The organism is Methylobacterium mesophilicum SR1.6/6, assembly GCF_000364445.2.
Lineage (GTDB): Bacteria > Pseudomonadota > Alphaproteobacteria > Rhizobiales > Beijerinckiaceae > Methylobacterium > Methylobacterium mesophilicum_A.
The window spans coordinates 3,984,974-4,038,214 of the sequence record NZ_CP043538.1 but is presented as its reverse complement, the minus strand read 5'-3'; the positions used below and the strand labels follow the sequence as shown (position 1 = coordinate 4,038,214).

Sequence of the window (53,241 nt, the reverse complement as noted above, 5' to 3'; positions counted from 1 at the left end):
CGCATCGACCGACACGTAGAGTTCCGAGCGGTCGTCCACCGGCCCCGAGATGATCAGCGGCGTGCGGGCCTCGTCGATCAGGATTGAATCGACCTCGTCGACGATGGCGTAGTTGTGCCCCCGCTGGGTCAGCTGGGACATCTCGTACTTCATGTTGTCCCGCAGGTAGTCGAAGCCGTACTCGTTGTTGGTACCGTAGGTGATGTCGCACGCGTAGGCGTCCTTGCGCTGCGCGTCGTCGAGCCCGTGCACGATGGTGCCGACCGAGAGGCCCAGGAATCGGTAGACCCGGCCCATCCATTCCGCGTCGCGGGATGCCAGATAGTCGTTCACCGTAACGACGTGGACGCCCTTGCCCTCCAGGGCGTTGAGGTAGACCGGCAGCGTCGCCACCAGGGTCTTGCCCTCGCCGGTCTTCATCTCGGAGATGCCGCCTTCGTGCAGCACCATGCCGCCGATGAGCTGGACATCGAAGTGACGCTGGCCGAGCACGCGCTTGGCCGCCTCGCGCACCGTGGCGAAGGCGGGGACGAGGATGTCGTCGAGGCTCTTGCCGCTCGCAAGTTCCGCCTTCAGCATGTCGGTGCGGGCGCGAAGGGCCTCATCCGACAGCGCCTGGATCTCCGGTTCCAGCGCGTTGATCTGAGCGACGCGCGGGCGGTAGCCCTTGACGCGCCGGTCGTTCGAGGAGCCGAAAATCTTCTTGGCGAAAGAGCCGAGCATCGTTGACCTGCGGACGCGCGAGCCCGCCCACGGGTGATCGTGGCGGGCCGGCCTGGGCGGAGTTGGCCGGGCTTATAGAGGTAAACATCGGCCGGCGCACCTGTAAGGGGCAGCCCTCAACGCGCTTGGGTCCGGTCACGGTTCCGGCATCGTCGGAACGGCCGCGCTTGCCTTCTCGCGCAACGCGGGCCACCTGTGCCGCGGCCAGCCGCCCGGCCCGCACCTGGGCGGATCAGAGACAAGAGCCGAGGACTTCGCCCGCATGCCGAACACCGCCCTCCTCCGGCGCGCCAGCGCGCTCGCCGTCATGATCGCGATGCCGGGATTCGCGCTGGCGCAGGCGCCCCAGAAGGCTCCGGTCCAAGCCACGACGCCCGCGGCGAACACGCCCGCCGTCGCGGCCGGACCGGACTCGGTGGCGGCCAGCGTCAACGGCAAGCCGATCACGCAGGGCGACCTCGCCATCGCGGCCGACGACCCGGCCCTGTCGCTGCCAGGCGTCGACGAGGCGCAGAAGAAGAACCTGCTCGTCGACTACATGGTCGACCTGCGGGTCGGCGCGCAGGCGGCCGAGGCCGCCAAGGTCGGCGACACCCCGGAGTTCAAGCGCAAGCTCGCCTATTTCCGCGACAAGCTTTTGCTCGATGACTACCTCGAGCAGGAGGCCAAGCGCGCCGTCACTCCCGAGGCCGAGCACGCGATCTACGATCAGACCGTCAAGCTGATGAAGCCGGAGGAGGAGGTGCACGCCCGCCACATCCTCGTGGACAACGAGGCCGAGGCCAAGAAGATCGCGGCCCGCATCAAGGGCGGCGAGGATTTCGCCAAGGTCGCGGCCGAGACCTCGAAGGATCCGGGCTCGAAGGCCGAGGGCGGGGATCTCGGCTGGTTCACCAAGGAGCGGATGGTGCCGGACTTCGCCACCGCCGCCTTCGCGATGAAGCCCGGCCAGGTCTCCGACCCGATCAAGACGCAGTTCGGCTGGCACGTCATCAGGGTCGAGGAGAAGCGGACGAAGCCGCAGCCGACCTTCGACGAATTGAAGGAGCAGATCGACCAGCACCTGATCCGCAAGGCGCAGCAGGACATGATCCTGAAGCTGCGCTCGGAGGCGAAGATCGAGCGCACCGACGCGCCCGCCGAGGCGGCGCAGCCGGCGCAGGAACCGAAGAAGCCGTAGCTGGTGCATCGGGGCGCGTCATCGACGGATGCCGCCCCTCTCCCATCGGGACCGCAGCCCTTCTCCGGACACCAGAGACGGACGTTAAGGGTGATCCGGAATCCGGCACCTTGAGCGCCGCGAACGCGCCGCCGCTTGCACGGGATAGACGCGTCCCGACCTTTCGTGCTGGATCCCGGATCGCATCCCGCTGACGGTGCAAGCGCCCGGGAAAGGGTTGATCGGGCAGCGTGCCCGAGCATCCCGCCCGCACAGTTGCGAACGGGTCACCTCTGAGGCCGGATGCCGGTCGGTCGGCCCCTTCAATACGGTCGATCAGGCACGAGGTAGCTCGACTGCGCCGGCGCGGGTTGCGGCGTGATCCCGTGGGCGGCGAGTTCCGCTGTGCGGCGGCCCTCCGCGATCCAGTCGAGCGCCACGATCAGGATCCACGGACACGCGATGCCGATGAAGAACGCCATGAGATCATCCTCCCGCGCCGGATCGAGGGAGCCGCCCGGCTTAGGAAAATAATAGGCGGGCCGGGCCGCGCTGCAAGCGGCATCCCGGCCGGGATCTCAGATCCAGCCCTGAAGCTCGCGGCGCACGACGTGCTCGATCACCCGCATGCCGAGGTCGCTGTCGTTCAGACAGGGAATGTAGGCGAAGCGCTCGCCGCCGTTCTCCTCGAAATAGTGCCGGTTCTCGCCGTCGAGCTCCTCGAGGGTCTCCAGGCAATCCGCCGTGAAGCCCGGGGCGACGATCGCCATCCGCTTCACCCCCGACTTCGCGAGCTCCATCACCGTCTCGTCGGTGTAGGGCTTCAGCCACTCCTCGTTGCCGAAGCGCGACTGGAAGGTGACCCGCATCTTGTCCGGCTGCAGGCCGAGCGCCTCGCGGATCAGACGCCCGGTCTTGTGGCACTGGCAATGGTACGGGTCGCCCTTGAGCAGGTAGCTCCGCGGCACGCCGTGGAACGAGGTCAGGATCACCTCCGGCTCGAAGTCGAGCTTGGCCAGACCTTCGCGGATCGAATCGGCCATGGCGGCGATGTAGACCGGGTCGTCGTGGTAAGGCGGCGAGACCCGCACCGTCGGCTGCCAGCGCATGTCCATCAGGGCGCGGAAGGCCTGATCACAGGCCGTGGCCGAGGTGGCGGCGGCGTATTGCGGGTAGAGCGGCACCAGCAGTATGCGATCGCAGCCCTGGTCGAGCAGCGCCTGAATCCGGCCGGCGACCTCGGGCTTGCCGTAGCGCATCGCCCAATCGACCACGACCGAATCGCCCATGGCCGCCTGGAGGCGGTCGCACTGGCCGCGGGTGATGGTCTTGAGCGGTCCCTCGTTCAACGCATTGTTCCAGACGCTCGCGTAGTCGCGACCCTTCGGCCCGGGGCGCTTCGTCAGGATGATCAGATTGAGGAGCGGCCACCAGATCAGCCGCGGCACCTCGATGACCCGCCGGTCCGACAGGAACTCCTTGAGGTACCGGCGCATGGGCCAGTAGCTCGTGCACTCCGGCGTGCCGAGGTTCATCAGCAGCACGCCGACACGGCCCCACGCGACCTTTGGGTGGTCGCCCGGCAGGGTGTCGGCCGCGGGCTTGAGCGGAGCGAGGGGCCGGCCATTCGCCAGCGCGGCGGGTTCGACGCGTTCGTTCATGGCAGCGTTCCGGCGCCGCGCGCCGAGTCCTTCCTCTGGCTTCAGATATCCGGGGGCCGGCGCACGCGCTTGGGCCTTGACCGGAGGCTTACCCCTGTCGGTGCGCTTCCATGTAGGGTGCGATGCCGCCCCGCGAAGACCGGACGCGACATGCCGCACCGCGGTCAGCCGAACACGCGACCCCTGTCCCTAATCACGGGCGGCGGCGGGCCGCAACCACGGCCGCTCTGCCGCTGCCACGACGCTGCTATGAGGCTGCTCCGGCGCCGCCTATCTCGGTCCGGGATCAGACCGCGAGACCCGATGACCGCCACCCCCGTCGCCGACGCACTCTCCGCCTTCCGCGCCTCCGGATCGCCCTGGCTCGCGCTGCCGTTCTTCGGGGGTGGGCAGGCCGATGCCGTGGCGGCGCGCGTCGACGCGCGGCTGGCGGCCGGTGCCCGCGTCCTGCCCGCGCCGGACCGGATCTTCCGCGCCCTCATCGAGACGCCCCTCCCCGCCGTACGCGCGGTGATCCTCGGTCAGGATCCCTATCCGACCCCGGGCGATGCCAACGGTCTCGCCTTCTCCTTCGTAGGATCCGGCCGCCTGCCCGCCTCGCTGAAGGTGATCCTGGCGGAAGCTGGGTCCGACCGGGCGGCGGGCGGTGACCTGACCGCCTGGGCGCGGCAGGGCGTGCTGCTCCTCAACAGCGCGCTCACCGTTGAGGCTGGCAAGGCGGGGGCGCATCTGCGCTACGGCTGGGCGGCGCTCACCGACGAGGCAGTCGCGGCGGTCTCTGCCCGGCCCGAACCCGCGGTGTTCCTGCTCTGGGGCGCCCAGGCCCGTGCCCGGGCAGCCCTCATCGATACGAGCCGCCACGGCGTGTTCGAGAGCGGTCACCCATCGCCGCTCAACCGCGCCCGGGATTTCCCGGGTTCGGATCCGTTCGGCCGGGCGAACCGCTGGCTCGCCGAGCACGGCGTCCGGCCGATCGACTGGCGCCTCGGCTAGACCCGGCGGTTCTTCACTGCGGCTTGGCATTGTCCGCGGGCTTTGCCGGGGCGCCATCCTGGCTCGCCGGCAGGAGCACATTCTTGGCCACCGTGCCCTCCGGCCCGTACTCGCCGGCCACCGCGATGCAGGCTTGGTCGCGGTTCTGCGCCATCTGGTTCGACATCAGCGTGAACATGGTCTGGACGCGGTTGCCGAAGGGGCCGCGCGGCTGAACATCCCCGATCTGGACGTTCTGCTTCGCGAGCAGCGCCTCGAACTGGTCGCTGCCGATCCGGTAGCCGCAGACGTTCGACGCGGCGAAGATGTAGGCGGCGAATTCCAGGGCGCGAGGGGCCGGCGCATTGCGGATCTGCGCCTGCGCCGGCAGGGCTGCGAGAATCAGGGCGGCAGAGAGAGCGACGTGGCGCATGCGCGGCAATTTCCTCGGTAGCGGGCAGTCACTGTCGGATTGCCTCGAACCGGCGGGAGATAGGCCGGTGTGAACCGCGTGCCAATGCGACCGAATTTGCCTGCAAACCGCGGTCCGCCGTTCACAAGCCGTTGGCCATAGCCGAAATCCTGGGCCGCCTGAGCGTCGAAATCGCGCCTGCGTTCCGCGCGCGGGCCAAGGTGAGACAGAGTGTTAACCCGCCCGCGTCACGCCAGGGACGAAGGTTTGTCCAGATCCAGGCGGTCTGCATCGCATGTACGGCGTCAATTCCTCCGTCAAATCTCCTCCGGCCTCCGTGTCACGGGAGATCGCCCAGCGCGTGCGGGGCGTCCTCACCGACCGACGGACCGGCGCGGCTGCGGCCACTCCGGCGATCTGTCCGCATCGCGTCGCCCGCTGGGCCTGCGGCGAGGGCCTGGGCGCCGGCACCGCTGTGGCGCTGCTGGTGCGGGACCTCGGACAGGCGGAGGCGATTCGCCTCGGACTCACTCGGATCGGCCTGCGCGTCGCGTGTCTCGACGGCGATCGCCGCGGCGCGGGGCTGGCCGAGAGCCTTGCCCTCTCCGGAGCGACGGTGGTCATCGTCGACACCGCCCTGGCCGAGGCTTATGCCGGGGCCATGGGCCGGCTCGTCACCTATCCGGCCGTGTGGTGGAACGGGCCCGGTGCGGACTTCGCCAGCCTCGACTTCGCCCTGGCCGAGCAGGAGTGAGACTGCCCTCCAGGCAGGGCTACCACTTCAGCCACGCGTCGAGCGCCTCGTAGCGGGCGGGATCGTCCGGGCAGAGGCCGCCACCGCATTCCGCCGCCGTAGAGGCGGCGTTGGCGAGGACGATGAGGACGAACAGCGCGAGGCAGGCCTTCCCGAAGGTTCCGCCGTCGTGCGCCAGCTGCGTTTCCGGCCGCACGCCGTCCTGCATCAGGAGGAGCAGGCCGACCACCGCGATCAGCGCCACGAAGGCGATGAGCGCGAGGGTGTAGAAATGAAGCCCCAGAAGCGTTGAGCCGTAGCCGCCGGTCCTGGGGACGATGTGCAGGGCGACCTGCCGGCTCGCCAGGACGATGCCGACCAGGGAACTCAAAATCGCCACGCCGTAGTGCGACGGCCGCGGTCCGAACCGGACGCTCAGCGCGAACCCGAGACCCGAGGCCGCGAATGCGGCGCGCTGGAGCAGGCAGAGCGGACAGGGCAGCTCGCCCAGCACGAATTGATAGCTGAACGCCACGAGGAGGATCGCGCAGCAGCCGAGCAGGCCGAGGGCGTTGAGCGTGCGCGCGTGAAGGGCCGCCATGACCTGCGTCCGTTCAGAAGTCGAGGTTGAGGGCCGAGGTGGCGTGCGCGGCGAACAGCGCGAGGGTGCCGATCAGCGAGACGAGCCAGAGGCCGATGGCGAGGCCGCGGCGACCCGCAAGGATCGCGGCGCCGCCCGCCGCCAGGCCGACGAATGGCAGGACCATCATGGATATCCCCTTCCCCTGCGCACGGCGAGCCGGGCACCCGCGCCGACTTGCTCGCTTGAGGATTTAAGCTTTCGTGAAGCTGGCGCGGCCCCGGACGGCATCGCTGCCGACCGGCCCGCATGTTACCGTCCTCTGAGAGACCGGTCCCGCAGCGTGGACGGGCCGGCGCCGGGAAAGGACCCATGATCGCAGCCCCAGCGGCCGTCCCGGATGTCTTGCCCGACCCGGCCGCCCCGATCCTGCTCCGAAGCGACGACGGCGGGGTTGCGACCCTCACCCTGAACCGTCCGGAGGCGCGAAACGCCCTGTCGATGGCGCTGATGAACGCCCTCCAGGAGCAGCTTGACGCCATCCGGCAGGATCCGGGCGTGCGCGTCGTGATCCTGCGTGGGGCCGGTCCGGCCTTCTGCGCCGGACACGACCTCAAGGAGATGCGCGCGGACCCGTCCCGCGCGGCGACCGAGGCGGTGTTCCGCACCTGCGCGCGTCTCATGCTGAGCCTGACACGCCTGCCGCAGCCGGTGATCGCCCGGGTCCACGGGATCGCGACCGCGGCCGGCTGCCAGCTCGTGGCCACCTGCGACCTGGCGATCTGCGCCGAGTCCGCGCGCTTCGCCACCCCGGGCGTGCAGATCGGCCTGTTCTGCTCGACCCCGATGGTCGCCCTGTCGCGGGCCGTGTCGCGCAAGGCCGCCCTGGAGATGCTGCTGGTCGGCGAGCCGATCGAGGCCGCCGAGGCCCTGCGGATCGGCCTCGTGAACCGCGTCGTGCCCGAGGCGGAACTCGATGCCGCGGTGGGCGCCCTCGCGGTCCGCATCGCCGGGAAGGCGCGGCGCGTCCTGGCGATCGGCAAGGAGGCCTTCGGCCGGCAGATCGAGATGGGCCTGGAGGAGGCCTACGGCTACACAGCCGAGGTGATGACCCGGAACATGATGATGGCCGACGCGCAGGAGGGAATCGACGCGTTCCTGGGCAAGCGCCCGCCCCGCTGGGAGCCGTGAGGCTTCCGGCTCTGACGCGATAGGACGCAGGCTCAAGCCGCCGGCTCGCGTAGGTTATGGCGTCGTCCTGCCCTAAGATGGAGGCTTCGTCCGATCCCGCCGGATATGGCACCCCTTGCGGAACGGCTGATGAGCACCATTGACCTGTTCGGTCTGACCGTAGCCTTCTACGGCGCCATGCCGCCGCGCCGGCCGCAGCGCCCGGACCGCAATGGCGCCACCTGGGCGGCCGCCGTCGTGTTCGGCGGCGTCTGCCTCGCCACGATGGGGCCGATGATCACCATCTGGAGCTTCCACCGGCCCTACGCTGAGGCTAAGGCGCGCTGCATCGAGTCCGGCGGCCGGGTTCTCTATGCGGCGCTCGACGGTAGCGGCCCCTATCGCTGCGAGCGCCCGGCCAGCGTCGCGGCGGCGCGCCCGCTCAAGGCGGCGGATTAATCCGCGACGCCGCATCGATGTCGGGTATATCCGGCGCGCGCCTGACGCCAACCGGATGCCGAGACCTTGGAAAACGCGCTCCTTCGATGGGTCCAGTCGACCGCCCTGCTGCGGTCGGACGTCGAGGCTCTCATCGGCTTCGTGCTGGCCGTCGGCGTCACCCTGCATGCTCTGCTGCGCAAGCGTCGGGTCAGCGTGGCGGTGGGCTGGATCGGCCTCGCATGGCTGTCGCCGATCTTCGGCACCGCGCTCTACCTGACCTTCGGCATCAACCGCGTCTCGCGCCGCGCGAGGCGGCTACGGACCAAGCCCTCCGACGCGACGCAGCTGCCCGACACCGACGACGCCGTGGTGCCGGAAGCGCTCTGGCCCCTCGACCGTGCGATCCGGCGGATCACCGGCCTGCCGGCCTTCCAGGGCAATACCGTGCGGATGTTCCGCAACGGCGACGCGGCCTATCCGGTCATGCTGGAGGCGATCCGGGCGGCGCGGACGAGCATCGCTCTGTCGAGCTACATCTTCCGGAACGATGCCACCGGCGGCGAATTCTGCGATGCCTTGGTCGACGCCCAGGGCCGGGGCGTGCAGGTCCGGGTCATCATCGACGGCATCGGCGGCGGCTATTTCCGGGCGCCCGTCTACCGCCGCCTGACCGCCGCCGGGGTGCCGGCTGCCCTGTTCATGCACTCCGCCCTGCCCTGGCGGATGCCGTTCCTCAACCTGCGCTCGCACAAGAAGCTGCTGATCCTCGACGGGCGCGTGGCGTTCACCGGCGGCCTCAACATCTCGCATCCGAATCGTGTCGCCCTGAAGCCCGAGCATCCGATCCGCGACACCCATTTCCGGCTGACCGGGCCCGTCGTCGAGCAGCTCGCCGCCGCCTTCGCGGCCGACTGGGCCTTCGTGGCCGGCGAGAACCTCGACGGCCCGCCCTGGTTCGTCGATCTGGAGCCGGATGGACCCAGCGTCGCCCGGGCGGTCACATCTGGTCCCGATGCGGACGTGGAGAAGATCGAGCAGGTCATCCTGCAGGCGCTCGCCTGCGCGCGCCGGTCGGTCCGGTTCGTGACGCCCTACTTCCTGCCCGACGAGCTGGTGACCGGGGCGCTGGCCCAGGCCGCGACGCGCGGCATCACGGTCGACGTCGTCGTCCCGCGGGTCAGCGACCATCCCTTCATCGACTGGGCGGCGCGGGCCCATCTCGACCCGCTGCTCCGGGCGGGCGTGCGGGTCTGGCTCGACGAGCCACCGTTCGATCATTCGAAGGCGATGGTGGTCGACGACATCTGGTGCTTCGTCGGTAGCGCCAACTGGGACATGCGCAGCTTCCGCCTCAACTTCGAGCTGAACGTCGAGATCATCGACGCGGAGCTGGCGGCCGAGCTCGATCGCTTCATCCGCGGCAAGATGCAGGCGCGGCTCAGCCGGGAGGACGTCGCCGCGCGCGCGCTGCCGGTCCGTTTGCGCGACGCAGGCGTGCGACTGCTGCTGCCATACCTTTGAAGCGCCCGGGGGCGTGCGCCTCCGGGGCCGGCCCGAGATGGACGACGATCGGCCGGTGATCGGACGGGCCTCGCGGGAGCACCGCGTGATCGTGACAGATCAGGCCGCGGGCGAGACAGCGGTCGAGCCGCAGAGGGAGCACGTCCACCATCGCGTGGGTCGGCCGGCGCGGGCCGACATCCCGGAATCCCGGGATCAGCGCGGGGCCGACGATGTTGTAGTCGCCGAGAACCGCGGCGCGGGCCGGCAATTCGCCGACGATGCGGCGGAGCTGGCGCCGGTTCAGCATCTGCCCGTGGGACAGGTGGACGTTGGCGACGCCGAACTCCCCGAGGTCGAGGATCTGGCAGACCCGGTGCACGAGCGCCCCGGAGGGCAGCGCGATCACCCGGGGCGGTGCCGGCCAGGGCTTCGGGCTCCACATGGCCAGTCCGTGGATGCGCCCGGGTAGCGGCGCCCAGGCGTAATGGCCGCCGATCCGGTCCAGCAGGAAGCCGATGGCCCGGGTCGCCTCCTGCATCAGCAGCAGGTCGGGCTTCTCCTGTGCGACGAGGGCGGCCACGTCGTCCACGGCGGCGCCGGTGCGCCGCAGAAGGTTCCAGCTCACGATCTTGAAGGGCTCGGACGAGCGGTCGGCGGGCGGGACGGGCGGGCTGACGGCGGGCGCAGGGCCGGGGCGAACCGGACGGGCAGCGATGGTCATCGGGCGGGACTCGTACCTCACCGGGCGGCTCACCCGCCACCGCCACGCTCTAACGCGCGCGGGGGCGGAGCGTTCGATGAAATCCGGCGCCGAAAAGATGGCGGTGCCGCGGGAGCGGCTCCGCCTGACGGAACCACAGCGCGTTTCCGAAGCCGCTTGAGGCGCCCCCCACGAACAGCCTAAGAGCGCCGACGTGGCGCCGACGTGGCGCCGACGCGGTGCCGACCTAGCGCCGGGCCCCACGCGTCCCGACGTTCCAAGCAGCATTCCCGGAGGCCGATGACGGGCTTCAGCTTCATCCACGCGGCGGACCTGCATCTCGGCAGCCCGCTGGCGGGCCTCGCCGCCCGGGATGCCGAACTGGCGCGCCGACTCGCTTCGGCGGGGCGCCAGGCCTTCGAGGATCTGGTCAGCCGGGCCATCGAGCGCGCGGTCGCCTTCGTGGTCGTGGCTGGCGATGTCTACGACGGCGACTGGGCCGACACGACGATCGGCCTGTTCTTCGCCCGGCAGGTGGCCCGGCTCGACCGCGCCGGCATCCCGACCATCCTGGTGCGGGGCAACCACGACGCCGAGAGCGTGATCACCCGTGCCCTGACCCTGCCGCCCTCGGTCCACGTGTTCCCGTCGAACCGCGCCGGCACGCTGCGTCTCGACGATCTGCGGGTCGCCCTGCACGGCCGGAGCTTCCAGGGCCGGGCGGTCGAGGAGAACCTGTCTCTAACCTACCCGGCCGCCGTGCCGGGCTGGTTCAACCTCGGCATCCTCCATACCTCCTGCACGGGTCACGCGGCGCACGAGACCTACGCGCCCTGCTCGATCGCCGACCTCGCGGCGCGCGGCTACGACTACTGGGCGCTCGGCCACATCCACGAATATGCCGAGCTGTCCCGGGATCCCTGGATCGTGTTCCCCGGCAACCTCCAGGGACGGAGCGTGCGCGAGTGCGGGGAGAAGGGCGCCGTCGTGGTCGATGTGGCTGACGGCCGGGTGACCGGCGTCACCCGCCTCGCCCTCGATCGCGCCCGGTTCGAGCAAGTCACGGTGGACCTCGCCGGCGCCGCCGACATTCGTGCCGTCCTGGAGGCTGCGGAAGTGGCGCTCCGGCCCCTCTCCGCGCTGGCGGCGACCCGCCTGATCCTGGTGCGCGTCCTCCTTACCGGCGTCACGCCGGCCCACGACGCGCTCTCGGCGGATCGCGACGCCGTCACGGCCGAGATCCAGGCCGCCGCCCACCGGATGCACGAGGATATCTGGCTGGAGCGGTTGAAGATCGAGACACGCCGGCCCCGCGCGTCCCTCGATCCGGCCGGTCCCGCCATCGATCCGGCCGCCTTGCTCGCCGACCTCGACCGCGATCCGGAATTCCGCGCCCGAGCCCGGGCCGCCCTCGCCGAGATCGGTGGGCGGATGCCGTCGACGGTGGCCGCGGAGGCCGGTCTGGAAGCGGAATTCGATGCCTTCTGCGCCGAGGCAGAGGCGCTGATCCTCGGTCGACTCGGGGGGCGCCATTGCTGAACCGGCTGCCCAGGGCCGCGCGATGCGCCTGACCCACCTCGCCCTGGAGCGCTACGGCGCGTTCACGGACCGGACCCTCGCGTTCCGGCCCGACGCCCGGCTGCACGTGGTGCTGGGCGCCAACGAGGCCGGCAAGAGCACCGCCCTCGCGGCCGTCACGGACCTGCTGTTCGGATTCGGGAAGAGCACCCCCTACGCCTTCCTGCACGACATGCCGCAATTGCGGCTCGGCGCTGAGATCGTCGCGGGCGACGGCCGCAGGCTGAGCTTCCGCCGCCGGAAGGGCAACAGCCGGACCCTCATCGATGCCGCCGAGGCGCCTCTGCCCGACGATGCACTGGCGCCGTTCCTCGGAGGGATCTCCCGCGCTGTGTTCTGCCGCGCCTTCGGCCTCGACGCCGCGAGCCTTCGGGCGGGAGGACGCGAGATGGTCGATTCCGAGGGCGAGATCGGCGCCAGCCTGTTCGCGGCCGGCTCCGGCCTGCGCGGCCTGACGGAGCTGCACGCGTCCCTTGAGGCGGAAGCCGACGGCATCTTCGCGCCGCGGCAGGCCAAGCACCGGACCTTCTACCAGGCGCTGGAGCGCCACGAGACGGCCCGCCGGACCATCCGCGAGAAGGGGCTGCGCGTAGGCGATTGGCGGTCTCTGAACGACGAGATCGCCGCGGCGGCGCAGCAGCTGGACGCCCTTCGAACCGAACAGAAGGCCCTGGCCGTCGCCCGCGCGCGCCTGGAGCGGTTGAAGCGCGTCCGCCCCATCCTCGCCGAGATCGATGCCCTGGAGGAGCGCGTGTCGACCGACCGCGGCCTGGCGGACGCGGATCCCGCCTGGATCGAGCGCCTCGGCGCCGCCCTCGAACGCTGCCGCGCCGGGCAGATCGAGGCAGAGCGCGCCGAGGGGACCCGCGCCCGCGCCCGCGCCGAGGCCGAGGCTGTGGCGGTCGAGCCGGGGCTGACGCTCCGCGCCGACGAGATCCTGGCGGCGCTCAGCGGCACCAAGGCCTTCGAGAAAGGGGCCGCCGACCTGCCCCGGATCGAGGGGGACTCCCATAAGGTCGGGCTGGAATTGGAGCGGCTGCGCGCCCGGATCGGGGCCGCGGACGTCGCGGCTCTGGGAGCCGGTCAGCCCACCGATGCCGCCCGCGCCCGGATCGAGCGGCTGATCCGCGATCATCGGCTCCTGGCGGCGGCCGAAGAGCAGATCGCCCGCGATCTCGCCGCGGCCCGCACCGAGTGCGACCGGATGGCCCGGGCGGTCGAGGCGGCGGGCGCGACGCACGACCCAACCCCGCTGCGCGAGGCGCTGAAGCCCCTCGCACGCCTGCGCGAGCGAATCGCCGCCCACGCGACCCTCGAGGCGACGATCCGGCGGGAGACGGCGCTGCTGCACAACCAGGCGGCCCGCCTGTCGCCGCCCGTCCCGGACCTCGCCGCGCTGGTACGGCTGCCGCTGCCTCGGCCGGAAACGGTGGCGCGCTTCCGCACCCTCCTCGACGGCAAGACCCGCGAGCGTGAACGCGCCGCCGACCACCGCGACGCGGCCCTCCGTCAGGCCAACGCGACCCGCGAGCGGCTGCGCGCGCGGGAGGCCGGACGGCCGATCGCCACGCGGGAGCGGGTCGAGGCGCTCCGGGAGGCCCGTGACGCGGCCTTCTCGCCGCTGCGGGAGGCGATGGAGGCGGGGCGGCCTGTGGGACCGCCCGCGATCGCGACCTACGAACGCGCGCTCCTCGATGCGGATCGGCTTGCGGACGCGCGCGCGGACGACGCCGCCCGGTCCGCTGCCCATGCGGCCGATCTCGACCGTCTCGCCGCGGAGGAAGCGGCCCTTGCCGCGGCCGCGGATGATGTGGCCGGGATCGATGCCGAGATCGCGGAGGGCGAGGCCGCTTGGCGCGAGGCATGGCGGGAGGCCGGGATCGTTCCCGCCTCCCCGGCCGAGATGGTCGCGTGGCTGGCCGAGATCGAGACCATGATCGAGGCCGAGGAGCGGCTCGCGGATCAGCGCCTCGGCCGGGACAGGATCTGGGCCGAGATCGACGCCGCACGGGCGCCGATCGCCGCGCTCGGCGCGCGTGCCGGCCTCGACCCGGCGCCCGGGCTCGACAGCGGGCAAGCCTTCGACAGGCTCGAGGATCGCGTCGCCACGCTCGCGAGCCGCTGGGAGGCGAACCTGCAGACCGGCGGATCGCTGCGCGCGGCGCAGACCGCGGCCGAGCGGCTGGAGGCCGCCCGGGACGAGACCGAGAGCCGCCGCGCCGCGTGGCGCACTGAATGGTCGGCGGCGCTCCAGCCCCTCGGGCTCGATGCCGCCGCCCGACCCGAGGAGGCGGAGGGCGCCCTGGGGGCGTGGCGCACCGTGCCCGACCGACTCTCGGAGCGCGCCGCTCTCGAGCGCCGCTCGGCCGGCATCCGGCGCGACATGGAGGCGTTCCGGAGCGCCGCGGCGGCTCTGGTCGACGCGCTGGCCCCCGATCTGGCGGGCACGCCGCCGACCGGTGCCATCCGCACGCTCCACGCGCGTCTCGTCGCCGCCCAGGCCCGCGACGCGCGCCGCGCCGAGCTGGACCGGCGCTGGGAGGAGGCGGAGGCGGCTGCCCGCTCCGCCGCCGACCTGCGCGATGCGTCCCGGGAGGCTCTGGGTCGGCAGATCGCCGAGGCGATGCCGGATCTCGCCGGGGCGCCGCTTCCCGAGATCGAGGTGCTGTTCGGCCGGCTCATGGCCCGGGAGCGATTCCGGGCCGAGCAGCTTCGGCTGCGCAACAGCCTCGCCGGGGCTGCCGACGGGCTGCCGGAGTCCGATCTGCGCGCCGATCTCGGCGCGCTGCCGCCGGAGGTGTTGGAAGCCGAGCTGGCCCGCCTTGCCCTGGAGGCTGAGGAGCAGGCCGAGCGCGGTCAAGTCATCTTTGCTGACCGGGACCGGGCCGAGCGGCGCCGGGCGGAGCTGGAGGGTGGGACCGGGGCCGAGCTGGCGCTGGCCGAGCGCAAGGCCGCCGAGGCCGACCTCGAGGCGTCGGCGCGGTCCTGGGCGGTCCTGCGCTTCGCCGGCCTGATGCTGAGCCAGGCGATGGCCCGGCATCGCGCCGGACAGCAGGACCCCCTGGTGGCGCGGGCTGGCGCGCTGTTCCGGGCGCTGACGGGCGGCGGATTCTCGGGGCTCACCCAGACCTATGACGAGGCCGACACGCCGAAGCTCGCGGGCCAGCGCGCCGGAGGCGGCACGGTGGCGATCGAGGGTATGAGCGAGGGCACCCGCGATCAGCTCTACCTCGCCCTGCGGCTCGCCTATCTCGAGGACTATGCCGGCCGCGCCGAACCGGCGCCGTTCGTCGGCGACGACCTGTTCTCGACCTTCGACGAGACCCGCACTGGATACGGCCTGGACGCGCTGGCCGAGATCGGAGCGCAGATCCAGCCGATCCTGTTCACCCATCACCGCCACGTCGCCGAGATCGCGCGGGAGCGGCTGGGGGCCGCCGTAGACGTGGTCGCGCTGTAGGCCCGGCGGCCGGTTCCTCGTTCGCGATGATCGCTCGTCGGCTTCGACGGCAGACCGGCGCCGGTGGCGGATTCCGCCGAGACCGATCGTCAGTCGCCCAGATAGCGCGCCTCCAGGTGGGCCCGGAACGCCGCCGTGCCCAACGGCGCACCGGTGGCGCGAGTCAGCAGGTCGTCGGTCCCGAGGACGCTCCCGACCGCGTGCACGTTGGCCCGCAGCCAGTCCCTGAACGGCGCGAAGTCGCCTTCCGCGAGACAGCCCGGCAGGGCCGGCTCGGCGGCTTGCGCGGCCCGGAACAGCTGCGCCGCCGCCAGCGCGCCGAGCGTGTAGGTCGGGAAGTAGCCGAACGCGCCGCTCGGCCAGTGGATGTCCTGGAGGCACCCCACCCGGTCGTCCGGCACAGTCAGGCCGAGGAGTTCCCGGATGCCGTCGTTGAAGGCGCCCGGCAGGTCGCGCACGGCGAGGTCTCCGGCGATCATCGCGGTCTCCAGCCGGTAGCGCAGGAGGATGTGGGCCGGGTAGGTCGCCTCGTCCGCGTCCACCCGGATGAAGCCGGGAGCGACCCGGGTGTTGAGCGCGTGCAGGTTCTCCGGCGACCATTCCGGTCCTGACCGCCCGAAGGCCTCGCGCAGCAGCGGCGCCAGGAAGGTGAAGAACTCACGGCTCCGGCAGGCCTGCATCTCGACGATGAGCGACTGGCTCTCGTGCAGGCTCATGCCGCGGGCTGCGCCGACCGGCTGGTGCCGCCAGGAGGCCGGGCGGCCCTGCTCGTACAGGGCGTGGCCGGTCTCGTGCAGGACGCCCATCAGAGCGCGTCCGAAGTCGGCCGCGTCGTAGCGGGTGGTGATCCGCACGTCGTCCGTGGCGCCGCCGCAGAACGGGTGCAGGCTGATGTCGAGCCTCCCGCGTGTGAAGTCGAACCCCACGGCCTCCATGAGCCTGAGGCCGAGCGCCCGCTGCACCTCGACCGGGAACGGGCCGGCGAGCGGCAGCGGTGCCGGCCGCGCGGCCTGGATCTCGCGGGCGCGGGCGATCAGCGCCGGCAGCCAGCTGGTCAGGTCGGCGAAGAGCGGATCGATCGTCGTCCGGCGCATGCCGGGATCGTAGCTGTCGAGCAGCGCGTCGTAGGGATCCAGGCCGAGGGCCTCGCCCTTCGCCTGCCCGATCTCCCGCTGGAGGCGCAGAACCTCGGCGAGGTGCGGCTCCAGCTTGGCGAAGTTGGAATCGCGGCGTGCCTCGCGCCATACCATCTCGGAGCGGGACACGGCCCGGGAACTCGCCTCCACCAGATCGCGGGGGACGGCGGTGGCATGCGCCAGGGCGCGACGCATCTCCCGCAGGTTGGCGGCCGGCCAGGGATCGAGGTTCTCCGTACGCTCGGCGGCGACGAGTTCCTCGGCGGCCGCGGGCGCCGTCAGCATCTCGTGGGCCAGCCCGCGCAGGATCGCGAGTTGGTCGCCCCGCGCCTCCGCGGCGCCGTCCGGCATCAGCGTCTGCGCGTCCCAGCCGAGGATCCCTGCCGCGCCTTCGAGGGCCGCGAGGCGGGCGAAGCGCTGTTCGAGGGTCTGGTAGGCGGTCATGCGGTGCGAGCCTTCGTTTGTGTCGCTGATCAACGGAACGATGCCTAGGAGGGTCTTACCCGCGACGTGTCACGGCCGGCCACTGCAAGCTCATCGGTCGATGCCGGTGGCCTTTGACCAGAGAATTTCGGCTGCGATCGAGCCATCCCACTTGCCACCGCGGATTCATCGCTTAGGTTTATTTCTGCCACAGAAGGAAACCTGAAGTGATTGATAACCTGCGCCGGCGGGAGCCGGAGGACAAATCCAAGATCAACGTCCACGAGGATTGGGAGCTTGAGTACTGGGCTCGAAGGTTCGGTGTGACGAAGGAGCGGATCAAGGACGCTGTCAGGCAGGTTGGCGTGCAGACGAAGGACGTCGCCGAATTTCTCGGCCAGCGGTGGCCGTGATCGCTCGTCGTTGGCTTTCCCGGTGATGCAGCAACTGGTCTGCTGACTTTCCCGGCGCAGATGCCACACGGGAGGTGCTTCGACGGACCGACCATCACCCCGTCTGCAGCATCTCCAGTTCGAGCCAGCGATCCTCCGCCTGCGAGAGTTCGGTCTCGGCCTGCGCCAGCATGGACGAGGCCTTGTCGAAGCGGGCGGGGTCGCGCGCGTAGAGGTCGGGATCCGCCAGGAGCGCCCGGAGCTGGCCGATCGCGGCTTCGAGCTTCTGCATGCGCGCGGGAAGCGTCTTCAACTCGTGCTGCTCATTGAAGCCGAGCTTCGGCTTGCCCGCCGGCTGCGATACGGACGGAGCGGACCGCTCCCGCGGCTCCTTGGTCTTCGGGGCGACGGTGCGTGCCTCGATCCCCTGCCCGCGCTGGATCAGCATGTCGCTGTAGCCGCCGGCATAGTCCACCCAGCGTCCCGCCCCCTCGGAGACCAGCACGCTGCCGACCACGCGATCGAGGAAGTCGCGGTCGTGGCTCACGAGGATCAGCGTGCCCTGGTAGTCGCCCAGCATCTCTTGGAGCAGGTCGAGGGTCTCCAGATCCAGGTCGTTGGTCGGCTCGTCGAGGACCAGGAGGTTGGCCGGCTGGGCGAGCGCCCGGGCGATCAGCAGGCGATTCCGCTCGCCGCCCGACAGCACCGAGACCGGTGTCCTGGCCTGCTCGGGATTGAACAGAAAGTCCTTCAGGTAGCCGATGACGTGGCGGCTCTGGCCGTTGACGGTCACGCTGTCGCCCCGGCCGCCGGTGAGCACGTCGGTGACGGTCATGCCGGGCTCCAGCACCGCCCGGGCCTGATCGAGCACCACCGGGAGCAGGTTGGTACCGAGCACGACCTGCCCGGCATCCGGTGCGAGCTGGCCCATCAGCAGATTGATCAGCGTGCTCTTTCCGGCGCCGTTGGCGCCGACGATGCCGAGCCGGTCGCCCCGCATGACCCGCAGGGACAATCCGTCGACGATGGTGCGATCGCCGTAGGACTTCGCGATGTCGCGCGCCTCCACCACGAGGCTGCCCGAGGATTCAGCGTCGGAGGCCTGCATGCTGACGTTGCCGACCGGCCTGCGGACCTCGCGGCGGTTCTTGCGCAACTCGTGCAGGTTGCCCAGTCGCCGGACGTTGCGCTTGCGCCGGGCGGTGACGCCGTAGCGCAGCCAGTGTTCCTCGGCGACAATCTTGCGGTCGAGCTTGTGCTGGTCGCGCTCCTCCTCCTCGAAGAAGGCGTCGCGCCACGCCTCGAAGCTGGAGAAGCCCTGGTCGATCCGCCGGGTCTCGCCGCGGTCGAGCCAGATCGTGGCTCGCGACAGGGCGGAGAGGAAGCGCCGATCGTGGCTGATCAGGACGAGGGCCGCGCGGGTGCCCTTCAGCTCCGACTCCAGCCACTCGATGGCGGGGAGATCGAGATGATTGGTGGGCTCGTCGAGGAGCAGGACGTCCGGCTCCGGGGCCAGCGCCTGCGCGAGCGCCGTGCGCCGTCCCTCGCCGCCCGAGAGCTTGGTCGGATCCTCCGCGCCGGTCAGCCCGAGACACTCCAGCAGGTAGCGTGCGCGGTGCGTTGACTCCCCCGGCGGCAGGCCGGCCTCGACGAAGTCCAGCGTGGTCGCGAAGCCGGAAAAGTCCGGCTCCTGGGCGAGATAGCGGATCGTCGTGCCGGGCTGGACGAACCGGCGCCCCCTGTCGGGTTCGACGAGGCCGGCGGCGATCTTCATGAGCGTCGATTTGCCGGAGCCGTTCCGGCCCACCAGGCAGGTTCGCTCGCCGGGCGCGATGGCGAGGTCGGCGCGGGTGATCAGCGGCGTGCCGCCGAAGGTGAGCGCGACGTCCTGAAGGGTGAGGAGCGGGGGAGCGGCCATGGGCCGGCTTATGGCAGTGCGGGGCGGCCTGTTCAAACGGCGCCGCCCCGTTCGGAGCCGGCGCCCGTCAGGCGATCGGGTTCGCGGGCCCCGGCGGGCTGATCTCCGGCGCGCCGGGATCATTCACCGGGATCTCGGGCGGCTGGATGCCCGGCGCCTCGGCCGGGGTGTTGCCGGGGATCTCCGGCCCGGGTGGCTGCGTCGGCGCCTGCGGCGGTTCATAGGGCCGGTCCGGCGCCGGGATCGGCTGCGGCGGCACCTCGGGGACCTGTCCCGGGTCGGCGAGCATGAACTGGGGCAACTCTATCCTCCGCGAGACCCACGGCGCGGATCTGCGCCGTTCGGGCGGAAACAAGGTCCCGCCGCTCGGGTTCCGGATCGCTACTTCTTGGTCAGCAGGAGATTGCCTTCCTTACTCGCCACCTTCTGGATCTTCTCGGCGAACAGAGCCAGGAGGAACGGCAGCTTCACCTCGAGGCGGACGCTCTCGGCACCCACGTCGATGGTGCCGGCGACCTTCTGGGCCATGGCGGAGACGCCGAAATCGAGCCGGTCGCCCGTCCAGGCTAACTGGTCTACCGCGATGCCGCTCTTGGCCAGGAAGGCCCGCGCCTGATCGGTGCCGTGTTCGAGGCGCCGCTTGGCCTCGTCGCGGCCGAGGTCATGCGGGATGTCGACGATGAGGGGCTTGGGCATGGGCGGTTGATCCGGGCTGAACCCGGCAGCAGATGGGGCCTCGCATCGGCCCCGACAACGCCCGGGACGCGCCCTGCCCGCTCCTGGAAGGGCGGCCCCGGTTCGAAACCGTCAGTGCAGGACGTGCAGGGACACGTAGGTCGTGCCGCCCATCCCGAGGGCGCGGGCCGAGCCGCGCGACAGGTCGATGATGCGGCCGCGCACGAACGGACCGCGGTCGTTGATGCGAACGACCACCGAGCGGCCGGTGCGCGTGTTCTCGACGCGGACGCGGGTGCCGAAGGGCAGGCTGCGGTGGGCGGCGGTCATCCCGTTGGGGTTGAAACGCTCGCCGTTCGCGGTGCGGTGGCCACTGCCGTACCAGGAGGCCGCTCCGCTCTGCGCGGCGGCCGGGAGGGTGGTGCTGAGGACGGTGGCGAGCATTCCGAACGAAACAGCGAACTTTCCGAAACCAAACGACATTCTTTGCGCATTCCCTTGTTTTTTCGGGACGGCGCCAGTCGTTTCGGAAATCGGCCGGAATAAGGCGGGTCTTCGCGGTCGACCGCGATCGCGTTTAGGGCCCGATTTTTCGGCCTATGCTGATTACATGCGCAATTGTTGCGGAACTTTTCCGGTTTATCTTGGAAAAATGTCTCGGAAAGTCGAAGCGCGTAATCGGCAAGATGTTCGTAAAATGAGGCACGAGTAGCGCTTCATAGGTCATAAATCCTAAGCCTTGCGCTGAGGGTGACCCTGCATCCCGCTCAGGTGGACCCAAGGCGCCGCAGACCGCTTCCGCGGATCCCGTCGCCGCGAGGCGCACCGCTGCCGGGTGGATGCGGGAAGGAGCGGCGTCGGGATGCGGCGACACGTCCGCGATCCAGCGAACCGACGCGCTGCGGGCGTGGCATCAATGCGTAGGCGGATATCCAGTTCCAAGCTCGGCAAAAACTGCAGCCCCAGAACGGGACGTGCGCCAAGCAAATTCGACAACGCGACCTTTACCGTAACCGGGGCATGGTCTGCCGGTCAGTCGCGTAACCGGTGTTTGCCATGGCTTCCCCGCGTACCGTGGCTGCCGACGTCGTCGCCCGGAAACAGGTCTCGCGTGCCGGGCGGCCCGCGTCGGCACCACGGATGGGTCTCGTACCCGCCCAGCGTTCCCTGCCCCTCGACCAGGTTCTCGTCGGGGACTGCATCGCCGCCATGAACGCCCTGCCGGCGTCGAGCGTCGACTGCGTCTTCGCGGATCCGCCTTACAACCTTCAGCTCGGCGAGGCCGGCCTCCTGCGCCCGGACCAGAGCCGCGTCGACGCGGTCGACGACGACTGGGACAAGTTCGCGACCTTCGAGGCCTATGATGCCTTCACCCGGGACTGGCTCGCCGCCTGCCGCCGCGTGATGAAGCCGAACGCGAGCCTCTGGGTGATCGGGTCATACCACAACATCTTCCGGGTCGGGAGCGCGTTGCAGGATCTCGGTTACTGGATCCTCAACGACATCGTCTGGCGCAAGGCCAACCCGATGCCGAACTTCCGCGGCAAGCGCTTCACCAACGCCCACGAGACCCTGATCTGGGCGTCCCGCTCGGCGGAATCGAAGGGCTACACCTTCCATTACGAGGCGCTCAAAGGAGGCAACGAGGACCTCCAGATGCGCTCGGACTGGTTCATCCCCCTCTGCACCGGCGAAGAGCGGTTGAAGGATGCGACCGGGCACAAGGTCCATCCGACGCAGAAGCCCGAGGCCCTGCTCGCCCGGACCCTGCTGGCGGCGACCAACCCCGGCGACGTGGTGCTCGACCCGTTCTTCGGCACCGGCACGACGGGCGCCGTCGCCAAGCGCCTCGGCCGCCGCTTCATCGGCATCGAGCGCGAGGCGACCTACGCCGAGGCCGCCCGCACGCGGATCGCTGCCGTGGAGACGCTGTCGAGGGCGGCTCTGATGGTGGCGCCGACCAAGCGCGCCGAGCCGCGTGTGCCGTTCCTGTCGGTGATCGAAGCGGGTCATATCCGGCCCGGCGAGACCGTCACCGACGAGCGCCGCCGCTTCCGCGCCACGGTGCGTCCGGACGGGCAACTCGACAACGGCCTCGTCATCGGCTCGATCCACAAGATCGGCGCCCTGGTCCAGGGGTTGCCGGCCTGCAACGGCTGGACCTTCTGGCACGTCGAGCGCGGCGGAAAGCCCGTGGTGATCGACACTTACCGGGCCGGTCTCCGCCAAGCGATGGCGAACGGCTGAATCGCCGCCGCCTTTGCCAGGACTGCGAAGCAATCCGCTCAGCGCGACGATGTCGGACGTCGCGCCGGCCCGGGTCGCTTCGCTACGCTCGCGATGACGGAGAGGATGGCATCGGCGCAAGGTCTCGATCGAGGACCGTATCGCCCGGGTGCCGTCGTTCCGGGCTCTCGTCCCCGGCAAGCTCCGGAGTGGGGGCGTGACGGGTTCACGACCGGTTTCGCGCCGGTCCCCGGCGTCGCGGCGCTGCCGGAGCGGCGGGCGGCTCGACCTCACCTTCGAACAGTTCGTCCGCCTCGGGCGGCGGCGTCGGCGGCGCCTTCGGCCGCGGCTTCGGCACGGCGCGTACGCTGGGGCGCGGCTCAGGATCCGGCATGGACACCGGCGGCTCCATCGCCGCGAGCAGCGGCATCGGCGGCGGCTCCTTCCTGGGGCGTCCGCGCGGCTTCTTCTCGGGCTCCGGCTTCGGATCGAAGGCGTGGGCCAGGACCTTGCGCATCAGGCCGGGCAGCGGCTCGTCGTCGAGGGCCGCGCGCGGCGTGAAGCGCATGCCGGGAGGCGCCGGCGTCGACAGCGCCACCCGGGCCGCGAACACCGTCAGCTCCAGCGGGAAATGCGTGAAGCCGTGGCGGACGAGCCCCGGAAGCCGCTTCCAGCGGGCGTCGAGAGGCGCGTCCAAGAGCGCGGCCGCGGGATCGTAATCCGCCTCCCAGGCGCCGCCCGGCGGCTCGGCCATGTTGCCGAGAAGTCCCTCGGGCGGGCGGGTCCGCAGAAGCACCGCCTCGTCACCGCTGCGAATCGCCACGAAGGCCGCGCCGCGGCGCAGAGCGCCCTTGGCCACCCTGATCTTGCGTGGGAACGTCTCCTGCGTGCCGAGCGAACGGGCGCGGCAGGGCCGCATCCACGGACAGAGCGCGCAGGCGGGGCGCTTGGGCGTGCAGATCGTCGCGCCGAGATCCATGAGGGCCTGCGCGAAGTCGCCCGGCCGGTCCGCGGGCACCAGCGCCTGCGTCAGACGCCGGATCTCCGGTCGGCTGCCCGGGAGCGGCGTCTCCACCGCGTAAGCGCGGCTTAAGACCCGCTCGACGTTACCGTCGACGGCGGCCTCAGGCCGGTCGAAGGCGATCGCCGCGATGGCCCCCGCCGTGTAGGCGCCGATGCCCGGCAGTTTGCGCAGGCCCTCGGCCGTGTCGGGAAACCGGCCGCCCGCCGCCGCCACCGCCTTGGCGCAGGCGTGGAGATTGCGCGCGCGGGAATAGTAGCCGAGCCCGGCCCAGGCCGACATCACCGCCTCCTCGGGGGCGTCGGCCAAGGCGAACACGTCGGAAAACCGGGTCAGGAAGCGCTCGAAATACGGGCGGACCGCCGCGATTGTGGTCTGCTGCAGCATCACCTCGGAGAGCCAGACCCGGTAGGGATCGGGCACCTCGCCGGCCAGCGCCCGCCACGGCAGCACGCGCCGGTGCCGGTCGTACCAGGCGAGCAGGTCGTCGGCGCGCGGTCCGGGACCGGGCTCGGGATCCGGGTCTGTGCGAGTCGGCATGGGTGCGGGCTGCATAGCCGGAGGGGATGGGCGATCATAGGGCGGCGAAAGCGCCGGCGCGTCCTCCCTTCGTCAACCATCCTGCGCTAACCTTCGCGGATCCACAGGGCCGGAACCATCATGGCGCGCGTCAAACCGCTGGCCGAGCTGATCGAAAGTTGCATCGGGCCGGCCTTCGCGGCGCAGGGCTTCGCCTCGACCGACATCCTGGCCGCCTGGCCGGAGATCGTCGGCGAGCGGCTCGCCCGCTACTGCCGGCCGTCCAAGCTCGAATGGCCGAAGCGCCGCCGCAAGGATTCCGGCACCCCGGATTCCGGCACCCTCGTGGTGCGCGTCGAGGGTGTCTTCGCCCTCGAACTCCAGCATCTCGCGCCGGTGGTGATCCAGCGGATCAACGCCCATTACGGCTGGGCCTGCGTTGCCCGGATCGTACTGCAGCAGGATCGGGTCGGGCGCGGCAGCCGCGTGCCGTCACGCGCGCGGATCGACCCGACCGCCGCCGGCGAGGTCCGGCGCGCCGTGGCGGAGATCGCCGACGACGGCCTGCGCGCGGCCCTCGACCGCCTCGGCACCGCCGCGGTGGCGACGCGCCCGGAGCGGTGAACGGTCGATTCGGCCGCCTTGCCAGGACGGCCGCGCCCGAGTACCGGCATCGGAAAGCCAAAACTGTCCAATGCGGCGGAGCCTGCCCGATGACGACGCGACGCGACGCTCTCAAGTACTCCGGCCTCGCCCTCGGCGCCGGCCTCGCCCTGCCCTATCTGTCCCGCGGCGCCCAGGCGCAGAATGCCGACATGGCCGCGCTGCTGCAGCCGGGGCCGCTGGGCGACGTCTGGCTCGGCCCGGCCGACGCCAAGTGCACGATCATCGAGTACGCCTCGATGACCTGCTCGCATTGCGCCGCCTTCCACCGGAATACCTGGCCGACCCTGAAGGAGCGCTACATCGACACCGGCAAGGTGCGGTTCACGCTCCGGGAGTTCCCCCTCGACCCGCTGGCCACCGCGGCCTTCATGCTCGCGCGCTGCGAGGGTGACTCCAAGTACTATCCGATCACCGACCTGCTGTTCGACCAGCAGCAAGGCTGGGCCTTCACGCCGAAGCCCGTGGACGCTCTGGAGCAGATGCTGCGGCAGGCCGGCTACAACAAGCAGACCTTCGAGGCCTGCCTGAAGGACCAGAAGGTCTACAGCGCGGTCAACACCGTGAAGCAGCGCGGGCTCGACGTGTTCAAGGTCGATTCCACGCCGACCTTCTTCATCAACGGCGAGCGCTACACCGGCGAGATGACGGTCGAGGGCATGGAGAAGGTGATCAAGCCGCTCATCGGCGCCTGATCGCCCGGCCGGAGCGCCGCACGAAGTGCGGCTCCGGCGCGTCGCTCCAAGCTGAAATACCAACTCAAAATCAAAGACTTACTGTGTATGGGGTTCGCCTTGACACTCAAGATAGGCGAAACTATGGTGCGCCCCGCTTGCTGGGGGTGTCCAGCCGGTTCCAGATCCTCCCGCCCGATGAGTTTTCAGCCGTGAACGGCGACGACCCGAGGGACGGGGAAGGGACCGCGCAGACGCCGACGGACAGCGAACTCTCCGCGAGGCTCCGACGTCTCGAGACGCAGATCGAACGGAAGCGGCCGCAGGCTGCTCCCGATCCTTCCTCGCGCCCTCGGAACGGCGGATCCTCCTCGCTCGGCCAAGCCATGACGCTCTCCACGGAGTTCGTCGCGGGCGTGATCGCGGGGGGCATACTCGGCTGGATCGTCGATCATGTCTTCGGGACGAAGCCCTGGGGCCTGATCGTCCTCTTGATGCTGGGGTTCGTCGCGGGGGTCTACAACGTGATGCGCGTGTCGGGTTTCGCCGCCGCGCGTCCGGTACGGCGCGATCGGCAGGAGCCTTAAGGCGCGCCGTTCGATAGGGCATGTGGGGCGGCCGGCACGTGTCGGCGCGGGACAAGAAGGGCGGAAGCGGGAATGGCGGTCACGATCGACCCGATCCATCAGTTCGAGCTGAAGCCGCTCGTATCGCTGGGCCATATCGGCCATCAGCAGCTCGCGTTCACGCAATCGGCCCTGTACATGTTCGCCGCCGTCGGGGTGATCGCGCTGATCACCATCGTGGCGACGGCCTCCCGCTCGGTCGTGCCGGGCCGGATGCAGTCCCTGGCGGAGATCTTCTACGAGTTCATCGCCGACACGGTGCACCAAGCCACCGGCGACGGCGGAAAGCGGTTCCTGCCGCTGGTCTTCTCCCTGTTCATGTTCGTGCTCGTCCTGAACCTGTTCGGGATGATCCCCTACGCCTTCGCGGTGACCAGCCACCTGATCATCACCTTCGGCCTCGCCGCGCTGGTGATCTCCACGGTGGTGATCTTCGGCGTGATGAAGCACGGCACCCACTTCTTCGGCCTGTTCGTGCCGTCGGGCGTGCCGAAGCCGCTGCTGGCGATCCTGGTGCCGATCGAGGTGATCTCGTTCATCTCGCGCCCGATCAGCCTGTCGGTTCGTCTGTTCGCCAACATGCTGGCCGGCCACATCGCGATGAAGATCTTCGCGTTCTTCGTGGTTCAGCTTCTTCTCGCGGGCGCCTGGAGCGTGCTATCGCCGCTCCCGCTGTTCCTGACGATCGCGCTGACCGCCCTCGAGTTCCTCGTTGCGGCGCTTCAGGCCTACGTCTTCGCGACGCTGACGGCGATCTACCTCAACGACGCCCTTCACCCCGGCCACTAAAACCGGCCGGCTCCACCCGCCGCAAACGTCACCGCACGTTTCGTTCTGAAGAGACCCTAGGAGTTACCATGGATCCCGTCGCTGCGAAGTACATCGGCGCCGGCCTCGCCTGCCTCGGCATGGCGGGTGCGGGCATCGGCCTCGGCAACCTGTTCGGTCAGTTCCTCGCCGGCGCCCTTCGCAACCCGTCCGCGGCCGACGGCCAGCGCGCCACCCTGCTCCTGGGCTTCGCCCTCACCGAGGCGCTCGGCATCTTCTCGCTGCTGATCGCGCTGCTGCTGCTCTTCGCCGTCTGATCGGCGCCGGAGGCCGCGGTCGCCGCGGCCTCCTCGGGCAGCCGCCCGATGAACGGGTGGGCGCTCCCAGGCGGGGCGCCCGCCGTCTTCCGTCACCGCCCTGCGGTGGCACAGCGAACGGTGTCAGTGTAGCGGTCTCATGGCGCAGCCCAATCCCCTCACCACGCCGCCCTCGGGCGCCGACACGCAGATCGTGCCGGGCCATACCGAGCACACGGAAGCGCATTCCGGGGCCTTTCCGCCCTTCGAGACCTCCGGCTTCCTGGCGCAGCTGATCTGGCTCGCCCTGGCCTTCGGGCTCCTCTACTATCTCATGGACAAGATCGCGCTGCCGCGCATCCAGTCGATCCTGCACGCCCGCGCCGAGCGCCTGCGGGCCGACCTGGATCAGGCGCAGGCGATGAAGGCCGAGGCGGATGCCGCCGGCGTGGCCTTCGAGACCGCCCTCCGGGAGGCTCAGGGCAAGGCGCGCGACATCGCGCAGACCACCCGCAACGAGCTGGCCGCCGAGGCCGAGACCAAGCGCAAGGCGCTGGAGGAGGAGCTGAACACCAAGCTCTCCGCCTCCGAGGCGACGATCCGTACGCGGACCGAGGCGGCCATGGGCAACGTCCGCTCGATCGCCGGCGAGGCGGCCTCCGCGATCGTCGAGCGTCTGACCGGGCAGGCTCCCGATCGGGCCACGCTCGACCGCGCCCTCGACGCCACCGCACACTAGACGGGAACCCACGATGCTGCTCGAAGCCGAATTCTGGGTCGCCGTCGCGTTCGTCATCTTCATGGGCATCGCCTGGAAGGTCGGCGGCTTCTCGGCGATGACCAAGGGCCTGGACGGCCGTGCCAAGCGCGTCCGCCACGAGCTCGACGAGGCCAAGCGCCTGCGCGAGGAGGCGGCGGCCGTGCTCGCCGACTACAAGCGCCGCCGGGCCGAGGCCGAGAAGGAGGCCGAGTCGATCGTCGCCAGCGCCCGCGAGGAGGCCAAGCGCGCCGCCGAGGAGGGTCACCGCAAGCTCGACGATTTCCTCGCGCGCCGCACCAAGGCCGCCGAGACCAAGATTGCCCAGGCCGAGGCTCAGGCCGAGGCTCAGGTGCGCGCCGCCGCCGCGGAGGCCGCCGTCAAGGTGTCGGAGACGATCCTGCGCGAGCGGCTGCAGGGCGAGGCCGCGCAGGGCCTGATCCGGTCGAGTCTCGGTGAGGTCCGGACCCGGATGCGATCCTGACGTCGCCCGCCGACGACGCGGAGTTCGAGAAAGCCGCCTCCGGGCGGCTTTTTTCATGATGGGACAGCTCCGCTTTCGCGCGCGATGCGGTTCGTCGGCGGCGTGCCGACGGGTGTGCCGCGAGCCGGGTTGGCAGCTCGGTCCGTGCGATGACGTGAATCCGCGTGGGCTGCGGCGAACATCGGAGCCCTGACCGGTGTTCCCGACGCGGGTGCGGGCGGAGGGGTCATGGCGGACAGGGCGCGGATCGTGATCGTCGGCGGCGGCGTCGCCGGCATCGAGGTGGCCACCAGCCTCGGGCGCGGCGGCCGGGCGGACGTGACCCTGGCCGATCGCAGCCTCTCGCATGTCTGGAAGCCGATGCTGCATACCTTCGCGGCCGGCACCGCCCGGGCCGACCGGCAGAAGGTCGATTTCTTCGCACAGGCGCGGCGCAACAGTTTCCGTTTTCAGCCGGGCACCCTCGTCGGGATCGACCGTCAAGCCAAGCGCGTGCGGCTCGCCGTGGAGGCGGCGGAGGGGCGCCCGGAGATCGACCGGCCCTATGACCTGCTCGTCCTCGCCATCGGCAGTCGGGCGAACGATTTCGGCACGCCCGGCGTGGCCGAGCATTGCCTGACCATCGACGACCTGACCGAGGCCGAGCATTTCCACGATCAGCTCCGGTGCCACCTGCTGGCGCGCCTCGACCGGGGCAGCATGCTCGAGATCGCCATCGTGGGCGGCGGCGCCACCGGCGTCGAGCTGGCCGCCGAGCTGAAGCACGCCATCAACCTGCTATCCGCCTACGGCTCCCCCGACCTGCCCCGCCGCCTGCGCCTGACCCTGATCGAGAGCGGCGCCCGCCTCCTGCCGGCCTTTCCCGAGAAGGTGTCCCGAGCCGCCGCCCGCACCTTGTCGGACCTCGCCGTCGAGGTGCGGACGAATGCGATGGTCACTGGGGCGGATGTGGACGGCTTTTCCCTGAAGGACGGAAGCCGCATTCCGGCCGGCCTGAAGGTCTGGGCGGCGGGCGTGAAGGCTCCGGACGTGCTCGCCGGTCTCGACGGCCTTGAGCGCTCGCGGACCGGGCAGCTCGTCGTCGGGCCCGACCTGCGCACGAGCCGCGATCCGGCGATCCTCGCCTTGGGCGACTGCACGAGCCTCGACGATCCGCAATCCGGCAAGCCCGTCCCGGCGACCGCGCAGGCCGCGCGCCAGCAGGCTCAGCACCTCGCGCGCCATCTCGGCCGCGCCTTGGCCCGCGGCGGCTCGGTCGCGACGGATCTGCCGCCGTTCCGCTACGTCGAGAAGGGCGCCATCGTATCGCTCGCCGATTTCAACGGTTGGGGCACCCTCGGGCGCTACACGTTCGGAGGCGGCCGCCTGAACGGACTCTCGGCCCGGCTGACCCACGACCTGCTGTACCGGCAGCACCAGATCGGTCTCTACGGTCCGGTGCGCGGGACCATGACGTGGCTGCTCGACGACCTCGACCACCTGATCAGCCCGCCGGTGCGACTCGATTGAGCGGGCTCCCAGTCGTTGCTTGGCGCTTCGACACCGTCTTGGCGAGCGGAGCGAAACAATCCAGGGGTGCAATGCTTGCTGAAGCCTGCGTGGCCCTAGGTCCGTCGCTTCGCGCGCGAGAATGGCGTGACAATGCCGCCGGTGTGATCCCGCCAATCAGTCGAGGCGCTCGCCCTCCACCGCCTTGGTCTCCTCCACCTCCGGCGCAACCTGGCCGTAGTTGAGCACCGCCACCAGCGCGGCACCGCCGAAGGTGTTGCCCAGCAGGGTGGGAAGGAAGAACTTCAAGCCGTAATCGCCCATCGTCGCCGCCCCGGTGACCACGAGGAAGAAGGCCTCGACCGAGCCGGCCACGATGTGGGCGAGGCCGCAGAGCGCCACCAGCCACGTCATCAGCAGGATCACGAAGGGGGCTGCGCTCGCGGTCGCCGGCAGGAACCAGACCATCAGGGCGATCATCCAGCCGGCGAAGACCGCCTTCACGAACGTCGACCAGAAGCCGTGCGCGATGGCGTCGTGGCTGATCTCCGCAAACGCCTTGAGCACCGGCGGCTCGAAGGCGCCGGAAAAGGCCGTGAGCGTCGCGATCGCGAGCGTGCCGAGGATGTTGCCGCAAAGGACGATGGTCCAGAGCCGGATCACCCGAAGCGCCGTCTTCACCGAGCGGTCGTGCAGCAGCGGCAGCACCGGCGTGATGGTGTTCTCGGTGAACAGCTGCTGGCGCCCGAGGACAACCACCAGGAATCCGACCGCGTAGCCCATCGAGCTCACGATCTTGGCCCAGTCGGTCTCCGGCAGATGGCTCCGCAGCACGCCCGGGACGATCAGCGACAGGGCGATGCTGAGGCCCGCCGCGAAGGCCGAGAGGAACAGCGCCAGACCGTGGCGCCGCAACTCCTCGTCGCCTTCGAGCCGGATGACCTCATGAAGGACGTAGGCGTCCGGCCGGCCGATCTCGGAGACTTCCTTCAGCAGCTCATCGCGGCGCGCCTCCGGATCAGCGCGCTTGTCCTTGTCCCGCACCATTCGCCCAGCTCCGCTACGCAACCCGCTCGATCGAATGATGACGTCTCAAGCCGAGAGCTGCGCCAGCAGGGCTTCGACCGCGATCCGCGCTTCCGCCAGGGCCTGGCTGTCGCGGCTGCGCACGACGATCCGGTTGCGGAAGCCTTCCGGCGTGATCGCCGGATACGAGCCGATGGAGACGGCCGGCCGCATCTTGGCGATCTCGCCGAGGCCGCCTGCGTAGCTGCCCTCGGGGAGCCCCGCCGCCTCGATCGTCTCGGACAGCATGGCGGTGCCGCCCTTCAGGGTCGGGGCGACTGAGTCGAGCATGGCCTGCATGATGCTCGGCACGCCGGCCATGACGTGAACGTTGCCGATGCGGAAGCCCGGCGCCTTCGAGACCGGGTTGGCGATCAGATCCGCGCCGAACGGGATCCGCGCCATGCGCAGGCGGGCCTCGTTCAGATCTTCCGGCTTGTGACGCTCCAGCAGCATCGCCCGCGCCCGCTCGTCGACATCGATGCCGACCCCGAAGGCCTGGGCCACGCAGTCGGCGGTGATGTCGTCGTGCGTGGGCCCGATCCCTCCGGTCGTGAACAGGTAGGTGTAGCGCTGCCGGAGGGCGTTCACCGCCTCGACGATCATGGCGGCCTCGTCGGGCACGATCCGCACCTCGCGCAGGTCGATCCCGGCGGCGGTGAGGAAGTCGGCGATGGTGCCGATGTTCTTGTCCTTGGTGCGACCCGAGAGGATCTCATCGCCGATGACGAGGATCGCGGCGGTGACGGAATCGGAAGGCTGGGTCATGGAGCTCTGGCGTCGGACGGGTCTGGCGGGCAGATAGCGCGACCGCAGCCCACGACTACGTGAACCCCGAGGACCCGATGCAGTTCGTCGCGCCGCTGGTGCCGGGACGGCTGGTGCAGCGCTACAAGCGCTTCCTGGCCGACATCGAGACCGAGGAGGGCCGCGTCACCGTGCACTGCCCCAACCCCGGCGCGATGCTCGGGCTGAATGCGCCGGGCGCGCGGGTGCTGCTCTCCCGCTCGACCAATCCGGCGCGCAAGCTGCCGTTGACCTGGGAGCTGGTGGAGGCGGATCTGCCCGGTGGCCCGCAATGGGTCGGCATCAACACGCTGCGCCCGAACGCCCTGGTGGCCGAGGCCTTCCGGGCCGGCATCATCACGGCGCTGGCCGGTCACGACACGCTCAAGCCCGAGGTCCGCTACGCGCAGGCGAGCCGGGTCGACTTCCTGGCCAGCGGCGCGGAGGGCGGTCCCTGCCATGTGGAGGTCAAGAACTGCCACCTGATGCGCCAAGCGGGTCTGGCGGAGTTTCCCGACTGCAAGGCCGCCCGCAGCGCCCGCCACATGCGGGATCTGGCCCAGGTCGTCGCCGAGGGCGGACGGGCTCTGGTGGTGATCGTCGTGCAGATGCACGCGGAGGCCTTCGACGTCGCCCGGGACATCGACCCCGTCTTCGACCGTGCCTTCCGGGAGGCGCGGGCCGCCGGCGTGGAGGTCCGGGCCTATCGATGCGCCGTCGGGCCGGAGGGTGTGGCCGTCAGCGATGCAATCCCTGTGATCACGCCGGCCTGACTGCAGACCGCTCGAACATCAGGTTCAGCCGCGAGCGCGAGATCTCGCGATAGCCGTAGCCTTCGAGGTGCGTGGGCAGGTCGAGCTGCCACTGCCCGGTGCCGTTCTCGATCAACAGGATCTTGGGCAGCAGGGACTCCGGCGCCTCGCGGAGGAACGGCTCCAGGATCAGGTCCTCCGCGCCTTCCACGTCGAGCTTGATGGCGTCGACCCGGGTCAGACCCTCGCGGCGCAGGAGATCGAGGAGCGGCACCGCCGGCACGGTGATGCGCGCCCCCTCGTTGGTGCCGACGATGCGCAGGCTCGACTCGCCGCGGTTGCGGGGATCGATGAACAGCGTGAGTTCGCCGGCCTTGTCGGCCACCGCACAGGCCACCGCCTTCACCGTGTGGAACGGGTTCTGGGCGATGTTGTAGGTCAGGCGGTTGAACACGTCGGGCTGCGGCTCGACCGCGACGATCCGGGCGGCTGGGCCCGAGAAGGCCGCGACGCACAGGGCGTACGCGCCGATATTCGCGCCGATGTCGAGGAAGACGCAATCGTCCGGCAGCCGTTCCTGCAGGAGCGCGCGCTCCTCCGGATCGAAGAATTGCGGCGTGAACAGTACCTTCTTCTCGCAATTGTTGTTGTACGGGTGCAGCCGCATCCGCGCGCCGTAGCGGGTCACGTCGAGGGGCTTGCCGCCGAGGCGCGCGATGGCGATCCGGCGCAGGAACAGCGCGAGACGCCGTCCGTACCAGGACTCGGCCGGGATCCGGTTCGTGCGGCGGGTGATCGCCGCCACGAGGCCGGACGGTTCATAGGTGCCGTAGGGCTGGGTGTCCGTCATGACCGGGGCGGTTTGCCAGCCGGCGCTCCGACCCGCAAGCGGATCGATCCGCGTTGCCCCGGCGCGCCCGCGTGGTCTAAGCCGTGGCCGAGCTTCAGGAACACAGGTTGCGCGGCATGGAGTCCTTCAATTCCGACGGCGTGCGGATCGCCTATATCGACGTCCCGCCGGCGGACGGGGCCGGCAAGCCGATCCTGCTGATCCACGGTTTCGCGTCGAACCATGCCGTCAACTGGGTCAACACGCAGTGGGTGAAGGCCCTCACGCAGGCCGGCTACCGGGCGATCGCGCTGGACAATCGCGGCCACGGCGAGAGCGAGAAGCTCTACGATCCGGCCGCCTACAGCTCGGAGGCCATGGCGGGCGACGCGATCCGGCTGCTCGACCATCTCGGCATCGAACGCGCCCACATCATGGGCTACTCGATGGGCGGGCGGATCACCGCCCATATCGCCCTCGACCACGCGGACAGGGTTCGCTCGGCGCTGATCGGCGGTCTCGGGATGCATCTGGTCGAAGGCAAGGGCCTGCCGTCCGGCATCGCCGAGGCGCTGGAGGCGCCCGCCGGCACGCCCGCCCCGAACCCGACCGCCGCCGCCTTCCGCATGTTCGCCGAGCAGACCCGCAGCGACCTGCGGGCGCTCGCTGCCTGCATGCGCGGCTCGCGCCAGACGCTGAGCCGGGCCGAACTCGGCCAGATCGAGGTGCCGGTCCTCGTCTCGGTGGGCACCCTCGACACGGTCGCGGGTTCCGGGCCGGCGCTCGCCGCCCTGATCCCGGACGCGCGGGCGCTGGAGATCGACGGCAAGGACCACTCCACCGCGGTCGGCGCCAAGCCGCACCGGGATGGCGTGCTGGCGTTTCTCGCGGCGCAGCCCTGACGCGTCATACCAGGTGCGGTTGATCGCTGCCGCACCGCCGTCCTGGCGTGTGAAGCGAAGCAATCCAGGCGGCGCCACGCTCACCAAGCTCGCGCGGCCCTGGGTCACTTCGCCTTGCTCGTGATGGCGGGGGATGCGTCCCCCGAACCGTTCAAACGGTTTCGGTGTCAGCTCTTGAGCCGGTAGCCGGTGCGGAAGATGTAGGTGACGAGACCGAGGCAGACGCACAGGAACAGGGCGGTCATGCCGAGGCTGATGGCGATGCTGACATCGGCGCTGCCGAAGAACGCCCAGCGGAAGCCGCTGATCAGGTATACGACCGGGTTGAGCAGGCTCACCGCGTGCCAGAACGGCGGCAGCATGCCGATGGCGTAGAAGCTGCCGCCCAGGAATGTCAGGGGTGTCACCACGAGGAGTGGCACCAGCTGCAGCTTCTCGAATCCGTCCGCCCAGAGGCCGATGACGAAGCCGAACAGGCTGAACGTCACCGCGGTCAGCAGCAGGAAGCCGATCATCCAGAGCGGATGATCGATCCGCAGCGGCACGAACAGCGCGGAGGTCGCCAGGATGATCAGGCCGATCAGGATCGACTTCGAGGCCGCCGCCCCGACGAAGCCCAGCACCACCTCGAGCGGCGAGATCGGCGCCGAGAGGATCTCGTAGATCGTGCCGGCGAAGCGCGGGAAGTAGATGCCGAACGAGGCGTTGGAGATGCTCTGCGTCAGCAGTGAGAGCATGATCAGGCCGGGCACGATGAACAGCCCGTAGGGCACGCCGTCCACCGCCGAGACCCGGGAGCCGATCGCCGCGCCGAACACCACGAAGTAGAGGGTCGTGGAGATGACCGGCGCCAGGATGCTCTGGCCGGCGGTGCGCCAGAAGCGGCCCATCTCGAACAGGTAGATGGCCCGGACCGCCGGCCAGTTCATGCTGAAGGCCGCGCTCATGCCGATGCTCCCTCCTCGCGGACGAGGCCCACGAAGATGTCCTCCAGCGAACTCTGCTGGGTATGGAGGTCGTTGAAGCGGATCCCCGCCGCGGCGAGTCCCGTGAGCAGCCCGGTGATGCCGGTGCGCTCGGCCCGCGTGTCGTAGGTGTAGACCAGCTCGCTTCCGTTGCCCGCAAGGGCCAGTTCGAAATCGGACAGCTCCGGCGGTATGGCCTGGATCGGCTGCTGGAGATGCAGCGTCAGCTGCTTGCGCCCGAGCTTGCGCATCAGCGCGGCCTTCTCCTCCACCAGGATGATCTCGCCCCGGCGGATCACGCCGATGCGGTCCGCCATCTCCTCGGCCTCCTCGATGTAGTGCGTGGTCAGGATGACGGTGACGCCCTGCTGGCGCAGCTCGCGCACGAGCCGCCACATGTCCTGGCGCAGCTCCACGTCGACGCCCGCGGTGGGCTCGTCGAGGAACAGCACCCGGGGCTCGTGCGACAGCGCCTTGGCGATCAGCACCCGGCGCTTCATGCCGCCCGACAGGGTCATCAGGCGGCTGTCGCGCTTCTCCCACAGGGACAGCGCCCGCAGGATCCGCTCGATATGGCCCGGGTCTGGCCGAAGCCCGAAGAGACCCCGGGAGAAGCTGACCGTGTTGACCACCGTCTCGAAGGCGTCGGTGGTCAGTTCCTGCGGCACGAGGCCGATTGCCCGGCGGGCCGCGCGGTAATCGCCCGCGATGTCGTGCCCGTCGACCAGAACCGTGCCGGAACTCGGCGTGACGATGCCGCAGACGATGTTGATCAGGGTCGACTTGCCGGCGCCGTTCGGGCCCAGCAGCGCGAAGATCTCGCCGCGCTCGATGGCGAGGTCGATGTCCCGCAGGGCGGTGAAGCCGGACGTGTAGGTCTTCGACAGCTTCGAGATGGCAATGATCGGCATCAGGGCCTGGGATCAGCGGAGGCTAGCGCGGCCTCGCCCGTCTCCGCTCGGGTGAGCAGACGGCGCGGCCCGCATCGGGCGCGGCCGGGCCTATAGCACGCGGCGCACCCAACACTCACGGGTCCGATGTGCGCGGACGCACCGCGACGCCACAGTCCGACGACTCTCCGAAACCTTCTACCAGCGCCAGGCACGCGCTGCGGCGCTCGGGATCGGCGATGCGCGAGAAGGCCGCCAACAGGGCCGCGCATTCCGACGCGCTCGGCCCGGTGGCGCCGTCTGCCCATGAGACCCGGCTCCGGAAGGCCATCACCGGAATATTGAGCGCACCGGCGATCTCTCCGAGCAGCCGCTCACGCTCGTCCGCAGCGGCCTTCTTCAGATCGGATCCACCCGCGTCCGTCATGATTCCTTCAACATCGTTCCTTCAGCCCGTCGCCGGAAATCGCTTCCCGGCAGACCTGTCCCGCTCCGAGCGGCGCCAAGCGCGACCATTCACAAATTCCGCTCGGCTGCAACCTACCGTTATGTTCGTACCGTTGTCGGACGGGTCGAACCGGTCGTCTGCATACGTCGAAAGCCACGGCTTCAAGGCGGTGAAGTCAGTATCGATCTGCGTGTCGCCCGTTATGGACCGAATAGGACGCGACGATCCTGTCATCGGGGTTGCGCGACCGGACTGACCGCATCCTACGCTGCTCGCCGAAGCGTGATGAGCGCGACCAAGCCGACGAGCGTCGCGGCGCCGAGGAAGCGACGCCACGGATTCACGCCGCGGAGCAACTCATCGAGGGCCCACCATGTCAGGGCCAGATCGGCTCCGACCGAGAGCCAGGACGCGAGCGAACCCGTTCCGCCCGAGCTCCACGCGGCCAGGGTCAAGCCGCCGAACAGCCACAGCGGCAGGTTCGGCCACTGCGCGATCGTGATGGCGCCTGTCGTCCGGTCGCGAAACAGCCAGTCGATCCCGCGCGCCACCGGGCCGGTCCGCCCTTGATCCATGACGTGGAACCTTCCCGTGGGAGATCGCCGGAAAACGGCCGACCGTAATCTTAACCGTTCAACAACCTTAATGAACAGAAGCGGTCTGTAAATCCCTAACGGAAGCTGAAAGGACTCGCGAAAAATCCGTTAATGGGGTGATGATGCGTTACCCAAGCAGCAACGAAGCTGACGTCCACGAAGGTCTGATCATGAGCGCCCGCATCGAAGATCTGAAGTTCATGCTCACGCTCAGCGCCGTCGTCCTGTTCGGCAGCGGACTGGACATCATCCTGCGCTGACGGCGGCGCCGAGATGGGCGCGCACCCTGCGTTCGCCGGGGGTGATCGCGCGGCGCAGGGCCGAGCGGGCGGCCGAGACCTGCGCGTCCAACGTCCGGGTCTGGTCGGGCGCGAAGGGGACCGCGACCACGCGTCCGCCCGAACCCGCTATTCGCGGCGACCCAAGCGGGTTGGCGGCGGACGGAGCGATCTGTCCGGATCGGAGATAGCTTCGGAGTTCGGCCACCTTCGCCTGCCGCTCCGCACGGATCTTGATGGCGGCGATCACGAGGCCGATCAGCCCGGCCGCCTCCAGGAACGCCGCGACCACGTAGCCCGAAGCCATTCGATTCCACCAGCTGCGTCAGGGAGGGCGCCGCGCCGAAGCGGCAAGACCTGATCTGCGCCCGCGTGGTTAGCGCGGCCTTAACGGCTCCGTCGATGGACGCTGTCCCCAGATTGCCTGCAGGATTGAGAACGTCGCGGAACGCTGCCTGTAACCTGCGGCGTCCATCCGTCATCTTCAGTATCGGTTGCCTAGTCTTCCCGAGCCGATGCCCACGTGCCTCAGCTCCCCGCGGAGCACGTTCGGCCTGTCCTCCGATAGCGCGCAGGACCGCGGACGAATTCTTCCCCTGGCCGCTCGGTCAGGACGGGCTCTACGACCTCGTCGACGGCCTGCCGGCCCCTCACGCGACGATGACGACGGGCGCCAGCGCCCGCTTCGCCTTGGCCAACCCTTGGCCGACATCTACGACGCCGTCGCCCTCAAGCCGGGACGCCCGCTCCCCGGAGGCCGGACTACCACATGTCGAGCGCGACGCGAGCCTCGTCCGACATGCGGCTCTGGTCCCACGGCGGATCGAACACCATCGTGACCGCGCAGGACTGCACGCCTGGGACGGCGGACACCGCGTTCTCGACCCAGCCGGGCATCTCGCCCGCCACGGGGCAGCCGGGCGCCGTGAGGGTCATGTCAATCGCGACATTGCGGTCGTCCCCGATATCGACCTTGTAGATCAGGCCGAGCTCGTAGATGTCGGCCGGGATCTCGGGATCGTAGACGGTCTTCAGCGCCGCGACGATGTCGTCGGTCAGGCGGTCGAGCTCCGCCTGCGGGATCGTCGAGTCGCCGGCGACGGCGGGGGCGTTCATGCCGCCCGTGATGGTTGCGTCGGTGCTCATCGCTTCACTCTCCCCGGGCCCGCACAGGCGGGACCAGCCTCATCCCCGTATCAGGTGAACAGCATCTCTGCTCTGCCGAGCGCCTCGGCAAGGGCATCGATCTCGGCGGTGGTGTTATACAGCCCGAACGAGGCGCGGCAGGTCGAGGTAACGCCGAACCGCTGGAGCAGCGGCATGGCGCAATGCGTCCCGGCCCTCACGGCGACCCCCTGCCGGTCGATCACCGTGGCGATGTCGTGGGCGTGCGCCCCCTTCATCTCGAAGGCGATCACACCGCCCTTGCCGGGCGCGGTGCCGATCAGGCGCAGGGAATTCATCGCCCCGAGCCGCTCCTGCGCGTAGGCCGTCAGCTTCGCCTCGTGGGCGGCGATCGCGTCGCGCCCGAGCGTCATCATGTACTCGAGGGCGGCGCCGAGTCCGACCGCCTCGATGATCGCCGGGGTGCCGGCCTCGAACTTGTGCGGCGGGTCGTTGTAGGTGATCGCGTTCTCAGCGACTGTCCGGATCATCTCGCCGCCTCCCTGGTAGGGCGGCAGGCGGTCCAGCCATTCCTTTTTCCCGTACAGCACGCCGATGCCGGTCGGACCGTAGACCTTGTGGCCGGTGAAGACGAAGAAGTCGCAATCCAGCGCCCGCACGTCGACGGGCGTGTGCACGGCACTCTGCGCCCCGTCGAGCAGAACCGGCACGCCGTGGGCGTGGGCGATCCGAACGATCTCGGCGGCCGGCGTCACCGTGCCGAGCACGTTCGACATGTGGGTGATCGCCACCATCTTGGTCCGGGGCGAGAACAGCTTCTCGTACTCCTCCACCAGGAAATTGCCCTGGTCGTCCACCGGCGCCCACTTGATCACGGCGCCCCGGCGCTCGCGCAGGAAGTGCCAGGGCACGATGTTGGAGTGGTGCTCCATGATCGAGAGGATGATCTCGTCCCCCTCCCCGATCAGGCCGGCCCAGCCCATCGACGAGGCCACGAGGTTGTAGGCCTCGGTGGCGTTGCGGGTGAAGATGATCTCGTCCGTCGAGGCGGCGTTGAGGAACTGGCGCGTGGTCTCGCGCGCGCCCTCGAAGCCCTCGGTGGCGGCGTTCGCCATGTAGTGAAGGCCGCGGTGGACGTTGGCGTAGCCGGTCTCCATGCAGGAGACCATCGCGTCGATCACCTGCCGGGGCTTCTGCGCGGAGGCGGCGTTGTCGAGGTAGACGAGCGGCTTGCCGTAGACCTGCTGGCCCAGGATCGGGAAATCCCTGCGGATCGCCTCGACGTCGTAGGTTGGGGTGAGGACGGGTGCGTTCATCGGGTCACGCTCACGGATCTCCCTCCCCCTCTGCGGGGGAGGTGGCCCTCGCGTCAGCGAGGGTCGGGAGAGGGGAGCCCGGCCGCCGAAAAAGGACTGAGCGGGTGTCGAGAACATAGCCTCGTTCTGCACCGTCGCTCCCCTCTCCCGCCTCACTCCGTTCGGCACCCTCCCCCGCAAGGGGGAGGGTTGAGTCAGCGTCAGCTCCGCGCCGTCAGCCAGGCCTCGATCTCGCCGATCAGTGCCGCGCGGGCGCCCTCGTGCGTGACCGCCTCCACGGCCTCGCCGACGAAGGCCTGCACGAGCAGGCTCTCGGCGGTCGCACGCGGCAGGCCGCGGGCCATGAGGTAGAACAGCAGGTCCTCGTCTGGGGCGCCGCAGGTGGCCCCGTGGCCGCAGGCGACGTCGTCGGCGAAGATCTCCAGCTCCGGCTTGTTCATCATCTGCCCCTCGTCGGTGAGGAGGAGGCAGTCCGACTTCATCTTGCCGTCGGTCTGTTGCGCGGCCTGACGCACGATGATCTTGCCCTGGAACACGCCGGTGGCGTCGCCGTCGATGATCCACTTGAACTGCTCGCGGCCGACGCCCCCGACGGCGGCGTGATCGGCGAGCAATGTCGAGTCGGCGAGCTGGCCCTTGCGCAGCATGGCGGCGCCGTTGACCACGACGTTGGTATCCTCGCCCGCGACGTGGACGAAGATCTGGTGGCGCGACAGCACCGCTCCGGTCACGAGATTGACGGTCTCGACCTGACCCTCGGCCTCGACCTTCAGCGACAGCGTCGAGAGCGCGATGGTGGCGTCGCCCTCCGTATTCAGGCGGGTATGCCGGAAGGCGGCCTTCGGGCCGACCACCACGTCGAGCGCGTCGTTCGGCTGGCAGGTGAGCCCGTCCGGTCCCTCGTGGCTCTCCAGCAGGCCGAACTCCGCGCCCTCGCCGATCTGAACCAGCACGCGGGTGGCCGTCGAGAACGGCGTGTTCCCGGTGCCGACGAAGCGCAGGTGCAGCGGCCGCGCCGGCTTCGCGCCCGGCGCCACCGTGATCAGCGCGCCGTCCGCCAGGAAGGCCGTGTTGAGCTGGTAGACCGGGTTATCGCGGGCCTGCGGCACCGGGGCGAGCTGCTTCAGGTCGACATGGGCCCGGGTCAGCGCCTCGGACATCGGGACGACCGTGACGCCCTCGGGGATCCGGTCGAGATCCGACAGCTCGCGGACGAGATGGCCGTTCACGAAGGTGAGGCGCGCGGCCTCGATGCCGGAGAAGCCCTTCGCACCGGTGACGGCCGCCTTCGCGTCGTCGAGGCTCGGCGCCTCGGCCGGGGGCGCGGCCTCCGTGATGGCGGCGCGCAGGTCGGTGTACTTGAAGGCCTCGACCCGCCGGCTCGGCAGGCCGGTCGCCTCGAAGAAGCGGAAGGCCTCCTCGCGGGCGATCGCCTTCTCGCTGGCGAAACTCTGCCGGGCGGTCTCGAACAGCTTCGACAGGCCGGCCTCGGCGGGGGAGCGGAGGTTGGTGACGTCGGCCATGGCTCAGGCCGCCTCCCCGGTGCGGTACTCCGCGTAGCCCGAGGCCTCGAGCTCGAGGGCGAGCTCCTTGCCGCCGGTCTTCACGATCTGACCCTTCGACATGACGTGCACGGTGTCGGGCACGATGTGGTTGAGCAGCCGCTGGTAGTGGGTGATCACCAGGAACGAGCGGCCCTGGGCGCGGAGCGCGTTCACGCCCTCGGAGACAATGCGCAGGGCGTCGATGTCGAGGCCGGAATCGGTCTCGTCGAGGACGCAGAACTTCGGCTGCAGCAGCGCCATCTGGAGGATCTCCATGCGCTTCTTCTCGCCGCCGGAGAAGCCGACGTTGAGCGCGCGCTTGAGCATCTCCTTGTTGATCTCGAGCTTGTCGGCGGCGCCGTTCACCGCGCGGATGAAGTCCGGGGTCGACAGCTCGGCCTCGCCGCGCGCCTTGCGCTGCGCGTTCAGGCAGGCCTTGAGGAAGGTCATGGTGCCGACGCCGGGGATCTCCAGCGGGTACTGGAAAGCCAGGAAGATGCCGGCCGCGGCGCGCTCGTCGGCGGCCATCTCCAGCACGTTCTGCCCGTCGAGCAGGATCTCGCCGTCGAGAACCTCGTAATCCTCCTTGCCGGCGATGACGTAGGAGAGCGTCGACTTGCCCGAGCCGTTCGGGCCCATGATCGCCGCGACCTCGCCGTCGTTCACGGTCAGGTTCAGGCCGTTCAGGATGCGGTTGTCCTCGATCTGCACGACGAGGTTCTTGATTTCCAGCATGTCTTGGTAGTCCTGTTCGAATTCGCTGATTGTCCCCTGCCCCAAGCCCTCGCTGGTCACGCAACCCGGCGTGACGAAGCGCGACGCGCTCTCCTCCCCCTTGTGGGGAGGAGCGGGAGGTGGGGGTGGAGCAGAAGGCAACGCCGCGCTTTATCCGGCACCACCCCCACCCCTGCCCCTCCCCGCAAGGGGGAGGGAAGATGCACACACCCGCCGAGGGCCCTTAGCCCACCGAGCCTTCCAGGCTGATCGAAATCAGCTTCTGGGCCTCGACGGCGAACTCCATGGGCAGCTGCTGCAGCACGTCCCGGACGAAGCCGTTGACGATGAGCGCGGTCGCCTCCTCCTCGGAGAGGCCGCGCTGCTGGCAGTAGAACTTCTGCTCCTCGGAGATCTTCGAGGTGGTGGCTTCGTGCTCGAACACGGCCGAGGCATTCTTCGACTCGATGTACGGCACGGTGTGCGCGCCGCACTGATCGCCGATTAGCAGGGAATCGCAGTTCGTGAAGTTGCGCGCGCCCTTGGCCTTCCGGTGCGCCGAGACGAGGCCTCGGTAGGTGTTCTGCGACCGGCCGGCCGAGATGCCCTTCGAAATGATCCGGCTCGTGGTGTTCTTGCCGAGATGGATCATCTTGGTCCCGGAATCGACCTGCTGCATGCCGTTCGACACCGCGATCGAGTAGAACTCGCCGCGGGAATCGTCGCCGCGCAGGATGCAGGACGGGTACTTCCAGGTGATCGCCGAGCCGGTCTCGACCTGCGTCCACGAGATCTTCGAGCGGGCGCCACGGCAATCGCCGCGCTTCGTGACGAAGTTGTAGATGCCGCCCTTGCCGTCGTTGTCGCCCGGGTACCAATTCTGGACCGTCGAGTACTTGATCTCGGCATCGTCCAGGGCGACCAGCTCGACCACCGCGGCGTGGAGCTGGTTGTCGTCGCGCTTCGGGGCGGTGCAGCCCTCCAGGTACGAGACGTAGGAGCCCTTGTCGGCGATGATCAACGTGCGCTCGAACTGGCCGGTGTCGCGCTCGTTGATGCGGAAATAGGTGGACAGCTCCATCGGGCAGCGCACGCCCGGCGGGATGTAGACGAACGACCCGTCGGAGAAGACGGCCGAGTTCAGCGTCGCGAAGAAGTTGTCGGTCACCGGCACGACCGAGCCGAGGTACTTCTGCACCAGCTCGGGATGCTCGCGCACGGCCTCGGAGATCGGCATGAAGATCACGCCGGCCTTCTCCAGCTCCTTCTTGAAGGTCGTGGCCACCGAGACCGAGTCGAACACCGCGTCGACCGCGACGCGGCGCTCCGGCGCGATGCCCTCCAGCACCTCGACCTCACGCAGCGGGATGCCGAGCTTCTCGTAGGTCTTCAGGATCTCGGGATCGATCTCGTCGAGCGATTCCGGCCCCTGCCGCTTCGGGGCGGCGTAGTAGTAGATGTCGTTGTAGTCGACCTTGTCGTAGGAGACGCGGGCCCATTCCGGCTCCTTCATGGTCAGCCAGCGCCGGTAGGCGTCGAGGCGCCACTCCAGAAGCCACGCGGGCTCGTTCTTCTTGGCGGAGATGAAGCGGACGACGTCCTCGGAGATGCCCTTCTCGGACTTCTCCATCTCGATCGTCGTCTCGAACCCGTACTTGTACTGGTCGAGGTCGATCGAGCGGACCCGGTCGATGGTTTCCTGCACAGCAGGCATCAGCGTCTCCTAGGCATCTCCGGCGTCAAGGACCGGGAAGCGTCTGTCGGAAAGCGGGGGCTGCGGCGCTCAGGCCGCCTGTCCTCGCCGTCTATATAGGGGCTGCAAGGCCCGTTCGAAGGCGTCGAGGAAGCATGCCACCTCCTCGTCCACCGTGTTCCAGCCGAGGCTGACGCGCAGCGCCCCCCCGGCGAGATCCGCATCCACGCCCATGGCGGCCAGCGTCGCCGAGCGCGCGACCTTGCCCGACGAGCAGGCCGAGCCCGACGACACCGCCACGCCGGCGAGGTCGAGGGCGATCAGGGCCGCGGGCGCGTCGAGGCCCGGGACCGAGAAGCTCAGGGTGTTGGGCAGGCGCGGCGCCCCGGCGGCGAACACCACCGCGTCGGGCGCGAGCGCCCGCACGCCGGCCTCGATCCGGTCGCGCAGGTCCGACAGGCGCGCGGCCTCCTGCCCGAGGGCCTCGCGGGCGATCCGCGCGGCCTCGCCCATCCCGACGATCGCCGGCAGGCACTCCGTGCCGCAGCGCTGCCGGCGCTCCTGGCCGCCGCCGCGCAGGAAGGCGCTCTCCAGCGCGACGCCCTCCGCGAGCACCAGTGCGCCGACGCCCTTCGGCGCCGCGAACTTGTGGCCCGACAGGGTGAGCGCGTCGAGGCCGAGCGCAGCCATGTCGAGGGGGATCTTGCCGGCTGCCTGGACCGCATCGCTGTGGACGAGCGTCCGCCCGTGCGACCGCGCCAAGGCCCCGATCTGCGCCAGCGGCTGGACCGCGCCGGTCTCGTTGTTGGCGGCGTGCACGGAGACAAGCAGGGTCTCGTGGGCCAGGGCGGCAAGACGCGCCTCCAGGGCGCCGAGGTCGATCACACCGTCGGCGGTGACCGGCACTTCCTCGACGGCCGCTTCGGGGAACCGGTGGCCGGACGCGACGCACGGGTGCTCCGTCGCCGCGTGAAGCAGCCGCGTCGGAACCGGCACGCCGCGGCGGCGCAAGGCCCCGGACAGGGCCGCGTTCGCCGCCTCGGTCCCGCCGCTGGTGAAGACCACCTGCTCCGGCCGCGCGGTGACGAGGGCCGCGACGTCGCTGCGGGCGGCCTCCAGCGCGGCCCGGGCGGCGCGACCCTCCTGATGGATCGAGGACGGATTGCCGGGGAGCATCAGGGCGCGCGCCACTGCCTCGGCGACAGCCGGCCGGACCGGCGCAGTCGCATTGTAGTCGAGGTAGGCGCGTGCCCGGCTCATCCGCGTTCCGTTAAGCCCTTTGCTGCGGCGCGTCACAATTCCTTGCCCGCGCACCGGCTCGCCGTGCTAAGGCGCGCCGAGAGAATGAGATCCCGCCGACCGGGCGCGGCCGGCGCGGCAGCCAACGAGACGTATCGGCCGCCTTCTTTAGAACAGTTCTAATCGCCTAGAACTGTTCTAAGAGTGCTTTTATGGTGCGGGCGCGACGAGTCAAGGCTGCTGCGCCGCCGTATCGATCGTCCGGCGGACGAACTCCGGAGTGAGAGACGAGCGATGCCCGAAGTCATCTTCACCGGCCCGGCCGGCCGCCTGGAAGGCCGTTACCAAGCCCCCAAGAAGCGCGGCGCGCCGATCGCCATCATCCTGCACCCCCACCCGCAATTCGGGGGCACGATGAACAATCAAATCGTGTACAATCTTTTTTACACCTTCGCCAATCGCGGCTTTGCAGCCCTGCGCTTCAATTTCCGCGGGGTCGGGCGCAGCCAGGGGTCGTTCGACCACGGCTCGGGCGAGTTGTCCGACGCCGCCGCGGCGCTCGACTGGGTGCAGTCGGTCAATCCGGAGGCGAAGTCCTGCTGGATCGCGGGCGTCTCCTTCGGTTCGTGGATCGGCATGCAGCTCCTGATGCGCCGTCCCGAGATCGAGGGCTTCATCTCCATCGCCGCCATGGCGAATCGCTACGACTTCACCTTCCTGGCCCCGTGCCCCTCCTCCGGCCTGTTCGTGCACGGCTCCGAGGACCGAGTCGCGCCCGCCCGCGAGGTCATGCCGGTGATCGAGAAGGTGAAGACGCAGAAGGGCGTCATCATCGAGCATCAGATGGTCGAGGGGGCGAACCACTTCTTCGACGGCAAGGTCGAGGAACTGACCCAGACGGTGGACACGTACCTCGACAAGCGCCTCGGCAAGCGCGAAGAGGCAGCCTGACGCAGCCGGGCCCCGCGCCTTGACGCGGGGAGCCCCGGAGGAATAGGGCGCGGGCTCCGGAATTGAGATCCAACCTCGCAGGTCTGATGTCAGAGAGCCCATCCGACCATCCCGTCGTGCTGCTGGTGGAAGATGACGGCCTCCTGCTGATGGAGGCGTCGGACACCCTGGCGGATGCCGGCTTCACGGTGGTGGAGGCAACCCACGCCGACAAGGCGCTGAAGGTGCTGGAGAACCGCGACGACGTCGGCGTCCTGATGACCGACGTCGACATGCCGCAGGGCTCAATGGACGGCTTCGCGCTGGCCCGGCTCGTGGCGCATCGCTGGCCGTCGATCCCGGTGCTGGTGGTGTCCGGCATGGGCACCCCCGGCCCGAACGACATGCCGGAGGGGGCGCGGTTCATCCCGAAGCCCTATGAGCCGACGACGCTGGTCCGCACCCTTCAGGCCTTCGTCCGCCGCGCGGCTTGACGCCGGCACTCCGCTCGGGCTCACCCCGGTCCGGGCGTCGAACACCCGACCGAGAGCCATGACGGACCAGAACCGACAGCACCGCTTCGCGACCCGGGCGATCCACGCCGGCGCGGCGCCGGATCCCGCCACGGGGGCGCGGGTCCAGCCGATCTACTTCACCAACGGTTTCGTCTTCGACTCGACCGAGCAGGCGGCGGACATCTTCGCCGGCCGCCGGACCGGCTTCTCGTACTCCCGCGGATCGAACCCGACGGTCGCCGCGCTGGAGCGCCGGGTCGCCGACCTGGAGGGCGCGAAGGCGGGCGTGGCGGTATCCTCCGGACAGTCCGCCATGCAGTTGGTTCTGATGACGCTGCTGAAGAGCGGCGACGCCTATGTCGCGTCCCCCCGCCTGTTCGGCGGGTCGCTCGGCCTGATGCGCCGCCTCGACGGGCGCTACGACCTGAAGCCCCGCTTCGCGCGCGGGATGGCCCCGGAGGATTTCGAGGCGGCCATCACCCCGGACTGCCGGGCCATCTTCTGCGAATCGATCGTGAATCCCTGCGCGTCGGTGGTGGATCTCGACGGGATCGCCGCCGTGGCCCGCCGCCACAATCTGCCGCTCGTCGTGGACAACACCCTGGCCTCGCCGGCCCTGATCCGACCGATCGAGCACGGCGCCGACATCGTCTGGCACTCCACCTCGAAGTTCCTCAGCGGCTCCGGCCAGACCATCGGCGGCGTGATCTGCGACGCCGGCCGGTTCGACTGGGCGCAGGCCGGCGGCTACAACCTGATCACCGAGCCCTGGCCGGATTACGACGGGCTGGTGCTCACCGAGGCCTTCCCGGAGACACCCTTCGCGGCGGCGTGCCGGTTTTTCGGCCTGCGCGACCTGGGGCCCGGCCTGTCGCCGATGAACGCGTTCCTCACGCTCATGGGCGTCGAGACCCTGCCCCTGCGCATGGAGCGGCATTGCGCCAACGCCCGCGCGGTGGCGGCCTTCCTGAAGCAACACCCTGCGGTGGCCTGGGTGAGCTATCCGATGCTGCCGGGCCAACCCGGGGAGGACCTCGCCCGCCGCTACACGCCCGAGGGGCCGGGCTCGATCTTTACCTTCGCGCTGAAGGGCGGCGAGCCGGCGGCGCTGCAATTCATCGCCGGGCTCGAGCTGATCTCGCATCTGGTGAACATCGGCGAGATCAAGTCGCTGGCGATCCACCCGTCCTCGACCACACACCGGCAGCTGCCGGAGCACGAGAAGGCCGCCGCGCAGGTGGGGCCGGAGACGGTCCGGCTGTCGATCGGGTTGGAGAACGAGGCCGACCTGATCGCCGATCTCGAGCAGGCGCTGGACCGGCTGGGCTGAGCGAGGCGCTCGGTCCCCTACCCTCATCCGTCATCGCGCGCGCAGCGAAGCGATCCAGGGAAGCGCGCGGCTGATCGTCGTTGCGCTGACTGGATTTCTTCGCTGCGCTCGCAAAGACGGCGACGATCAGACCTCGCATTCCAGGTCCCATCCGCTGCCGCATGCGGGAGGGACTTCGTCAATCCCGATCCTTCGAGAGAGCTGAGCCTCCGCTCAGCGCCGCCGCTCCAAGATCGAAACGTAATTCGTTACCGCCGCCCCGCCCATGTTGAAGATCCCGGCGAGCTCCGCGCCCGGCACCTGCATCTCGCCGGCCTCGCCCATGAGCTGCAGGCAGGCCATGACGTGCATCGACACGCCGGTGGCGCCCACCGGATGGCCTTTGGCCTTGAGTCCGCCGGACGGGTTGATCGGCAGCCGGCCGCCCTTCTCGGCAAGACCCTCACGGACCACGCGGTACCCCTCGCCCGGCGCGGCCAATCCCATCGCCTCGTACTCGATCAACTCCGCGATGGTGAAGCAGTCGTGCGTCTCCACGAACGAGAGGTCGTCGTTGCCGATCCCGGCCTGCGCCCGCGCCTTGTCCCAGGCCATCCGCGCACCCTTGAACTCCGCCGGGTCGCGACGAGACAGGGGCAGGATGTCGTTGACATGCGACCGGGCGCGGAAACCGATCGCCCGTTCCAGACCCTCGGCGATCTCCGCATCCGCCACCACCAGAGCCGCGGCACCGTCCGAGATCAGCGAGCAGTCGGTGCGCCGCAGGGGCGCCGCCACGTAGGGATTCTTCTCCGAGATCCGGTTGCAGAAATCGAAGCCGAGATCCTTGCGCAGCTGCGCGTAGGGGTTGCCGACGCCGTTGCGGTGGTTCTTGGCGGCGATGCGGGCCAGCTCCTCGCTGCGGTCGCCGTAGCGCTGGAAGTAGCCCGCCGCGATCCGCCCGAACACGCCCGCGAACCCGCCCTCGATGTCGGCCTCCTCCTTCCGGTAGGAGGCGCCCAGCAGGATGTCGCCGGTCTCGGCCACGGTCTTGGCTGTCATCTTCTCGGCGCCGATCACCAGCGCGACGCCGCCGCGTCCGCTATCGACGAAATCGAGGGCCGCGTAGAGCGCGGCCGAGCCGGTGGCGCAGGCGTTCTCCAGATGGGTCGCCGGCGCGTGGGCGAGGCCCGGACGGTTCACCGCCACCAGCGAGCCCTCGAAGCCCTGCTTGGAGAAGCCGGTATTCATCGAGCCGACGTAGATGCCGTCGACCTGGGACTCCTCGACGCCGGCATGGGCCAGCGCCTCTCCGGAGACCCGGGCGATCAGTCCCTCGACATCCGGCTCCTCGAGCTTGCCGAAGGGCGTGTGGGCCCAGCCCACGATGCAGGCGCGCGTCATCCGGTGGTCTCCCGATTGCTGGCCCGACGATGGGCCCGGCGCGGCCGTCGATCAAGACGCGTCCACCCTTCCGCGCGGTTTCGGCCCGGCATGACGAGGCGTCGCCGCCCTTCAGCGCAGGTGGAAGGCGACCCACGCGACGGCCACGAGCGTTAGGGCAGTCAGCAGGATCTGGGCGAGGCTCCGCGAGCGGATCCTCACGGCGCGAAAAGATCTGGATGGCGGGCGCGCAGCGCCAGGACGAGGGTGAGTGTCTTCAGGTCGCTGATGGCGGCGCGGTCGGCCATGCCGGCGAGCTCGGCGAGCGGCATCTCGACGACCCGGATGTTCTCGTGCTCGCCCTCGGCTCCGCCGCCGGCCTCGGCGCGGTCCGCCGCACCGTAGGGTGCGAGGTAGAGGTGGATCTTCTCGGTGGTGAGGCTCGCGCAGGAATAGGCGGCGCCGACGAATTCGAGCGCGCGCAGGCGCAGGCCGACTTCTTCCAACGCCTCCCGGCGGGCATTCGCCTCGGGACCGCCGTCGTCGATGATCCCTGCGGGTGCTTCGAGCTGAGCCTGTTCGCCGGCAGCGAAGAGCGGCGGGACTCGCAACTCACGCACCAGCGTCGCCACCTTGCGCTCGGGATCGTAGGGCAGGATGCCCACCGAATTGCCGTGATCCTCGATCTCGCGCTCGACGACGGCGCCGTCGGCCAAGCGCACCCGCGCGACGCCGAACCGGCTCCAGCCCTCGTGGACGAAACGGATCTCGAGGATCTCGGCCGGCATCGCGCGTCTCCGATGGAGCGGGTTCCCGAAGCCCTACACGCAACCGTGTCGTCGAGTTCCGGGAACGCCGGCGCGCGCGCCGCCGTTTGCGTCCAATCAGGCGCATGGCCACGCTTCCGCGGCGCGCATTCCGGTCAGGATCAATGCAAGCACGACCGATCAGCGGCATCAGGGACCGTTCGACGCGCGATGCCGCGGCGATCTGGGCGGCGCTCGCCCTCGCCTACATCGTGTTCGCGGGCTCGGTGAGCCTGAACGAGGGCTTCGCCGCGATCGGCTGTGCCACCCTCGGGACCGCGTGGTGGTGGGCCGTCGGACGGCGCGGGGGCACCCGCTTCCATTTCGGCCGGCAAACCCTCCGGCCCCTCGGCCCGGCCATCCGCGACATGCCCCGGCAGACGCTCCGGATCGGCATGAGCCTGGTGAAGGCCGTGCTCGGACGCGAAGCGGTTGGGACGATACGCGCGCAGAGCGCGGCCGAAGTGACCTGGGCCACACCCTCCGGCGACACGGCTCCGGCCGCGCGGGCCGTCGGGCTGCTCGCCGCCTCGCTCGCCCCCGAGAGCTACGTCCTGACCCTCGACCGCGCGCACGGCACCGTGACGACGCACGTCCTGAAGGACGACGGGCGATGAATATCTGGACGGCCGCCATCCTGGCGCTGCTGCCGCCCCTCGCCGTCGCGGCGGCGCTGGCGTGGCGGGGCCGGCCCGGCCAGCGCTTCGCCGCCTATCAGCTCGCCGGAAGCGTCACGGTGCTGATCCTGACGCTGCTCGCCTTCGCCACCGATCAGGCTTCGATCACCGATCTCGCCCTCACCCTGGTCCTGCTCAACCTGCCGGGCACGATGCTGCTCGCAGTCTTCCTGGAGCGCTGGATATGAGCGTCGTCATCGGCATCCTCCTGGCGCTCGCGGTGGCGGTGACTTGGCTCGCCGCCCTGGCCCTATGGCGCTTGCCCCGGGCCCTGGACCGGTTTCACGCCCTCGCCTTCCTGAATGTCGCGTCCTCGATCCTCGTCACCCTCGCGGCCTTCCTGGCCGACGGCATCTCCGGGCGTTCGCTCAAGATCCTGGTCATGATGGTCGTCTTCCTCGCCTGGGCGGCGGTGCTGTCGCACGTGTCCGGCCGGGCCGTGCTGATGCGCGAGGGCCGCTCGGCATGAGGACACCCCGATGATCGTGATCCTGCCGCTGCTGTTCCTGTTCACCGCGATCTCCGGCACCGCGGTTGTGCTGGTACGCGACCCCACCCGACAGGTCTTCGCGATCGCGGTGAACGGGCTCGTCCTGACGATCCTGTTCGACGCCCTTCAGGCGCCCGACGTCGCCCTGTCGGAGCTGGCGGTCGGCTCCGCGGCGGTGCCGCTCCTCTTCCTCGTCGCGCTCATGGCGGTGCGGACGCAGTCCCCCGAGGAGGAGTCTTGAGCCCCCGGATCCGCATCGCGCTGCTCGCTCTGTCGGGGCTGGTCCTCCTGCCCTGCGCCGCCGCGGTGATCGCCGGGTTGCCGCCCTTCGGATCGACCATCGCCCAGTACGGCGAGCGCATCAACGCGATCACCCCGCAGGCTCGGCACGTCGCCAACATGGTGAGTGCGATCAATTTCGACCTGCGCGGCCTCGACACCCTGGGTGAGGAGTTCATGCTGCTCGCCGCCATCACCGGAACGGTGGTGCTGCTGCGGGGTCGGCGGGGCGAGGGCAGCACCGAACGCGCCCTGCGTCGGCCCGGCCGCGCCGTCATCCCGCGCTCCGAGGCCGTGGTGCTCGCCTGCCGGATCGCGGGGCCGCTCACGGCCCTGTTCGGTCTCTACGTGGTGCTGCACGCCACCGTCACACCGGGCGGCGGCTTCCAGGGTGGCGTAATCCTCGCCTCCGGCACCCTGCTGATCTACCTCGGCGAGGGCTATGCCGGCTGGCGCGACGCCGTCCGCAGTCACTGGCTCGACGCCCTGGAGGGCGGTGGCGCCCTGCTCTTCGCCCTGTGCGGGCTGGCGCCGATGCTCACCGGCGCCGCCTTCATGCAGAACGTCCTGCCGCTGGGCACCTTCCGCGACCTGTTCTCCGGAGGCCTGATGCTCGTGGAGAACCTCGGCGTCGCCCTGGCGGTGACGGGCGGGTTCACGCAGCTCTTCCTCGAATTCATGGAGGAGACCCGCGAGGCGGACGCGCCCGACGAACCCGGGGAGGAATCCGCGTGAGCATGCTGCCCTACGCGGTCGCCGCGTGGCTCTTCGGGATCGGCCTCTACGGCATCGCCACGAGCCGCAACTTCATCCACCTCGTGGGCTGCCTCGGCGTCTGCCAGTCGGCGACCTACGTGCTCCTCCTGGGCCTCGGCTACCGCTGGGGCAGCATCGCGCCGATCTTCTACGATCACCCGCCGGGCACGCCTGCTGTCGATCCGGTGATGCAGGCGCTGGTGCTGACCGACATCGTAGTCGGCGCGACCCTGACCGCCCTCCTCCTCGTCCTGACGATCCAGGCCTACAAGCGCGGCGGCAGCCTCGACCCGGAGAAGCTTCGGCCGATGCGCGCCGGCGGAACATCCGGCCGCGGCCAGGGATCGAGCGCCGCGAAGGGTGGGGAGCGAACGACTCCGTGACCGCCTTCCCCGCCGCCCTCCTGCCCCTGCCGGTCGCGATTCCGCTCGTCGTCTGCGCCGTGACGCTCGCGGTCGCGCACCGTCTGCCGGGCCGCGTGCCCGACATCCTCGCGGCGCTCGCCGCACTGAGTGTCGCGATCCTGTCGGCCATCATCGCCGTGCACGCCGCCGACGGGCCGATCGTCTACTGGTTCGGCGGCTGGGAGCCGCGGGACAGCGTCCACCTCGGCATCGGCTTCTCGGTGGACGAGGCGAGCGCCTGGGTCGCGACCTTCATCGGCCTGCTCTACGCCCTGACCTTCGTGTTCGCCTGGGGCTTCTTCGGCCGCACGCATGGCCACTTCCACATCCTGATGCTGCTGTTCCTGGCCGCCATGGTCGGGTTCTGCTTCACCCGCGACATGTTCAACCTGTTCGTGTGGTTCGAGGTGATGAGCGTCGCCGCCTTCGCGCTCACCGCCTACCACTTGGCGGAATCTGCGCTCGCGGGCGCCATCAACTTCACCGTGGTCAACAGCCTCGCGGGATTCCTGATGCTCGGCGGCATCGGGCTGATCTACGGGCAGACCGGCACGCTGGACTTCGAGGGCATCGCAGCGGCGGTGGCGCGGGGCGGTCGCGACCCGGTTGTGGCCGGGGCCTTCTGCCTCGTGGCCGCCGCCCTGATGATCAAGGGCGCGATCGTTCCGTTCCAGTTCTGGCTCGCCGATGCCCACGCGGTGGCCCCGAGCCCGGTCTCGGTGATCTTCTCCGGCTCGATGGTGTCGCTCGGCCTGTTCGGCCTCGCGAAGGTGAGCGCCGTCGTGTTCGCGGGCTCCGGTCAGGTCCAGCACGCGCTGCCCCTCCTGCTCACGGCCCTGGGCACCCTCACAGCCCTGCTCGGCGGCTGGATGGCGCTGCTGCAGCGCCACCTGAAGCGGATGCTTGCCTTCTCGACGATCTCGCATGCCGGGATCATGCTCACCGGCCTCGGCGCCCTGTCGGCGGACGGCACCGGAGGCGTTCTGGTCTACGTGGTCGGACACGGGCTGGTGAAGGGCGCGCTGTTCATGATCGCCGGCATCCTCCTGGCCACCCAGGCGAGCGTCGACGAGATCGCGCTGCGCGGCCTCGGCCGCGGCATCATGCCGGCCGGGATCGCCATGGCACTGGCCGGGCTGCTGCTCTGCGGCCTGCCGATCGGCGTTCTCGACCAGGGCACGCGCCTCGTGCAGGGGGCTCTGTCGCAGCAGGGCCACGGCATCGCACTGGCCGCCACCGCGATCGGTGCGGCGCTGACCGGGGCCGCGGTCCTGCGGGCAGCGGGCCGCATCTTCCTGGGGCTCGGGCCCGATCCCGGCGACGAGGCCGGGGCGCCGAGCGAGGACGAGCGCGAGAAGGCCAACCGGCCCCTCTGGCTGATGCTCGCGCCCT

General features: G+C 69.9%; 59 protein-coding genes (2 of these 59 only partly in view). 30 read left to right on the top strand and 29 right to left on the bottom strand.

The window, feature by feature from the left end; all coding sequences use genetic code 11:
- A protein-coding gene (gene secA, locus MMSR116_RS19370) for a preprotein translocase subunit SecA (protein WP_010685911.1) crosses the window boundary here: on the bottom strand, positions 1–723 show its 5' end (the start). The gene continues 2,169 nt to the left of window position 1, outside the view; only the first 723 of its 2,892 coding nucleotides appear in the window; the start codon lies at positions 721–723; the stop codon falls past the left edge of the window.
- Between the two features lie 262 nt (positions 724–985).
- On the opposite strand from secA, the gene MMSR116_RS19365 reads away from it, so the two are divergent.
- A complete protein-coding gene (locus MMSR116_RS19365) occupies positions 986–1,903 on the top strand; it encodes a peptidylprolyl isomerase (protein ID WP_010685912.1) in 918 nt (305 codons plus the stop codon).
- A 302-nt stretch (positions 1,904–2,205) separates the two neighbouring features.
- On the opposite strand, the gene MMSR116_RS31415 is transcribed toward MMSR116_RS19365, so the two are convergent.
- Complete coding sequence (locus MMSR116_RS31415) at positions 2,206–2,364, bottom strand: hypothetical protein (RefSeq protein ID WP_010685913.1); 159 nt, start codon at positions 2,362–2,364, stop codon at positions 2,206–2,208.
- A gap of 96 nt (positions 2,365–2,460) precedes the next feature.
- Positions 2,461–3,543, bottom strand: a complete 1,083-nt coding sequence (gene hemH / locus MMSR116_RS19360; protein ID WP_010685914.1) for a ferrochelatase — start codon at positions 3,541–3,543, stop codon at positions 2,461–2,463.
- A 303-nt stretch (positions 3,544–3,846) separates the two neighbouring features.
- Here hemH and MMSR116_RS19355 point away from each other — a divergent pair, with 303 nt between their 5' ends.
- Complete coding sequence (locus MMSR116_RS19355) at positions 3,847–4,536, top strand: uracil-DNA glycosylase (protein WP_010685915.1); 690 nt, start codon at positions 3,847–3,849, stop codon at positions 4,534–4,536.
- A gap of 13 nt (positions 4,537–4,549) precedes the next feature.
- Here MMSR116_RS19355 and MMSR116_RS19350 read toward each other — a convergent pair whose 3' ends face one another.
- Positions 4,550–4,948 carry a hypothetical protein gene (locus MMSR116_RS19350; protein ID WP_010685916.1) on the bottom strand — a complete coding sequence of 133 codons (399 nt, stop codon included), beginning with the start codon at positions 4,946–4,948 and terminating at the stop codon, positions 4,550–4,552.
- 340 nt (positions 4,949–5,288) lie between these two features.
- On the opposite strand from MMSR116_RS19350, the gene MMSR116_RS19345 reads away from it, so the two are divergent.
- Positions 5,289–5,681 carry an AMP-dependent synthetase gene (locus MMSR116_RS19345; protein ID WP_244625493.1) on the top strand — a complete coding sequence of 131 codons (393 nt, stop codon included), beginning with the start codon at positions 5,289–5,291 and terminating at the stop codon, positions 5,679–5,681.
- Between the two features lie 19 nt (positions 5,682–5,700).
- Here MMSR116_RS19345 and MMSR116_RS19340 read toward each other — a convergent pair whose 3' ends face one another.
- On the bottom strand, positions 5,701–6,261 hold the full coding sequence (locus MMSR116_RS19340; RefSeq protein ID WP_010685918.1) for a disulfide bond formation protein B: 561 nt from the start codon (positions 6,259–6,261) through the stop codon (positions 5,701–5,703).
- A gap of 13 nt (positions 6,262–6,274) precedes the next feature.
- Positions 6,275–6,430: a DUF5993 family protein gene (locus tag MMSR116_RS31410; protein WP_039894198.1), complete on the bottom strand. Its 156-nt coding sequence runs from the start codon at positions 6,428–6,430 to the stop codon at positions 6,275–6,277.
- Positions 6,431–6,612: 182 nt separating this feature from the next.
- On the opposite strand from MMSR116_RS31410, the gene MMSR116_RS19335 reads away from it, so the two are divergent.
- The 3 genes from MMSR116_RS19335 (at position 6,613) to MMSR116_RS19325 (ending at position 9,372) form a co-directional block, all read left to right on the top strand.
- Positions 6,613–7,431 (top strand): enoyl-CoA hydratase, encoded by an 819-nt coding sequence (locus MMSR116_RS19335; RefSeq protein WP_010685920.1) that lies wholly within the window; start codon positions 6,613–6,615, stop codon positions 7,429–7,431.
- A gap of 129 nt (positions 7,432–7,560) precedes the next feature.
- Entirely contained in the window at positions 7,561–7,869 is a 309-nt protein-coding gene (locus tag MMSR116_RS19330) for a hypothetical protein (protein ID WP_010685921.1), read from the top strand.
- 66 nt (positions 7,870–7,935) lie between these two features.
- Positions 7,936–9,372: a phospholipase D-like domain-containing protein gene (locus tag MMSR116_RS19325; RefSeq protein WP_010685922.1), complete on the top strand. Its 1,437-nt coding sequence runs from the start codon at positions 7,936–7,938 to the stop codon at positions 9,370–9,372.
- Here MMSR116_RS19325 and MMSR116_RS19320 read toward each other — a convergent pair.
- On the bottom strand, positions 9,290–10,075 hold the full coding sequence (locus MMSR116_RS19320) for an endonuclease/exonuclease/phosphatase family protein (protein ID WP_010685923.1): 786 nt from the start codon (positions 10,073–10,075) through the stop codon (positions 9,290–9,292). The genes MMSR116_RS19325 and MMSR116_RS19320 overlap by 83 nt on opposite strands.
- 279 nt (positions 10,076–10,354) lie before the next feature.
- On the opposite strand from MMSR116_RS19320, the gene MMSR116_RS19315 reads away from it, so the two are divergent.
- Both MMSR116_RS19315 and MMSR116_RS19310 read left to right on the top strand, forming a co-directional pair.
- The gene (locus MMSR116_RS19315; RefSeq protein WP_010685925.1) at positions 10,355–11,593 is read left to right on the top strand and encodes a metallophosphoesterase family protein; all 1,239 of its coding nucleotides are present in this window, start codon (positions 10,355–10,357) and stop codon (positions 11,591–11,593) included.
- Between the two features lie 22 nt (positions 11,594–11,615).
- Entirely contained in the window at positions 11,616–15,092 is a 3,477-nt protein-coding gene (locus MMSR116_RS19310) for an ATP-binding protein (protein WP_010685926.1), read from the top strand.
- An 89-nt stretch (positions 15,093–15,181) separates the two neighbouring features.
- On the opposite strand, the gene MMSR116_RS19305 is transcribed toward MMSR116_RS19310, so the two are convergent.
- Entirely contained in the window at positions 15,182–16,672 is a 1,491-nt protein-coding gene (locus MMSR116_RS19305) for a carboxypeptidase M32 (protein WP_010685927.1), read from the bottom strand.
- Positions 16,673–16,878: 206 nt separating this feature from the next.
- Here MMSR116_RS19305 and MMSR116_RS19300 point away from each other — a divergent pair, with 206 nt between their 5' ends.
- Positions 16,879–17,064 carry a DUF3606 domain-containing protein gene (locus MMSR116_RS19300; protein WP_010685928.1) on the top strand — a complete coding sequence of 62 codons (186 nt, stop codon included), beginning with the start codon at positions 16,879–16,881 and terminating at the stop codon, positions 17,062–17,064.
- Positions 17,065–17,158: 94 nt separating this feature from the next.
- Here MMSR116_RS19300 and MMSR116_RS19295 read toward each other — a convergent pair whose 3' ends face one another.
- The 4 genes from MMSR116_RS19295 to MMSR116_RS19280 form a co-directional block, all read right to left on the bottom strand.
- Entirely contained in the window at positions 17,159–18,961 is a 1,803-nt protein-coding gene (locus tag MMSR116_RS19295) for an ATP-binding cassette domain-containing protein (RefSeq protein WP_010685929.1), read from the bottom strand.
- A 67-nt stretch (positions 18,962–19,028) separates the two neighbouring features.
- Positions 19,029–19,262: a hypothetical protein gene (locus MMSR116_RS19290; RefSeq protein ID WP_039894203.1), complete on the bottom strand. Its 234-nt coding sequence runs from the start codon at positions 19,260–19,262 to the stop codon at positions 19,029–19,031.
- A gap of 80 nt (positions 19,263–19,342) precedes the next feature.
- On the bottom strand, positions 19,343–19,657 hold the full coding sequence (locus tag MMSR116_RS19285) for a polyhydroxyalkanoic acid system family protein (RefSeq protein ID WP_010685931.1): 315 nt from the start codon (positions 19,655–19,657) through the stop codon (positions 19,343–19,345).
- Between the two features lie 111 nt (positions 19,658–19,768).
- Complete coding sequence (locus MMSR116_RS19280) at positions 19,769–20,080, bottom strand: septal ring lytic transglycosylase RlpA family protein (RefSeq protein ID WP_051072268.1); 312 nt, start codon at positions 20,078–20,080, stop codon at positions 19,769–19,771.
- 612 nt (positions 20,081–20,692) lie between these two features.
- Here MMSR116_RS19280 and MMSR116_RS19275 point away from each other — a divergent pair.
- Positions 20,693–21,883 (top strand): site-specific DNA-methyltransferase, encoded by a 1,191-nt coding sequence (locus MMSR116_RS19275; RefSeq protein WP_010685933.1) that lies wholly within the window; start codon positions 20,693–20,695, stop codon positions 21,881–21,883.
- Positions 21,884–22,088: 205 nt separating this feature from the next.
- On the opposite strand, the gene mutY is transcribed toward MMSR116_RS19275, so the two are convergent.
- Positions 22,089–23,423, bottom strand: a complete 1,335-nt coding sequence (gene mutY, locus MMSR116_RS19270; RefSeq protein ID WP_010685934.1) for an A/G-specific adenine glycosylase — start codon at positions 23,421–23,423, stop codon at positions 22,089–22,091.
- A gap of 120 nt (positions 23,424–23,543) precedes the next feature.
- On the opposite strand from mutY, the gene MMSR116_RS19265 reads away from it, so the two are divergent.
- The 8 genes from MMSR116_RS19265 to MMSR116_RS19230 all read left to right on the top strand — a co-directional run bounded on the left by MMSR116_RS19265 (position 23,544) and on the right by MMSR116_RS19230 (position 29,179).
- Positions 23,544–24,026, top strand: a complete 483-nt coding sequence (locus MMSR116_RS19265; protein ID WP_010685935.1) for a DUF721 domain-containing protein — start codon at positions 23,544–23,546, stop codon at positions 24,024–24,026.
- An 89-nt stretch (positions 24,027–24,115) separates the two neighbouring features.
- Positions 24,116–24,760, top strand: a complete 645-nt coding sequence (locus MMSR116_RS19260) for a DsbA family protein (RefSeq protein ID WP_010685936.1) — start codon at positions 24,116–24,118, stop codon at positions 24,758–24,760.
- A 191-nt stretch (positions 24,761–24,951) separates the two neighbouring features.
- The gene (locus tag MMSR116_RS19255) at positions 24,952–25,326 is read left to right on the top strand and encodes an AtpZ/AtpI family protein (protein WP_039894233.1); all 375 of its coding nucleotides are present in this window, start codon (positions 24,952–24,954) and stop codon (positions 25,324–25,326) included.
- Positions 25,327–25,398: 72 nt separating this feature from the next.
- Positions 25,399–26,154 carry a F0F1 ATP synthase subunit A gene (locus tag MMSR116_RS19250; RefSeq protein WP_010685938.1) on the top strand — a complete coding sequence of 252 codons (756 nt, stop codon included), beginning with the start codon at positions 25,399–25,401 and terminating at the stop codon, positions 26,152–26,154.
- A gap of 68 nt (positions 26,155–26,222) precedes the next feature.
- Positions 26,223–26,450 carry a F0F1 ATP synthase subunit C gene (locus MMSR116_RS19245; RefSeq protein WP_007566773.1) on the top strand — a complete coding sequence of 76 codons (228 nt, stop codon included), beginning with the start codon at positions 26,223–26,225 and terminating at the stop codon, positions 26,448–26,450.
- Between the two features lie 139 nt (positions 26,451–26,589).
- Positions 26,590–27,168: an ATP synthase subunit b/b` gene (locus MMSR116_RS19240; RefSeq protein WP_010685939.1), complete on the top strand. Its 579-nt coding sequence runs from the start codon at positions 26,590–26,592 to the stop codon at positions 27,166–27,168.
- Between the two features lie 16 nt (positions 27,169–27,184).
- On the top strand, positions 27,185–27,670 hold the full coding sequence (locus MMSR116_RS19235; protein WP_191991963.1) for an ATP F0F1 synthase subunit B: 486 nt from the start codon (positions 27,185–27,187) through the stop codon (positions 27,668–27,670).
- 228 nt (positions 27,671–27,898) lie between these two features.
- On the top strand, positions 27,899–29,179 hold the full coding sequence (locus MMSR116_RS19230; RefSeq protein ID WP_010685941.1) for an NAD(P)/FAD-dependent oxidoreductase: 1,281 nt from the start codon (positions 27,899–27,901) through the stop codon (positions 29,177–29,179).
- A gap of 156 nt (positions 29,180–29,335) precedes the next feature.
- Here the strand turns inward: MMSR116_RS19230 and MMSR116_RS19225 are convergent, their stop codons facing one another.
- Positions 29,336–30,205 (bottom strand): formate/nitrite transporter family protein, encoded by an 870-nt coding sequence (locus tag MMSR116_RS19225; RefSeq protein WP_010685942.1) that lies wholly within the window; start codon positions 30,203–30,205, stop codon positions 29,336–29,338.
- 45 nt (positions 30,206–30,250) lie between these two features.
- Positions 30,251–30,991: a competence/damage-inducible protein A gene (locus tag MMSR116_RS19220; RefSeq protein WP_010685943.1), complete on the bottom strand. Its 741-nt coding sequence runs from the start codon at positions 30,989–30,991 to the stop codon at positions 30,251–30,253.
- 77 nt (positions 30,992–31,068) lie between these two features.
- On the opposite strand from MMSR116_RS19220, the gene sfsA reads away from it, so the two are divergent.
- A complete protein-coding gene (sfsA, locus tag MMSR116_RS19215; protein ID WP_010685944.1) occupies positions 31,069–31,782 on the top strand; it encodes a DNA/RNA nuclease SfsA in 714 nt (237 codons plus the stop codon).
- Here sfsA and MMSR116_RS19210 read toward each other — a convergent pair.
- The gene (locus MMSR116_RS19210; RefSeq protein WP_010685945.1) at positions 31,769–32,611 is read right to left on the bottom strand and encodes an FkbM family methyltransferase; all 843 of its coding nucleotides are present in this window, start codon (positions 32,609–32,611) and stop codon (positions 31,769–31,771) included. The two genes, sfsA and MMSR116_RS19210, sit on opposite strands and share 14 nt — an antisense overlap.
- A gap of 116 nt (positions 32,612–32,727) precedes the next feature.
- Here MMSR116_RS19210 and MMSR116_RS19205 point away from each other — a divergent pair, with 116 nt between their 5' ends.
- The gene (locus MMSR116_RS19205) at positions 32,728–33,492 is read left to right on the top strand and encodes an alpha/beta fold hydrolase (protein WP_010685946.1); all 765 of its coding nucleotides are present in this window, start codon (positions 32,728–32,730) and stop codon (positions 33,490–33,492) included.
- Between the two features lie 167 nt (positions 33,493–33,659).
- Here the strand turns inward: MMSR116_RS19205 and MMSR116_RS19200 are convergent, their stop codons facing one another.
- From MMSR116_RS19200 to MMSR116_RS19150, 11 genes are all read right to left on the bottom strand, one after another.
- Positions 33,660–34,421, bottom strand: coding sequence for an ABC transporter permease (locus tag MMSR116_RS19200; RefSeq protein WP_039894235.1), 762 nt, complete (start codon positions 34,419–34,421; stop codon positions 33,660–33,662).
- Positions 34,422–34,435: 14 nt separating this feature from the next.
- Positions 34,436–35,371 (bottom strand): ABC transporter ATP-binding protein, encoded by a 936-nt coding sequence (locus MMSR116_RS19195; RefSeq protein ID WP_039894209.1) that lies wholly within the window; start codon positions 35,369–35,371, stop codon positions 34,436–34,438.
- A 112-nt stretch (positions 35,372–35,483) separates the two neighbouring features.
- Positions 35,484–35,774: a hypothetical protein gene (locus MMSR116_RS19190; RefSeq protein ID WP_010685949.1), complete on the bottom strand. Its 291-nt coding sequence runs from the start codon at positions 35,772–35,774 to the stop codon at positions 35,484–35,486.
- Positions 35,775–36,058: 284 nt separating this feature from the next.
- Positions 36,059–36,370, bottom strand: coding sequence for a hypothetical protein (locus MMSR116_RS19185; RefSeq protein ID WP_010685950.1), 312 nt, complete (start codon positions 36,368–36,370; stop codon positions 36,059–36,061).
- 267 nt (positions 36,371–36,637) lie between these two features.
- On the bottom strand, positions 36,638–36,976 hold the full coding sequence (locus MMSR116_RS19180; RefSeq protein WP_010685952.1) for a hypothetical protein: 339 nt from the start codon (positions 36,974–36,976) through the stop codon (positions 36,638–36,640).
- Between the two features lie 455 nt (positions 36,977–37,431).
- Entirely contained in the window at positions 37,432–37,815 is a 384-nt protein-coding gene (locus tag MMSR116_RS19175) for an SUF system Fe-S cluster assembly protein (protein ID WP_010685953.1), read from the bottom strand.
- A gap of 50 nt (positions 37,816–37,865) precedes the next feature.
- Positions 37,866–39,110 carry a cysteine desulfurase gene (locus MMSR116_RS19170; protein WP_039894211.1) on the bottom strand — a complete coding sequence of 415 codons (1,245 nt, stop codon included), beginning with the start codon at positions 39,108–39,110 and terminating at the stop codon, positions 37,866–37,868.
- Between the two features lie 200 nt (positions 39,111–39,310).
- Entirely contained in the window at positions 39,311–40,633 is a 1,323-nt protein-coding gene (locus MMSR116_RS19165) for a SufB/SufD family protein (RefSeq protein WP_010686942.1), read from the bottom strand.
- A 3-nt stretch (positions 40,634–40,636) separates the two neighbouring features.
- Positions 40,637–41,389 (bottom strand): Fe-S cluster assembly ATPase SufC, encoded by a 753-nt coding sequence (sufC, locus tag MMSR116_RS19160; RefSeq protein ID WP_010686943.1) that lies wholly within the window; start codon positions 41,387–41,389, stop codon positions 40,637–40,639.
- Between the two features lie 223 nt (positions 41,390–41,612).
- A complete protein-coding gene (sufB, locus tag MMSR116_RS19155) occupies positions 41,613–43,082 on the bottom strand; it encodes a Fe-S cluster assembly protein SufB (protein ID WP_010686944.1) in 1,470 nt (489 codons plus the stop codon).
- A gap of 69 nt (positions 43,083–43,151) precedes the next feature.
- Positions 43,152–44,321, bottom strand: coding sequence for a cysteine desulfurase family protein (locus tag MMSR116_RS19150; RefSeq protein ID WP_010686945.1), 1,170 nt, complete (start codon positions 44,319–44,321; stop codon positions 43,152–43,154).
- 273 nt (positions 44,322–44,594) lie between these two features.
- On the opposite strand from MMSR116_RS19150, the gene MMSR116_RS19145 reads away from it, so the two are divergent.
- The 3 genes from MMSR116_RS19145 to MMSR116_RS19135 all read left to right on the top strand — a co-directional run bounded on the left by MMSR116_RS19145 (position 44,595) and on the right by MMSR116_RS19135 (position 47,075).
- Positions 44,595–45,251 (top strand): alpha/beta hydrolase, encoded by a 657-nt coding sequence (locus tag MMSR116_RS19145; protein WP_010686946.1) that lies wholly within the window; start codon positions 44,595–44,597, stop codon positions 45,249–45,251.
- Between the two features lie 86 nt (positions 45,252–45,337).
- Entirely contained in the window at positions 45,338–45,724 is a 387-nt protein-coding gene (locus tag MMSR116_RS19140) for a response regulator (RefSeq protein WP_010686947.1), read from the top strand.
- A 58-nt stretch (positions 45,725–45,782) separates the two neighbouring features.
- Positions 45,783–47,075, top strand: coding sequence for an O-acetylhomoserine aminocarboxypropyltransferase/cysteine synthase family protein (locus MMSR116_RS19135; protein ID WP_010686948.1), 1,293 nt, complete (start codon positions 45,783–45,785; stop codon positions 47,073–47,075).
- A gap of 213 nt (positions 47,076–47,288) precedes the next feature.
- Here the strand turns inward: MMSR116_RS19135 and MMSR116_RS19130 are convergent, their stop codons facing one another.
- A complete protein-coding gene (locus tag MMSR116_RS19130) occupies positions 47,289–48,458 on the bottom strand; it encodes an acetyl-CoA acetyltransferase (RefSeq protein WP_010686949.1) in 1,170 nt (389 codons plus the stop codon).
- A 197-nt stretch (positions 48,459–48,655) separates the two neighbouring features.
- Positions 48,656–49,225: an NUDIX domain-containing protein gene (locus MMSR116_RS19125; protein ID WP_010686950.1), complete on the bottom strand. Its 570-nt coding sequence runs from the start codon at positions 49,223–49,225 to the stop codon at positions 48,656–48,658.
- Positions 49,226–49,368: 143 nt separating this feature from the next.
- Between MMSR116_RS19125 and MMSR116_RS19120 the strand changes: the two genes are divergently transcribed.
- The 7 genes in view from MMSR116_RS19120 to MMSR116_RS19090 are tightly spaced (at most 10 nt apart) and all read left to right on the top strand, a layout consistent with a single transcriptional unit that may run on beyond the window.
- Positions 49,369–49,860 carry a hypothetical protein gene (locus MMSR116_RS19120; protein ID WP_010686951.1) on the top strand — a complete coding sequence of 164 codons (492 nt, stop codon included), beginning with the start codon at positions 49,369–49,371 and terminating at the stop codon, positions 49,858–49,860.
- Positions 49,857–50,108, top strand: coding sequence for a monovalent cation/H+ antiporter complex subunit F (locus MMSR116_RS19115; protein ID WP_010686952.1), 252 nt, complete (start codon positions 49,857–49,859; stop codon positions 50,106–50,108). Before MMSR116_RS19120 ends, MMSR116_RS19115 begins: the two co-directional genes overlap by 4 nt.
- Entirely contained in the window at positions 50,105–50,389 is a 285-nt protein-coding gene (locus MMSR116_RS19110) for a monovalent cation/H(+) antiporter subunit G (RefSeq protein WP_010686953.1), read from the top strand. The genes MMSR116_RS19115 and MMSR116_RS19110 overlap by 4 nt, the downstream gene beginning before the upstream one ends.
- A 10-nt stretch (positions 50,390–50,399) precedes the next feature.
- The gene (locus MMSR116_RS19105; RefSeq protein ID WP_010686954.1) at positions 50,400–50,651 is read left to right on the top strand and encodes a Na(+)/H(+) antiporter subunit B; all 252 of its coding nucleotides are present in this window, start codon (positions 50,400–50,402) and stop codon (positions 50,649–50,651) included.
- Complete coding sequence (locus MMSR116_RS19100; RefSeq protein ID WP_010686955.1) at positions 50,648–51,424, top strand: MnhB domain-containing protein; 777 nt, start codon at positions 50,648–50,650, stop codon at positions 51,422–51,424. Before MMSR116_RS19105 ends, MMSR116_RS19100 begins: the two co-directional genes overlap by 4 nt.
- 2 nt (positions 51,425–51,426) lie before the next feature.
- A complete protein-coding gene (locus MMSR116_RS19095; RefSeq protein ID WP_039894712.1) occupies positions 51,427–51,828 on the top strand; it encodes a sodium:proton antiporter in 402 nt (133 codons plus the stop codon).
- Positions 51,825–53,241: the 5' portion of a complex I subunit 5 family protein gene (locus MMSR116_RS19090; protein ID WP_010686957.1), read on the top strand. 338 nt of this gene lie beyond the right edge of the window; only the first 1,417 of its 1,755 coding nucleotides appear in the window; it begins with the start codon at positions 51,825–51,827; the stop codon falls past the right edge of the window. Before MMSR116_RS19095 ends, MMSR116_RS19090 begins: the two co-directional genes overlap by 4 nt.

What these genes read in the sequence shown, in the direction of transcription:
- MMSR116_RS19310 (WP_010685926.1), top strand. Translation starts at nt 11,616, where the DNA reads ATGCGCCTGACCCACCTCGCCCTGGAGCGCTACGGCGCGTTCACGGAC.
- MMSR116_RS19260 (WP_010685936.1), top strand. Translation starts at nt 24,116, where the DNA reads ATGACGACGCGACGCGACGCTCTCAAGTACTCCGGCCTCGCCCTCGGC.
- MMSR116_RS31415 (WP_010685913.1), bottom strand. Translation starts at nt 2,364, where the DNA reads ATGGCGTTCTTCATCGGCATCGCGTGTCCGTGGATCCTGATCGTGGCG.
- MMSR116_RS19275 (WP_010685933.1), top strand. Translation starts at nt 20,693, where the DNA reads ATGGCTTCCCCGCGTACCGTGGCTGCCGACGTCGTCGCCCGGAAACAG.
- MMSR116_RS19280 (WP_051072268.1), bottom strand. Translation starts at nt 20,080, where the DNA reads ATGCTCGCCACCGTCCTCAGCACCACCCTCCCGGCCGCCGCGCAGAGC.
- MMSR116_RS19145 (WP_010686946.1), top strand. Translation starts at nt 44,595, where the DNA reads ATGCCCGAAGTCATCTTCACCGGCCCGGCCGGCCGCCTGGAAGGCCGT.
- MMSR116_RS19200 (WP_039894235.1), bottom strand. Translation starts at nt 34,421, where the DNA reads ATGAACTGGCCGGCGGTCCGGGCCATCTACCTGTTCGAGATGGGCCGC.
- MMSR116_RS19125 (WP_010686950.1), bottom strand. Translation starts at nt 49,225, where the DNA reads ATGCCGGCCGAGATCCTCGAGATCCGTTTCGTCCACGAGGGCTGGAGC.
- MMSR116_RS31410 (WP_039894198.1), bottom strand. Translation starts at nt 6,430, where the DNA reads ATGATGGTCCTGCCATTCGTCGGCCTGGCGGCGGGCGGCGCCGCGATC.
- MMSR116_RS19220 (WP_010685943.1), bottom strand. Translation starts at nt 30,991, where the DNA reads ATGACCCAGCCTTCCGATTCCGTCACCGCCGCGATCCTCGTCATCGGC.
- MMSR116_RS19185 (WP_010685950.1), bottom strand. Translation starts at nt 36,370, where the DNA reads ATGGATCAAGGGCGGACCGGCCCGGTGGCGCGCGGGATCGACTGGCTG.
- MMSR116_RS19315 (WP_010685925.1), top strand. Translation starts at nt 10,355, where the DNA reads ATGACGGGCTTCAGCTTCATCCACGCGGCGGACCTGCATCTCGGCAGC.
- MMSR116_RS19110 (WP_010686953.1), top strand. Translation starts at nt 50,105, where the DNA reads ATGAGCGTCGTCATCGGCATCCTCCTGGCGCTCGCGGTGGCGGTGACT.
- MMSR116_RS19115 (WP_010686952.1), top strand. Translation starts at nt 49,857, where the DNA reads ATGAATATCTGGACGGCCGCCATCCTGGCGCTGCTGCCGCCCCTCGCC.
- MMSR116_RS19205 (WP_010685946.1), top strand. Translation starts at nt 32,728, where the DNA reads ATGGAGTCCTTCAATTCCGACGGCGTGCGGATCGCCTATATCGACGTC.
- MMSR116_RS19120 (WP_010686951.1), top strand. Translation starts at nt 49,369, where the DNA reads ATGCAAGCACGACCGATCAGCGGCATCAGGGACCGTTCGACGCGCGAT.
- MMSR116_RS19305 (WP_010685927.1), bottom strand. Translation starts at nt 16,672, where the DNA reads ATGACCGCCTACCAGACCCTCGAACAGCGCTTCGCCCGCCTCGCGGCC.
- MMSR116_RS19365 (WP_010685912.1), top strand. Translation starts at nt 986, where the DNA reads ATGCCGAACACCGCCCTCCTCCGGCGCGCCAGCGCGCTCGCCGTCATG.
- MMSR116_RS19135 (WP_010686948.1), top strand. Translation starts at nt 45,783, where the DNA reads ATGACGGACCAGAACCGACAGCACCGCTTCGCGACCCGGGCGATCCAC.
- MMSR116_RS19355 (WP_010685915.1), top strand. Translation starts at nt 3,847, where the DNA reads ATGACCGCCACCCCCGTCGCCGACGCACTCTCCGCCTTCCGCGCCTCC.
- MMSR116_RS19170 (WP_039894211.1), bottom strand. Translation starts at nt 39,110, where the DNA reads ATGAACGCACCCGTCCTCACCCCAACCTACGACGTCGAGGCGATCCGC.
- MMSR116_RS19285 (WP_010685931.1), bottom strand. Translation starts at nt 19,657, where the DNA reads ATGCCCAAGCCCCTCATCGTCGACATCCCGCATGACCTCGGCCGCGAC.
- MMSR116_RS19230 (WP_010685941.1), top strand. Translation starts at nt 27,899, where the DNA reads ATGGCGGACAGGGCGCGGATCGTGATCGTCGGCGGCGGCGTCGCCGGC.
- MMSR116_RS19245 (WP_007566773.1), top strand. Translation starts at nt 26,223, where the DNA reads ATGGATCCCGTCGCTGCGAAGTACATCGGCGCCGGCCTCGCCTGCCTC.
- hemH (WP_010685914.1), bottom strand. Translation starts at nt 3,543, where the DNA reads ATGAACGAACGCGTCGAACCCGCCGCGCTGGCGAATGGCCGGCCCCTC.
- MMSR116_RS19140 (WP_010686947.1), top strand. Translation starts at nt 45,338, where the DNA reads ATGTCAGAGAGCCCATCCGACCATCCCGTCGTGCTGCTGGTGGAAGAT.
- MMSR116_RS19240 (WP_010685939.1), top strand. Translation starts at nt 26,590, where the DNA reads ATGGCGCAGCCCAATCCCCTCACCACGCCGCCCTCGGGCGCCGACACG.
- sfsA (WP_010685944.1), top strand. Translation starts at nt 31,069, where the DNA reads ATGCAGTTCGTCGCGCCGCTGGTGCCGGGACGGCTGGTGCAGCGCTAC.
- MMSR116_RS19250 (WP_010685938.1), top strand. Translation starts at nt 25,399, where the DNA reads ATGGCGGTCACGATCGACCCGATCCATCAGTTCGAGCTGAAGCCGCTC.
- sufB (WP_010686944.1), bottom strand. Translation starts at nt 43,082, where the DNA reads ATGCCTGCTGTGCAGGAAACCATCGACCGGGTCCGCTCGATCGACCTC.
- MMSR116_RS19350 (WP_010685916.1), bottom strand. Translation starts at nt 4,948, where the DNA reads ATGCGCCACGTCGCTCTCTCTGCCGCCCTGATTCTCGCAGCCCTGCCG.
- mutY (WP_010685934.1), bottom strand. Translation starts at nt 23,423, where the DNA reads ATGCCGACTCGCACAGACCCGGATCCCGAGCCCGGTCCCGGACCGCGC.
- MMSR116_RS19095 (WP_039894712.1), top strand. Translation starts at nt 51,427, where the DNA reads ATGCTGCCCTACGCGGTCGCCGCGTGGCTCTTCGGGATCGGCCTCTAC.
- MMSR116_RS19190 (WP_010685949.1), bottom strand. Translation starts at nt 35,774, where the DNA reads ATGACGGACGCGGGTGGATCCGATCTGAAGAAGGCCGCTGCGGACGAG.
- MMSR116_RS19165 (WP_010686942.1), bottom strand. Translation starts at nt 40,633, where the DNA reads ATGGCCGACGTCACCAACCTCCGCTCCCCCGCCGAGGCCGGCCTGTCG.
- MMSR116_RS19335 (WP_010685920.1), top strand. Translation starts at nt 6,613, where the DNA reads ATGATCGCAGCCCCAGCGGCCGTCCCGGATGTCTTGCCCGACCCGGCC.
- MMSR116_RS19295 (WP_010685929.1), bottom strand. Translation starts at nt 18,961, where the DNA reads ATGGCCGCTCCCCCGCTCCTCACCCTTCAGGACGTCGCGCTCACCTTC.
- sufC (WP_010686943.1), bottom strand. Translation starts at nt 41,389, where the DNA reads ATGCTGGAAATCAAGAACCTCGTCGTGCAGATCGAGGACAACCGCATC.
- MMSR116_RS19265 (WP_010685935.1), top strand. Translation starts at nt 23,544, where the DNA reads ATGGCGCGCGTCAAACCGCTGGCCGAGCTGATCGAAAGTTGCATCGGG.
- MMSR116_RS19180 (WP_010685952.1), bottom strand. Translation starts at nt 36,976, where the DNA reads ATGGCTTCGGGCTACGTGGTCGCGGCGTTCCTGGAGGCGGCCGGGCTG.
- MMSR116_RS19320 (WP_010685923.1), bottom strand. Translation starts at nt 10,075, where the DNA reads ATGACCATCGCTGCCCGTCCGGTTCGCCCCGGCCCTGCGCCCGCCGTC.
- MMSR116_RS19225 (WP_010685942.1), bottom strand. Translation starts at nt 30,205, where the DNA reads ATGGTGCGGGACAAGGACAAGCGCGCTGATCCGGAGGCGCGCCGCGAT.
- MMSR116_RS19330 (WP_010685921.1), top strand. Translation starts at nt 7,561, where the DNA reads ATGAGCACCATTGACCTGTTCGGTCTGACCGTAGCCTTCTACGGCGCC.
- MMSR116_RS19175 (WP_010685953.1), bottom strand. Translation starts at nt 37,815, where the DNA reads ATGAGCACCGACGCAACCATCACGGGCGGCATGAACGCCCCCGCCGTC.
- MMSR116_RS19340 (WP_010685918.1), bottom strand. Translation starts at nt 6,261, where the DNA reads ATGGCGGCCCTTCACGCGCGCACGCTCAACGCCCTCGGCCTGCTCGGC.
- MMSR116_RS19105 (WP_010686954.1), top strand. Translation starts at nt 50,400, where the DNA reads ATGATCGTGATCCTGCCGCTGCTGTTCCTGTTCACCGCGATCTCCGGC.
- MMSR116_RS19210 (WP_010685945.1), bottom strand. Translation starts at nt 32,611, where the DNA reads ATGACGGACACCCAGCCCTACGGCACCTATGAACCGTCCGGCCTCGTG.
- MMSR116_RS19130 (WP_010686949.1), bottom strand. Translation starts at nt 48,458, where the DNA reads ATGACGCGCGCCTGCATCGTGGGCTGGGCCCACACGCCCTTCGGCAAG.
- MMSR116_RS19150 (WP_010686945.1), bottom strand. Translation starts at nt 44,321, where the DNA reads ATGAGCCGGGCACGCGCCTACCTCGACTACAATGCGACTGCGCCGGTC.